At 72.2% G+C, this 49203-nt stretch carries 43 protein-coding genes, 8 tRNA genes and 1 other RNA gene; 25 read left to right on the top strand and 27 right to left on the bottom strand.

All coding sequences use genetic code 11. The annotated features are described in order from the left end of the window. Window positions 1-2079 (bottom strand): DEAD/DEAH box helicase (locus ACZ4M3_RS11290; RefSeq protein ID WP_467731313.1); only part of this gene is annotated, 2079 nt, incomplete at its 3' end. A gap of 302 nt (window positions 2080-2381) precedes the next feature. Between ACZ4M3_RS11290 and ACZ4M3_RS11285 the strand changes: the two genes are divergently transcribed. After that, complete coding sequence (locus ACZ4M3_RS11285) at window positions 2382-2582, top strand: hypothetical protein (protein WP_467731312.1); 201 nt, start codon at window positions 2382-2384, stop codon at window positions 2580-2582. Between the two features lie 431 nt (window positions 2583-3013). Here ACZ4M3_RS11285 and crcB read toward each other — a convergent pair whose 3' ends face one another. Genes crcB through ACZ4M3_RS11270 form a run of 3 tightly spaced genes read right to left on the bottom strand, consistent with a single transcriptional unit; the run spans window position 3014 to window position 4211 of the window. Then, on the bottom strand, window positions 3014-3388 hold the full coding sequence (gene crcB, locus ACZ4M3_RS11280) for a fluoride efflux transporter CrcB (RefSeq protein ID WP_467731311.1): 375 nt from the start codon (window positions 3386-3388) through the stop codon (window positions 3014-3016). Continuing rightward, window positions 3385-3864 carry a FluC/FEX family fluoride channel gene (locus ACZ4M3_RS11275; protein WP_467731310.1) on the bottom strand — a complete coding sequence of 160 codons (480 nt, stop codon included), beginning with the start codon at window positions 3862-3864 and terminating at the stop codon, window positions 3385-3387. The genes crcB and ACZ4M3_RS11275 overlap by 4 nt, the downstream gene beginning before the upstream one ends. Further along, window positions 3861-4211 carry a metallopeptidase family protein gene (locus ACZ4M3_RS11270; RefSeq protein ID WP_467731309.1) on the bottom strand — a complete coding sequence of 117 codons (351 nt, stop codon included), beginning with the start codon at window positions 4209-4211 and terminating at the stop codon, window positions 3861-3863. Before ACZ4M3_RS11270 ends, ACZ4M3_RS11275 begins: the two co-directional genes overlap by 4 nt. 111 nt (window positions 4212-4322) lie before the next feature. On the opposite strand from ACZ4M3_RS11270, the gene ACZ4M3_RS11265 reads away from it, so the two are divergent. The 3 genes from ACZ4M3_RS11265 to ACZ4M3_RS11255 all read left to right on the top strand — a co-directional run bounded on the left by ACZ4M3_RS11265 (window position 4323) and on the right by ACZ4M3_RS11255 (window position 4606). After that, window positions 4323-4395, top strand: a tRNA-Glu gene (locus ACZ4M3_RS11265). A 38-nt stretch (window positions 4396-4433) separates the two neighbouring features. Further along, window positions 4434-4507 (top strand) — tRNA-Asp (locus tag ACZ4M3_RS11260). A gap of 22 nt (window positions 4508-4529) precedes the next feature. Beyond that, window positions 4530-4606: transfer RNA gene (locus ACZ4M3_RS11255), tRNA-Phe, on the top strand. Between the two features lie 38 nt (window positions 4607-4644). On the opposite strand, the gene ACZ4M3_RS11250 is transcribed toward ACZ4M3_RS11255, so the two are convergent. From ACZ4M3_RS11250 to ACZ4M3_RS11240, 3 genes are all read right to left on the bottom strand, one after another. Further along, entirely contained in the window at window positions 4645-5475 is an 831-nt protein-coding gene (locus tag ACZ4M3_RS11250) for a cytochrome c biogenesis CcdA family protein (protein WP_467731308.1), read from the bottom strand. Further along, window positions 5472-6194 (bottom strand): DsbA family protein, encoded by a 723-nt coding sequence (locus tag ACZ4M3_RS11245; RefSeq protein ID WP_467731307.1) that lies wholly within the window; start codon window positions 6192-6194, stop codon window positions 5472-5474. Before ACZ4M3_RS11245 ends, ACZ4M3_RS11250 begins: the two co-directional genes overlap by 4 nt. Before the next feature lie 63 nt (window positions 6195-6257). Continuing rightward, entirely contained in the window at window positions 6258-6662 is a 405-nt protein-coding gene (locus ACZ4M3_RS11240) for a hypothetical protein (RefSeq protein WP_467731306.1), read from the bottom strand. Window positions 6663-6780: 118 nt separating this feature from the next. On the opposite strand from ACZ4M3_RS11240, the gene hrpA reads away from it, so the two are divergent. Both hrpA and ACZ4M3_RS11230 read left to right on the top strand, forming a co-directional pair. After that, entirely contained in the window at window positions 6781-10704 is a 3924-nt protein-coding gene (gene hrpA / locus ACZ4M3_RS11235; protein ID WP_467731305.1) for an ATP-dependent RNA helicase HrpA, read from the top strand. A gap of 70 nt (window positions 10705-10774) precedes the next feature. After that, window positions 10775-10848 (top strand) — tRNA-Asp (locus ACZ4M3_RS11230). A 623-nt stretch (window positions 10849-11471) separates the two neighbouring features. On the opposite strand, the gene bldC is transcribed toward ACZ4M3_RS11230, so the two are convergent. Both bldC and ACZ4M3_RS11220 read right to left on the bottom strand, forming a co-directional pair. Further along, window positions 11472-11678: a developmental transcriptional regulator BldC gene (gene bldC / locus ACZ4M3_RS11225; protein ID WP_003949541.1), complete on the bottom strand. Its 207-nt coding sequence runs from the start codon at window positions 11676-11678 to the stop codon at window positions 11472-11474. Between the two features lie 587 nt (window positions 11679-12265). Next, window positions 12266-13120: a DUF8083 family protein gene (locus ACZ4M3_RS11220; protein ID WP_467731304.1), complete on the bottom strand. Its 855-nt coding sequence runs from the start codon at window positions 13118-13120 to the stop codon at window positions 12266-12268. A gap of 195 nt (window positions 13121-13315) precedes the next feature. Between ACZ4M3_RS11220 and ACZ4M3_RS11215 the strand changes: the two genes are divergently transcribed. Both ACZ4M3_RS11215 and ACZ4M3_RS11210 read left to right on the top strand, forming a co-directional pair. Further along, window positions 13316-14425, top strand: coding sequence for a Leu/Phe/Val dehydrogenase (locus tag ACZ4M3_RS11215; protein ID WP_467731303.1), 1110 nt, complete (start codon window positions 13316-13318; stop codon window positions 14423-14425). A gap of 312 nt (window positions 14426-14737) precedes the next feature. Next, the gene (locus ACZ4M3_RS11210; RefSeq protein ID WP_136210589.1) at window positions 14738-15001 is read left to right on the top strand and encodes a DUF3073 domain-containing protein; all 264 of its coding nucleotides are present in this window, start codon (window positions 14738-14740) and stop codon (window positions 14999-15001) included. 96 nt (window positions 15002-15097) lie between these two features. On the opposite strand, the gene purM is transcribed toward ACZ4M3_RS11210, so the two are convergent. After that, window positions 15098-16168: a phosphoribosylformylglycinamidine cyclo-ligase gene (gene purM, locus ACZ4M3_RS11205; protein WP_399277368.1), complete on the bottom strand. Its 1071-nt coding sequence runs from the start codon at window positions 16166-16168 to the stop codon at window positions 15098-15100. A 133-nt stretch (window positions 16169-16301) separates the two neighbouring features. Next, complete coding sequence (gene purF / locus ACZ4M3_RS11200; RefSeq protein WP_136210585.1) at window positions 16302-17819, bottom strand: amidophosphoribosyltransferase; 1518 nt, start codon at window positions 17817-17819, stop codon at window positions 16302-16304. A 147-nt stretch (window positions 17820-17966) separates the two neighbouring features. Here purF and ACZ4M3_RS11195 point away from each other — a divergent pair, with 147 nt between their 5' ends. Continuing rightward, window positions 17967-18062 carry a putative leader peptide gene (locus tag ACZ4M3_RS11195; protein ID WP_324617183.1) on the top strand — a complete coding sequence of 32 codons (96 nt, stop codon included), beginning with the start codon at window positions 17967-17969 and terminating at the stop codon, window positions 18060-18062. 164 nt (window positions 18063-18226) lie between these two features. Then, a complete protein-coding gene (locus ACZ4M3_RS11190) occupies window positions 18227-19669 on the top strand; it encodes a sulfatase family protein (RefSeq protein ID WP_467731302.1) in 1443 nt (480 codons plus the stop codon). 4 nt (window positions 19670-19673) lie between these two features. Here the strand turns inward: ACZ4M3_RS11190 and ACZ4M3_RS11185 are convergent, their stop codons facing one another. The 5 genes from ACZ4M3_RS11185 to purS all read right to left on the bottom strand — a co-directional run bounded on the left by ACZ4M3_RS11185 (window position 19674) and on the right by purS (window position 24278). Next, on the bottom strand, window positions 19674-20192 hold the full coding sequence (locus ACZ4M3_RS11185) for an META domain-containing protein (protein ID WP_467731301.1): 519 nt from the start codon (window positions 20190-20192) through the stop codon (window positions 19674-19676). A gap of 38 nt (window positions 20193-20230) precedes the next feature. Next, window positions 20231-21022 (bottom strand): maleylpyruvate isomerase family mycothiol-dependent enzyme, encoded by a 792-nt coding sequence (locus ACZ4M3_RS11180; protein ID WP_467731300.1) that lies wholly within the window; start codon window positions 21020-21022, stop codon window positions 20231-20233. Between the two features lie 81 nt (window positions 21023-21103). Then, on the bottom strand, window positions 21104-23353 hold the full coding sequence (gene purL / locus ACZ4M3_RS11175; protein ID WP_467731299.1) for a phosphoribosylformylglycinamidine synthase subunit PurL: 2250 nt from the start codon (window positions 23351-23353) through the stop codon (window positions 21104-21106). After that, on the bottom strand, window positions 23350-24030 hold the full coding sequence (purQ, locus tag ACZ4M3_RS11170) for a phosphoribosylformylglycinamidine synthase subunit PurQ (protein ID WP_467731298.1): 681 nt from the start codon (window positions 24028-24030) through the stop codon (window positions 23350-23352). The genes purL and purQ overlap by 4 nt, the downstream gene beginning before the upstream one ends. Window positions 24031-24032: 2 nt before the next feature. Continuing rightward, window positions 24033-24278 (bottom strand): phosphoribosylformylglycinamidine synthase subunit PurS, encoded by a 246-nt coding sequence (gene purS, locus ACZ4M3_RS11165; RefSeq protein ID WP_042801325.1) that lies wholly within the window; start codon window positions 24276-24278, stop codon window positions 24033-24035. 327 nt (window positions 24279-24605) lie between these two features. On the opposite strand from purS, the gene ACZ4M3_RS11160 reads away from it, so the two are divergent. From ACZ4M3_RS11160 to ACZ4M3_RS11135, 6 genes are all read left to right on the top strand, one after another. Further along, a complete protein-coding gene (locus ACZ4M3_RS11160) occupies window positions 24606-24923 on the top strand; it encodes a histone-like nucleoid-structuring protein Lsr2 (RefSeq protein ID WP_467731297.1) in 318 nt (105 codons plus the stop codon). A gap of 88 nt (window positions 24924-25011) precedes the next feature. Beyond that, window positions 25012-25083: transfer RNA gene (locus ACZ4M3_RS11155), tRNA-Gly, on the top strand. A gap of 82 nt (window positions 25084-25165) precedes the next feature. Further along, window positions 25166-25238 (top strand) — tRNA-Gly (locus tag ACZ4M3_RS11150). 77 nt (window positions 25239-25315) lie between these two features. Beyond that, complete coding sequence (locus ACZ4M3_RS11145) at window positions 25316-26563, top strand: sensor histidine kinase (protein WP_467731353.1); 1248 nt, start codon at window positions 25316-25318, stop codon at window positions 26561-26563. Further along, a complete protein-coding gene (locus tag ACZ4M3_RS11140; protein WP_467731296.1) occupies window positions 26560-27171 on the top strand; it encodes a response regulator transcription factor in 612 nt (203 codons plus the stop codon). The genes ACZ4M3_RS11145 and ACZ4M3_RS11140 overlap by 4 nt, the downstream gene beginning before the upstream one ends. 22 nt (window positions 27172-27193) lie before the next feature. Continuing rightward, a tRNA-Gly gene (locus ACZ4M3_RS11135) sits at window positions 27194-27266 on the top strand. A gap of 47 nt (window positions 27267-27313) precedes the next feature. Here ACZ4M3_RS11135 and ACZ4M3_RS11130 read toward each other — a convergent pair. The 6 genes from ACZ4M3_RS11130 to ffs form a co-directional block, all read right to left on the bottom strand. After that, on the bottom strand, window positions 27314-28264 hold the full coding sequence (locus ACZ4M3_RS11130; RefSeq protein ID WP_467731295.1) for a phosphoribosylaminoimidazolesuccinocarboxamide synthase: 951 nt from the start codon (window positions 28262-28264) through the stop codon (window positions 27314-27316). Window positions 28265-28373: 109 nt separating this feature from the next. After that, complete coding sequence (locus tag ACZ4M3_RS11125) at window positions 28374-29852, bottom strand: N,N-dimethylformamidase beta subunit family domain-containing protein (RefSeq protein ID WP_467731294.1); 1479 nt, start codon at window positions 29850-29852, stop codon at window positions 28374-28376. Between the two features lie 208 nt (window positions 29853-30060). Further along, window positions 30061-31656: a hypothetical protein gene (locus tag ACZ4M3_RS11120; RefSeq protein WP_467731293.1), complete on the bottom strand. Its 1596-nt coding sequence runs from the start codon at window positions 31654-31656 to the stop codon at window positions 30061-30063. Window positions 31657-31933: 277 nt separating this feature from the next. Further along, window positions 31934-33187 (bottom strand): phosphoribosylamine--glycine ligase, encoded by a 1254-nt coding sequence (gene purD / locus ACZ4M3_RS11115; RefSeq protein ID WP_467731292.1) that lies wholly within the window; start codon window positions 33185-33187, stop codon window positions 31934-31936. A 60-nt stretch (window positions 33188-33247) separates the two neighbouring features. Further along, complete coding sequence (locus ACZ4M3_RS11110; protein ID WP_467731291.1) at window positions 33248-35434, bottom strand: DNA polymerase III subunit gamma and tau; 2187 nt, start codon at window positions 35432-35434, stop codon at window positions 33248-33250. A 66-nt stretch (window positions 35435-35500) separates the two neighbouring features. Then, window positions 35501-35599, bottom strand: an RNA gene (ffs, locus tag ACZ4M3_RS11105) — signal recognition particle sRNA small type. Between the two features lie 108 nt (window positions 35600-35707). Here ffs and ACZ4M3_RS11100 point away from each other — a divergent pair. The 4 genes from ACZ4M3_RS11100 to ACZ4M3_RS11085 all read left to right on the top strand — a co-directional run bounded on the left by ACZ4M3_RS11100 (window position 35708) and on the right by ACZ4M3_RS11085 (window position 40286). Beyond that, window positions 35708-35795, top strand: a tRNA-Ser gene (locus ACZ4M3_RS11100). 120 nt (window positions 35796-35915) lie between these two features. Further along, a complete protein-coding gene (locus tag ACZ4M3_RS11095) occupies window positions 35916-36809 on the top strand; it encodes a phosphorothioated DNA-binding restriction endonuclease (RefSeq protein ID WP_467731290.1) in 894 nt (297 codons plus the stop codon). A 147-nt stretch (window positions 36810-36956) separates the two neighbouring features. Next, window positions 36957-39386, top strand: coding sequence for a helicase-associated domain-containing protein (locus ACZ4M3_RS11090; RefSeq protein WP_467731289.1), 2430 nt, complete (start codon window positions 36957-36959; stop codon window positions 39384-39386). 201 nt (window positions 39387-39587) lie between these two features. After that, on the top strand, window positions 39588-40286 hold the full coding sequence (locus ACZ4M3_RS11085) for a scabin-related ADP-ribosyltransferase (RefSeq protein ID WP_467731288.1): 699 nt from the start codon (window positions 39588-39590) through the stop codon (window positions 40284-40286). 66 nt (window positions 40287-40352) lie between these two features. On the opposite strand, the gene ACZ4M3_RS11080 is transcribed toward ACZ4M3_RS11085, so the two are convergent. Both ACZ4M3_RS11080 and ACZ4M3_RS11075 read right to left on the bottom strand, forming a co-directional pair. After that, window positions 40353-40772: a TOBE domain-containing protein gene (locus ACZ4M3_RS11080; RefSeq protein ID WP_467731287.1), complete on the bottom strand. Its 420-nt coding sequence runs from the start codon at window positions 40770-40772 to the stop codon at window positions 40353-40355. A 190-nt stretch (window positions 40773-40962) separates the two neighbouring features. Next, window positions 40963-41775 carry a VOC family protein gene (locus ACZ4M3_RS11075; RefSeq protein WP_467731286.1) on the bottom strand — a complete coding sequence of 271 codons (813 nt, stop codon included), beginning with the start codon at window positions 41773-41775 and terminating at the stop codon, window positions 40963-40965. 111 nt (window positions 41776-41886) lie between these two features. On the opposite strand from ACZ4M3_RS11075, the gene ACZ4M3_RS11070 reads away from it, so the two are divergent. Next, on the top strand, window positions 41887-42585 hold the full coding sequence (locus ACZ4M3_RS11070) for an HhH-GPD-type base excision DNA repair protein (protein ID WP_467731285.1): 699 nt from the start codon (window positions 41887-41889) through the stop codon (window positions 42583-42585). 55 nt (window positions 42586-42640) lie between these two features. After that, window positions 42641-43114: a cupin domain-containing protein gene (locus tag ACZ4M3_RS11065; protein ID WP_467731284.1), complete on the top strand. Its 474-nt coding sequence runs from the start codon at window positions 42641-42643 to the stop codon at window positions 43112-43114. On the opposite strand, the gene opcA is transcribed toward ACZ4M3_RS11065, so the two are convergent. Together opcA and ACZ4M3_RS11055 are read right to left on the bottom strand one after the other, a co-directional pair. Next, window positions 43063-43995, bottom strand: a complete 933-nt coding sequence (opcA, locus tag ACZ4M3_RS11060) for a glucose-6-phosphate dehydrogenase assembly protein OpcA (RefSeq protein ID WP_467731283.1) — start codon at window positions 43993-43995, stop codon at window positions 43063-43065. The two genes, ACZ4M3_RS11065 and opcA, sit on opposite strands and share 52 nt — an antisense overlap. Before the next feature lie 99 nt (window positions 43996-44094). Further along, window positions 44095-45696, bottom strand: a complete 1602-nt coding sequence (locus tag ACZ4M3_RS11055) for a helicase HerA-like domain-containing protein (protein WP_467731282.1) — start codon at window positions 45694-45696, stop codon at window positions 44095-44097. A gap of 88 nt (window positions 45697-45784) precedes the next feature. Here ACZ4M3_RS11055 and ACZ4M3_RS11050 point away from each other — a divergent pair, with 88 nt between their 5' ends. Together ACZ4M3_RS11050 and ACZ4M3_RS11045 are read left to right on the top strand one after the other, a co-directional pair. Further along, complete coding sequence (locus ACZ4M3_RS11050) at window positions 45785-46081, top strand: type II toxin-antitoxin system VapB family antitoxin (protein ID WP_008740979.1); 297 nt, start codon at window positions 45785-45787, stop codon at window positions 46079-46081. A 122-nt stretch (window positions 46082-46203) separates the two neighbouring features. Then, window positions 46204-46848 carry a LytR C-terminal domain-containing protein gene (locus ACZ4M3_RS11045; RefSeq protein ID WP_467731281.1) on the top strand — a complete coding sequence of 215 codons (645 nt, stop codon included), beginning with the start codon at window positions 46204-46206 and terminating at the stop codon, window positions 46846-46848. A 15-nt stretch (window positions 46849-46863) separates the two neighbouring features. Here the strand turns inward: ACZ4M3_RS11045 and upp are convergent, their stop codons facing one another. Then, window positions 46864-47499 carry a uracil phosphoribosyltransferase gene (gene upp / locus ACZ4M3_RS11040; RefSeq protein ID WP_190185477.1) on the bottom strand — a complete coding sequence of 212 codons (636 nt, stop codon included), beginning with the start codon at window positions 47497-47499 and terminating at the stop codon, window positions 46864-46866. A gap of 188 nt (window positions 47500-47687) precedes the next feature. Between upp and ACZ4M3_RS11035 the strand changes: the two genes are divergently transcribed. Beyond that, window positions 47688-48623: a universal stress protein gene (locus ACZ4M3_RS11035; protein WP_467731280.1), complete on the top strand. Its 936-nt coding sequence runs from the start codon at window positions 47688-47690 to the stop codon at window positions 48621-48623. Window positions 48624-49203: the final 580 nt, after the last annotated feature.

The raw sequence follows: 49203 nt of genomic DNA, 5'->3' as shown, positions 1-49203 counted from the left end.
GTCATCACGGTTGAAGCCACCCGACGGACGGTCATCGCGACGGAAACCACCCGACGGACGGTCGCCACCGGAACGGAACCCACCGGACGGACGGTCATCGCGGCGGAAGCCGCCACGGTCGCCACCACGGTCATCACGGTTGAAGCCACCCGACGGACGGTCATCGCGACGGAAACCACCCGACGGACGGTCGCCACCGGAACGGAACCCACCGGACGGACGGTCGTCCCGGCGGAAGCCGCCACGGTCGCCACCACGGTCATCACGGTTGAAGCCACCCGACGGACGGTCATCGCGACGGAAACCGCCGCCACGGTTGTCGCCACCACGGTCGTCACGACGGAAGCCACCCGACGGACGGTCGTCACGGCGGAAGCCGCCACGGTCCCCGCCGCGGTCGCCACCGCGGTCGTCACGACGGTTGTCGCGGCGCTCGTAGTTGCCACGCTCGTCACGGCTCTGGAAGGCCGGGCGCTCCTCGACGACCGGCTCGGCCGCGACGGCGGCCGCGACCTCGGCGACAGCGGCCTCGGCCACCTCGGCCACAGCGGCCTCCGGGTCCTCGCCGCGCTCACGGGCGGAACGGGCGACGAGGCGGTCGGCCTCCTCGCGCAGCTCCGCGGCGCGACGGGTCGCGCGCTCCAGCTGCTTGGTGAGGTCGGCGACCTCGCGCTCGGCCTGCTTGGCGGCGTTGTTCGCGGAGTCGGCCTGTACCTGCGTCAGCGAGCGGGCACCGGTGATCTCGGCGACCTCGGGGTCGAAGGCGCCGACGCCCTGGACGATGTGGCGCGAGGCGTCGACGCCCGCGTCCTCCATCAGGCGGAAGATCTGGCGTCGCTGGTGCGGGAGCGCCAGCGAGACGACGACACCGGACTTGCCGGCGCGGGCGGTACGGCCCGAGCGGTGCAGGTAGTCCTTGTGGTCACCGGCCGGGTCCACGTTCAGGACCAGGTCGATGCCGTCGACGTGGATGCCGCGGGCGGCGACGTCGGTGGCGACGAGCGCGTTGACGTAGCCGTCCTTGAAGTCGGCGAGGACGCGGGTACGAGCGCCCTGCGTCATGCCGCCGTGCAGCGCGTCGGCCTTCACGCCGGCCTCGATGAGCTGCTCGGCGATGCGGTCGGCGCCCAGCTGGGTGCGGACGAAGATGATGGTGCGGCCCTTGCGGGCGGCGATGGCTGCCGTGACCGGCGCCTTGTCCTTCGGCTTCACGACGAGCACGTGGTGCGTCATGGTCGTGACGTTGCCCTGGGCGCTGTCGACCTCGTGCGTGACGGGGTTGGACAGGTAGCGCTTGACCAGGGTGCCGATCTCGTTCTCCATGGTGGCGGAGAAGAGCATGCGCTGGCCGCCGCCGGGGATCTGGTCGAGCAGCTCGGTGACCTCGGGCAGGAAGCCCAGGTCGGCCATCTGGTCGGCCTCGTCGAGGACGGCGATCTTGACGTTCTCCAGGGAGCAGGCGCCGCGGTTGATGATGTCGCGCAGGCGGCCCGGGGTGGCGACGAGGACGTCGACGCCGCGCTCCAGGGCGTAGATCTGGTTGCCCATGGAGGTACCGCCGCAGACGACCTTCATCTTCAGGCCGAGGACGTCGCCGTAGGGCTGGAGGGCGTCCGCGACCTGCATCGCGAGCTCACGCGTCGGCGTGAGGATGATCGCGCGGGGCTTCTTCTTCTCGGTGTGGCCGCCGGCCAGCGAGGCCAGGGTCGGCAGACCGAAGGAGAGGGTCTTGCCGGAGCCGGTGCGGCCACGGCCGAGGATGTCCTTGCCGGCCAGGGCGTCCGGGATGGTCGCGGCCTGGATCGGGAAGGGGGCGGTGACGCCGTTCTGCGCGAGCTTGCGCACGATGCCCTCGGGCAGACCCAGGTCGCCGAAGGTGATGCCGGGCTCGGCGTCGGCCTCGTCGGAGGCGGCGTCGGTGGACTGGTCGGTCGTCACATCAGCCTCAAGAGCCTCGATGATGTCGTTCGCCTCGGCGGCCTCGATGGCCTCGGTGACCACAAGGGCCTCAACGGCGTCGACGATCTCGTTGGAGTCGTTCTCGGGCATGACGGCACGGTCAGAACTGGAAATGGACATGCGAAATGCGAAACCTTCCGGAGTCTCGGCACGCGCCCAAACTCCGTGAATCGCAAATCGACCGCCTCAATGCGGTCAGCCACGGCTAGGGAGAGTACGCGCCACACGGCGCTCTTCGGATTCGGCGCCGGGCAATGGGATCAAACGATCTATAACCATACGCACCCTCCCCGGGGTCTGGCAAGTTCCTCCCAAAGAAAGGTTCTGACCTGCGGCGATGCCCCGCGGGGTGGGTGCGGTCGGGTCGGCCCTACGCCGCCGGGGGGCTCGGATCGGGCTGCGGCTGCGGCGGAGGCGTCGGAGTGGGTTCCGTCACAGGCGGGTCGGTGGGCGGCTGCGCCGGCGGCGATGCGACCGGGCCGCCGGAGCCCGACCCGGACCCCGACCCGGACCCCGATCCCGACCCGGAACCGGAACCGGACCCGCCGCCGGAGCCCGACCCGGCGGAACCGGACCCGCCGCCGGTCCCCGAGCCGCCGCCCGACGGCACCTGGGACCCCTGACCGCCCGCGCCGCCGCCCGGCCCGGCCGACGGCGAGGGGACCCCGGGCCGCCCGGCGGGCGCGCCCGGGCTGGGCGAGGCACCCGCCCCGCCGGCGGCCTTGCCGGGCTCCCCGGGCTTGCCCGAAGGGTTGCCGGCCGCGTCCTTCGTGCTGTGGCCGTCGCCGTGCACTCCGGATCCGCGTCCGGAGCCGGTGCCCCCGACGGCGGTGAGGCCCTTGTCACCCACCGAGGAGGAGGGACCGGGCTTGGCGGCGTCCTCGCCGACGCTCATGCAGCCGGCCGACGCCGCGACCGCGAGCGCGGCGGCGGCCAGTCGGAGGGAAGCGGACAACTGGCGCACGGGTGGCACCTCCGGAAGGGGACAGGGAGCACGACCCGCACCGGGCGGGTCAATGTGCCCAACTCCCTTTACCCCGTAAGAGACACGCCCTCAGGCGAACAGCGCTCGCGCAACCTGCGACCCGAGGTGTACGGAACCCAGCCCGACCAGCACCGAAGCCGCCACGTTGGCGACGGCCAGGAACTTCCAGCCGCGCTCGGCCAGCCGCAGGGTCTCGTAGGAGAACGTCGAGTACGTGCTGAGCGCCCCGCACAGCCCCGTGCCGAGCAGCAGACCGAGCCGCGAGGAGGCCGCCCCGGCCAGTACGGCCCCGGTCAGCAGGCCCAGCACCAGGCAGGCGGCCGCGTTCACCACGAAGGTCCCCCACGGGAAGACCGAATCGTGCCGGGCCTGCACCGCCCGGTCGGTGAGGTAGCGCAGCGGCGCCCCGGCCACCGCGCCCACCACCACGAGCAGCCAGTTCACGCCCGCCCCCGGCCCCGCAGGGCGAGCCGGGTCGCGGCCGCCGCCGCCCAGACCGCCCCCAGCGCCGCGGCCACCGTCAGCCCGGCGTACCCGAGCGCGGTGGCGGCCTCCCCCTCGTCCAGCAGCCGCGAGAAGTCCACCGCGTACGTGGAGAAGGTGGTGAAGCCGCCCAGCACCCCCACCCCCGCGAACGGCCGCAGCAGCGGGTGCGGAGCCGTCCGGCCGCCCTCGCTGATCAGCACCATGAGCACGCCGATCAGCGCGCAGCCCACCACGTTGGTCCAGAAGGTCGCCCACGGGAACGCGCCGGGCCCGGCCGGCCACAGCAGGGCGAGCCCGTACCGCGCCGAGGCGCCCACGGCCCCGCCCGCCGCCACGGCCGCGAGCACCCGCCCCTGCGGTTCGGCGCGCTGCTGCGGCACATGGAGGTCGACGTCCGGGTCGATCGCCTCGGCGTCGCGGACCGGCCGGGTCATCCGTAGCCCAGCTCGTGCAGCCGCTCGTCGTCGATCCCGAAGTGGTGGGCGATCTCGTGCACGACCGTGACCTCCGTCTCCGCGACCACGCTCTCCCGGTCCTCGCACATGCGCAAGGTGGGGTTGCGGTAGATGGTGATCCGGTCGGGGAGGACCCCGGCGTACCACTCGCCGCGGTCGGTCAGGGGCGTGCCCTCGTAGAGACCGAGCAGCTCCGGGTCCGCCGCGGGCGGGTCGTCCTCGACGAAGACCGCCACGTTGTCCATCAGTCGGGTGAGCTCGGGCGGGATCCGGTCCAGGGCCTCTGCGACGAGTTCCTCGAACTCCTCGCGCGTCATCTCCAGCACCCGGTCATTGTCCCTCCGGGACACTCGCGGAAACCGTTTTGGCGATAGGTCCCGACATCCCATATGCTTCTCACGTCCCCGACGCGCTGAAAAGTGCCCGGCGGGCCTTTAGCCCTCATCGTCTAGTGGCCCAGGACGCCGCCCTTTCAAGGCGGTAGCACGGGTTCGAATCCCGTTGGGGGTACGCAACACTATGTGCAAGACTTGTTCTTGCACAAACCAGGTCCTGTGGAGCAGTTGGTTAGCTCGCCACCCTGTCAAGGTGGAGGTCGCGGGTTCAAGTCCCGTCAGGATCGCTGAGGCTGGAAACGGTCTCGTGGCTGGGTAGCTCAGTTGGTACGAGCGATCGCCTGAAAAGCGATAGGTCGCCGGTTCGACCCCGGCCCCAGCCACCACAGGGAAGGCCCCGTCCATCGGACGGGGCCTTTCTGCGTCACCCGGCCGTTTCCCGGGCCTTGCGGCGCCACCGGGCCAGCGCCACCGCCGGGGCCCCTACGGCGACCAGCGCCAGCACCGCCCAGTCCGGTACGGCCCGCGTCACCGACTGGACCCACCGCTCGACGGCGAACGAGTCGTCCACGTCCAGCAGCCCGGGCAGGGCGCTCGCCCCGTCGTAGAGCAGGAAAAGCGCGCCCAGGGTGATGAAGAACAGCCCGGACAGCAGCGAGGTGGTGTGCAGCCTGAGCCGGCCGAGCCGGACGGTCCGCCCGCGCAGCCAGCGCCGCCGGCCCAGGTCGAAGCGCTCCCACAGCAGGGCCAGCAGGAACAGCGGTACGGCCATGCCCAGCGCGTACACCGCCAGCAGCAGCCCGCCGTAGACCGGGCTGGCGCTGACCGCCGCCACCGTCAGCACGCTGCCCAGGATCGGCCCGGCGCAGAATCCGGCCAGCCCGTAGAGCGCGCCCAGGGCGTACACCGACAGGGCGGTGGTCGGGCGGATCCGCCCCGAGAGTTCGGCCGCCCGCTTGGAGGCGAAGCCCAGGCCGAGCAGCTGGGCGAGGCCCAGGGCGATGATCAGCCAGCCGCCCGCCAGGACCAGCCCGTCGCGGTGGCCGTGGAAGAAGCGGCCCGCGTACGAGCCGGCCGCACCCAGCGGTACGAGGGTGCTCGCGAGGCCCGCGTAGAAGATCCCGGTCCGGGCCAGCAGTCGGGAGGCGGAATCGATCGAGTACGCGAAGAAGGCGGGCAGCAGCAGCGCACTGCACGGGCTGAGCAGCGCCAGCAGGCCGCCCAGCAGGGCGGCGAGGTATCCGATGCCGTTCACTTGGCGGCCCGCGCCTGCGCCTTGGCCCGGGTGATGGCCGCCTCGAAGGCGCCGAGCGGCTGCGCGCCGGCCAGCGGCTCCCCGTTGACCAGGAACGACGGGGTGGAGGTGACCCCGATCCGGTAGCCCTCCTCCTGGTCCTTGCGCAGGGCGGCGGAGGCCTCGGTGCCGGCCATGTCCTGCCGGAAGCGGTCGAGATCGGGCACCCCGGCCTGGCGGGCCAGCTCGGTCAGCCGTTCCTCGCCGAAGCCCTTCTCCTTGGCCCCGTCGGCGTACGCGGCGGCGTGGAACTGCGCGAACCGGTCCTGCCGGCCCGCGGCCCAGGCGGCCTTCGCGGCGGTCTCCGACTCGGCTCCGAAGATCGGGAAGTTGCGCCACTCGATGCGCAGGGTGCCGTCCGCCACGTACTTGCGCATGAGCTCGGGTTCGGTGTCGCGGGCGAACTTGCCGCAGTAGCCGCACTTGAAGTCGGAGTACTCGATCAGCACGACGGGGGCGTCGGCGCGCCCGGCGGCGAGCTTGTCGCCGTCCTCGCGGCGGGCCAGGGCCGCCAGCGGGTTCGGCGCCCCGGCGGCCTCGGGCGCGGCGGCCGAGGAGGCGGAGGCGGCGGTGTGGTCCCCGGGCGCGGTGGCCTGCCAGGAGACGACCCCGAGGGTGATCGCGGCGAGGGCGGTCGCGGCGGCGTACAGCAGGGGCTTGCGGGAGGGGGCGGAAGGCATACGGGTGCTCCAGAGCGGGTGTGGCGGGTGTGAGTGAAGGGGACCGGCGGGCAGGCCGGTCCGCTACACCCGCATCACGGACAGCTCCAGCGGTCCCGGCGCCGGGCGCTCCGGCCCGCGTACGCGCACCCCCGCCGGCCGTGCCCTCCCGGCCGGGTCGGGACCGGCCGGGAGCCGGACCGCCGGGGCGCAGGCGTGGTCCCGCCCGTCGCGCGGCGGCACGGCGGGGGCCTGGTCGTGGTCCCCCGCGCCGGGCGAGCAGGCCGGGCCCTGGCCCTCGTACGCCACGGCGGTGGCCTTGAAACCCGCGCCGTGACCCGCGACGGCCGCTCCGGCGGCCGAGGAGGCCGAAGGGGCCGAGGCAGCGGCGGGGGCCGCGGGAGCGGCGGGGGCCGCGGAAGCCGTGCCCGCCAGCAGCACCGCGAGGACGGCGCCGAGCAGCCACCACACTCCACGGGCGCGGGACATGGCAGGCCTCTCACTCGGGGCACGGTCGGTTTAAGGTGATCTCGTCCCGAAATGGTACGGGTAGGAGCGACAAATGCGTTCGCCACCCGACGCTCCCGGGTGAGATCCTCGATCAGGTATGTCTACTTCCTTCGCCGCCCTGCAGACGCTTCTCGGTGAGATCTCCCTCCGTGACGCGCACCGCCTCGGCCGCCGCCTCGAAGGCGCCCGCCGCATCCGCAAGCCCGAGGCCAAGCAGGCCGTGCTCGACGAGATCGCCGCGGAGGCCGAGAAGGCCGCCGCGCGTCTGGCCGGCCGTGCCTCGCGCCTGCCCGAGGTCACGTATCCCGAGAACCTGCCCGTCAGCCAGAAGAAGGACGAGATCGCCGAGGCGATACGCGACCACCAGGTCGTGATCGTCGCGGGCGAGACCGGCTCCGGCAAGACCACGCAGATCCCCAAGATCTGCATGGAGCTCGGCCGCGGCGTCCGGGGCATGATCGGGCACACCCAGCCCCGCCGGATCGCCGCCCGCACCGTCGCGGAGCGGATCGCCGAGGAGCTGAAGTCCGAGATCGGGCAGACCGTCGGCTGGAAGGTCCGCTTCACCGATCAGGTGGACCAGGACGCCACCTTCGTGAAGCTGATGACGGACGGCATCCTGCTCGCCGAGATCCAGACGGACCGCGAGCTGCGCGCGTACGACACGATCATCATCGACGAGGCGCACGAGCGGTCCCTGAACATCGACTTCCTGCTGGGCTACCTGTCCCAGCTGCTGCCGAAGCGTCCCGACCTCAAGGTCGTGATCACCTCGGCGACCATCGACCCGCAGCGGTTCTCCCGGCACTTCGGGGACGCGCCGATCGTGGAGGTCAGCGGCCGGACGTATCCGGTCGAGGTGCGCTACCGCCCGCTCCTGGAGGAGGAGGGCGACGACAGCGACCGCGACCAGATCACCGCGATCTGCGAGGCCGTGGACGAGCTCCAGTCCGAGGGGCCGGGCGACATCCTGGTGTTCCTCTCCGGCGAGCGCGAGATCCGCGACACGGCGGACGCACTGAACAAGCGGAATCTAAGGTTCACCGAGGTGCTCCCCCTGTACGCGCGCCTCTCGCACGCCGAGCAGCACCGCGTCTTCCAGCAGCACACGGGACGCCGGATCGTGCTCGCGACCAACGTCGCCGAGACCTCGCTGACCGTGCCGGGCATCAAGTACGTGATCGACCCGGGCACCGCCCGGATCTCCCGCTACAGCCACCGCACCAAGGTGCAGCGGCTGCCCATCGAGCGGATCTCGCAGGCCAGCGCCAACCAGCGCAAGGGCCGCTGCGGCCGTACCAGCGACGGCATCTGCATCCGGCTGTACTCCGAGGACGACTTCAACGCCCGCCCGGAGTTCACCGACGCCGAGATCCTGCGCACCAACCTGGCCTCCGTCATCCTGCAGATGACCGCGGCCGGCCTCGGCGAGATCGAGAAGTTCCCCTTCATCGACCCGCCGGACCACCGCAACATCCGCGACGGCGTGCAGCTCCTCCAGGAGCTCGGCGCGCTGGACCCGGCGGAGAAGGACGCGCGCAAGCGGCTCACCCCGATGGGCCGCCAGCTCTCCCAGCTGCCGGTCGACCCGCGCCTGGCCCGCATGGTCGTGGAGGCGGACAAGAACAACTGCGTCCGCGAGGTCATGGTCATCGCGGCGGCCCTGTCCATCCAGGACCCGCGCGAGCGGCCTTCGGACAAGCAGACCCAGGCCGATCAGAACCACGCCCGCTTCAAGGACGAGACGAGCGACTTCCTGTCGTTCCTGAACATGTGGCGGTACATCCGCGAACAGCAGAAGGAGCGCGGCTCGTCCTCCTTCCGCCGGATGTGCAAGCAGGAGTACCTGAACTTCCTGCGGATCCGCGAGTGGCAGGACATCTACTCGCAGCTGCGTACGGTCGCCAAGACGATGGGCATCCACGTCAACGAGGCCGACGCCCCCGAGCAGCACGTCCACGTCTCGCTGCTGGCCGGGCTGCTCTCGCACATCGGGCTCAAAGACACCGACAAGAACGAGTACCTCGGTGCCCGGGGCGCCAAGTTCGCGGTCTTCCCGGGCTCGGCGCTGTTCAAGAAGCAGCCGAAGTTCCTGATGTCCGCGGAGCTGGTGGAGACCTCCCGGCTGTGGGCCCGGGTGAACGCCAAGGTGGAGCCGGAGTGGGTGGAGCCGCTCGCGGAGCACCTGGTCAAGCGCACCTACAGCGAGCCGCACTGGGAGAAGGACCAGGCCGCCGTGATGGCGTACGAGAAGGTCACGCTGTACGGCGTACCGATCGTGGCGCAGCGGAAGATCAATTACGGCCGTATCGATCCCGAGGTCTCGCGGGAGCTGTTCATCCGCAACGCGCTGGTCGAGGGCGACTGGCGGACCCACCACAAGTTCTACGCCGACAACCGCAGGCTCCTCACCGAGGTGGAGGAGCTGGAGAACCGGGCCAGGCGCCGGGACATCGTCGTGGACGACGAGACCCTGTTCGACTTCTACGACCAGCGCATCCCCGAGCACGTGGTGTCGGGGGCGCACTTCGACTCCTGGTGGAAGCACAAGAAGCGCGAGGAGCCCGAACTCCTCGACTTCGAGCGCGAGATGCTGCTGACCGAGAAGGCGGCCGGAGTCACCAAGGCCGACTACCCGGACACCTGGCGGCAGGGGCAGCTGAAGTTCCGCGTGACCTACCAGTTCGAACCGGGCGCGGACGCGGACGGCGTGACCGTGCACATCCCGCTCCAGGTGCTGAACCAGGTCACCGACGAGGGCTTCGACTGGCAGATCCCGGGCCTGCGGGAAGAGGTCGTCACCGAGCTGATCCGCTCGCTGCCCAAGCCGGTCCGCCGCCACTACGTGCCCGCGCCGAACTACGCTGCCCGCTTCCTGGCGACGGCGCAGCCCCTCCAGGAGCCGCTGCACGTGACGCTGGCGCGCGAGCTGCACCGGATGGTCGGGGTGCCGGTCGCGGCCGAGGACTTCGATCTGAGCCGCGTGCCGGACCACTTGAAGATCACCTTCCGGATCGTTGACGAGCGGCGCAAGAAGCTGGCCGAGGCGAAGGACCTGGAGGCGCTGCGGCTCCAGCTCAAGCCGAAGGCCCGGCAGGCCCTGTCCAAGGCCGCCGCGGCCACCGCCGAGCGGGCGGGCGGGGAGTCGGTGGAGCGGACCGGGCTGACGGACTGGACGATCGGGACGCTGAGCAAGGTCTTCGAGACCCGGCGCGCGGGCCAGCCGGTGAAGGCGTACCCGGCGCTGGTGGACGCCGGCGACAGCGTGTCCGTACGGCTCTTCGACACCGAGGCCGAGCAGCAGCGGGCGATGTGGCTCGGCACCCGGAAGCTGATCCTGCTCAACATCCCGGTCAATCCGGCCAAGTTCGCCTCGGACAAGCTGACCAACCAGCAGAAGCTGGCCCTGTCCCGCAATCCGCACGGTTCGGTCCAGGCGCTGTTCGACGACTGCGCGACGGCGGCGACGGACAAGCTGATCGCCGACCACGGCGGCCCGGCCTGGGACGAGGCGGGGTTCCGGAAGCTGTTCGACGCGGTACGGGCCGATCTGGTGGACACGACGGTGCGCACCGTCGAGCAGGTCCAGCAGATCCTGGCCGCCTGGCAGGCCTGCGAGCGGCGCGTGAAGTCCACCAACAGCCTGGCGTTGATGGCGAACGTCCAGGACGTGAAGGCGCAGCTGGCGGCGCTGATGCCGGCCGGCTTCGTGACGCTGACGGGGCTGCGCCGGCTGCCGGACCTGATGCGCTACCTGGTGGCGATCGACCGGCGGCTCCAGCAGATGCCCACGGGCGTCCAGCGGGACACGACCCGCATGGAGAAGGTCCACGAGATGCGGGACGAGTACCTGTGGCTGCTGGAGCAGTTGCCGAAGGGCCGCCCGGTGCCGGAGGGGGTCACCGAGATCCGCTGGATGATCGAGGAACTGCGCGTCAGTTACTTCGCGCACGCGCTCGGCACGGCGTACCCGATCTCCGACAAGCGCATCGTGAAGGCGGTGGACGCCGCGGCGCCCTGATCCGGTTCGACTGCACCCCCTGAGCTGCTGTACAGTCTGATTCGCAGCCGCCCGCTGGGTGGTGCATCGAGGACCTGTGGAGCAGTTGGTTAGCTCGCCACCCTGTCAAGGTGGAGGTCGCGGGTTCAAGTCCCGTCAGGTTCGCAGAAACGTCAGGGCCCGTATCCCCCAGGGGATGCGGGCCCTGACGCGTTGTCGGGTCGACTGCCCGTCCGCATGTCCGCGGAGGGCGGGCGGAGCCGGTCGCTCGGTCGCCGAGGGGCCGGCGGATCCCCCCGGGCGCCCCGTGGGGCCCCGGAGCGCCCGGCGGGCCGTACGCGCCCTCCTGCGGCCCCGTCGCGCGCAGGGGGCGGACGGGCGGCGCCGTGCACCCGCATCCCCCCTTCGCGCGAGGCGGACGGGTGACACGTCCCCTTGCGGGTGCATTGCCGGATGTACAAGAGGCGTCAGCTGTGACGGGTGTCACCACACGAGTTTTCGCGAGTCGCACATTTATCGCACCCATATGGCGACTCGATTTAATATGTGCAATGGCACCTGTCCGGCCGGGTTCCCCGGGCGCCGGCGATTCGGGCCCCTTCCGGGCATAAAAAAAGATCGCGCTGGACCCGGCGGAGTCCAGCGCGATCGAACGACGAGAACCTGTTGGGGCAGGTCCCGCCGTTTGAAGCCTTGTGGGTTTCCTCGGATTGGGGGATCCGGTTCATGCCCTCTCCCGGCGGTCAGCCGGGAGCTGTCCCCAAAAAAAAGGGGTGGTGCTGCGAGCCTCAGGCCTCGCTGCGCTGCTGCGGAATTCCCGCGAGCAGTGCGCGGACCTCAGCCTCGCGATAACGGCGGTGTCCACCCAGGGTGCGGATGGACGTGAGCTTGCCAGCCTTGGCCCAACGGGTGACCGTCTTCGGGTCCACGCGGAACATCGTGGCAACCTCAGCCGGGGTCAGCAGCGGCTCGGCATCAGGGGTGCGAGCGGTCATGAGCGGCCTCCTCGGGAGAACCGAACCATCTCGGTTCTTTCCTCTAAATTCTGCACCTTGGCCCACGTTGCCCGAAATGGACATACGCAGGCCGAGTCGGTTATAGGACGAACGGCTTGTCCTCGGCACTACAACTACACCATCCGTCCAGCCTCGACGGCCAAACCGATGGAATTGCCCTCCGAGGTGTTCATCAGCGACGGAAGCCGATGGACCGTCCCATAACGGACAGTCACCCCACTGTGACGATCAGTCACAGAGCGATCAGGAGTCGTCAGACCCCCCGTAGAGTGCAATACCGAGCATTCCGCCCAAAGTTGGGTGGAAGGAACCCTCCCCGGACTCCTTGTCCTATTTTGGCACGAGGGTAGGGGAAGGGCGCAAGGGTGTAGTTAGTGCGGTCCGTCACGCTTGAGTCAATGGCCCGGATCGGGACGTAGGTCCTGGAACAAAGACCCAAATGCCGCGATCAAGCCTCTGATCTGCGTTTTACGGCCGATCGGACGATACGGGTGACCAGGCGCCCTCCGCTAGGGACAATCCGGGCCGGTTCGGCCGATGCCCGGCCCTGAACCGCCGGACACCGTCTAGTTAGCGAAGAGCCGCTCCCGGACCGCCCTCCAGCGTTCGGCCAGCTCGGCGTGCGTCTCGGCCGCTCCCTGCGCATCCCCCGCCCGTAGCGCCGCGATGCCCGCCGCCAGGTCGCGGGCCGAACGGTCGCCGGCCAGGGCGGCCTCCGGCAGCGCGTGCAGCAGCCCGCCGTAGTCCAGCTCCACCATCGAGCGCGGGTGGAACTCCTCCAGCCAGCTCCCGACCTCCACCAGCCCCTCCGCGAGCATCCCGTAGCCCTCCGCGGCCCGCAGCGTCCGCAACCCGCGCGCCAGACGCCGCCGGGCCTGCACCATCGGTGTCCGGTAGCGCAGCCGCTCGCCCGGCAGGTACTCCCGCTCCTCGTCCGCCACCAGCACGAACCAGCGCAGCGGGACCTGCCACACCGCGGTGCGGATCCACGGGCGCCCGTCCGGGTTCCGCTCGCGCCAGGCCTCGTACGCCTCCGTCGCCCGGCGGCGGGCCGACGGGGGCAGCGCCGCGTCCAGCACCGGACGCGGGAACTCCGCCTCCAGCTCCTGGAGCGCCAGCCAGCCGCGCAGCCTGGTCCGCCACGGGCAGACCAGCAGCGCCCCGCCCAGCTCCGCCGTGAACGCGTCCCCGCTCTCGTGCGCCGGCACCCCGACCACGGGCACCCGGACCAAGTCCGCCAGCGACCTGCGCAGTTCGTCCTGGGCGGTCGGGGCGTCCGCGCGCCGGGCGTAGCCCGCCCAGTGCGCGCGCTCCGCCTCGGGGAAGGCCGCCAGGGGCTCGTAGACTCGCAGGTAAGAGGCGTACGGGACGGTCGGCCCGGTGCGCGCGGAGGGCAGTGGGCGGTCGGCGGATTCGTTCACGCTCACGTACTCCCCCGACCCGCCGGGCGGTACTCCGCACGGGGGTCCCCGCATCGCCGGTAACCCGGGAGTGTTCCGATCTACGGACAGGGAGTTCCCATCCGCCGTCCAGGTCTTACGCTGCTCCCAGCACGCCCTCCCCCACCCGCAGGGCGGGCGTCCTTCCGCCGCATCTCTTCCATGGGAGTCACCACCGTGACCGAAATGACCGACGGCGTCCTGCACACCCTGTTCCGCACGGAACAGGGCGGCCACGAGCAAGTCGTGCTGTGCCAGGACCGAGCCACGGGCCTCAAGGCCGTCATCGCGATCCACTCCACCGCCCTGGGCCCGGCCCTCGGCGGCACGCGCTTCCACGCGTACGCCTCGGACGAGGAAGCCGTCCTCGACGCGCTGAACCTCTCGCGCGGCATGTCGTACAAGAACGCTCTCGCCGGTCTCGACCACGGCGGCGGCAAGGCCGTCATCATCGGCGACCCGGACACCCTGAAGATCGAGGAACTGCTGCTGGCCTACGGCCGGTTCGTGGACTCCCTCGGCGGTCGCTACGTGACCGCCTGCGACGTCGGCACGTACGTCGCGGACATGGACGTGGTGGCCCGCGAGACCCGCTGGGCGACCGGCCGCTCCCCCGAGAACGGCGGCGCGGGCGACTCCTCCGTGCTGACGTCCTTCGGCGTGTTCCAGGGCATGCGGGCGAGCGCCCAGCACCTGTGGGGCGACCCGACGCTGCGCGGCCGCAAGGTCGCGGTCGCGGGTGTCGGCAAGGTCGGCAAGCACCTGGTCGAGCACCTGCTGGAGGACGGCGCCGAGGTCGTGATCACCGACGTCCGCCAGGAGTCGGTGCAGACGATCCTCGACAAGCACGCCACCGGGAAGTACGCGGGCCGGGTCACCGCCGTCGCCGGCACGGACGCGCTGATCCGCGTCGAGGGCCTGGACATCTACGCGCCCTGCGCGCTGGGCGGTGCGCTGAACGACGAGTCGGTGCCGGCCCTGACCGCCACGGTCGTGTGCGGCGCCGCGAACAACCAGCTCGCCCACCCGGGGGTCGAGAAGGACCTCGCGGACCGCGGGATCCTCTACGCCCCCGACTACGTGGTGAACGCGGGCGGCGTCATCCAGGTCGCGGACGAGCTGCACGGCTTCGACTTCGACCGCTGCAAGGCGAAGGCGGCGAAGATCTTCGACACCACGCTGGCCATATTCGCACGTGCGAAGGCGGATGGGATCCCGCCGGCCGCTGCGGCCGACCGGATCGCCGAGCAGCGGATGTCGGACGCCCGCGCCGCGCGCGCGGTCTGACCCGTCCCGCGACGTCCGGGGGCCCCTTCCGCCACCGCCGGAAGGGGCCCCCGGACCGCAGGGGAGACGGAACTCACTGCGCTTCGGCGGGTCGTCCGCCAGGAAAGGGTTAAAATCGCAGCTGACCAGCGAGTACGGGGTGTCTCGTTGGTCCTGCACCGGGGCGCGTCATGCGGGCGGCGTACCGTATGGCCGCGGAAGCAGGTACCGTTGAACCCCTACGGACGGTCTCTTTACGGAGAGCCCGCTCCGAACCATGAACGCGTGTCAGACTCTGGGGCCGTCGAGCCCCGTCACCGAGGGGGTCGAGCCATGGGGCGCGGCCGGGCCAAGGCCAAGCAGACAAAGGTCGCCCGCCAGCTGAAGTACAACAGCGGCGGGACTGACCTCTCGCGTCTGGCCAATGAGCTGGGCGCATCGCCGACAGAGCCGCTGCCTATCAGCGCGCCGGTCGAAGTCGATGACGATCTGGACGACGACGACCCGTACGCCAAGTACGCGGAGCTGTACAACAGCGATGACGACGAGGACGAGGACGAAGAGTCCGGTCCGTCGGCGCACCGTCGCGGCGCTTGACGCACACACCGCGTCTGCACCCGCTCAGAGTCTTGAGCGACTCGAAGTAGTGAAACCCGGTCCAGGGCATGGCCCCGGACCGGGTTTCAGTGCTGCTCAGCTCGCGTAGGAACCGGTGAGGGTCGCGCCCTCGGTGTGGTCGCCGCGGTCCAGGATCTCCCCCGCGACCCAGGCGTCGACGCCCCGGTCGGCCAGCGCGGTCAGGGCCACGTCCACCGACTCCTGCGGGACGACGGCCATCATGCCGACGCCCATGTTCAGCGTCTTCTCCAGCTCCAGCTGCTCCACCCGGCCGGTCCTGCCGACCAGGTCGAAGATGGCGCCGGGAGCCCAGGTCGAGCGGTCGACCGTGGCGTGCAGGTGATCCGGGATCACCCGGGCGAGGTTGGCCGCGAGGCCGCCGCCCGTGATGTGGGAGTACGCGTGGACCTCGGCCGTACGGGTGAGGGCCATGCAGTCCAGCGAGTAGATCTTGGTCGGCTCCAGCAGTTCCTCGCCGAGGGTCCGGCCGAGCTCGTCGACGTGCTGCTCCAGGGCCATGCCGGCCTGGTCGAGCAGGACGTGGCGGACCAGCGAGTACCCGTTCGAGTGAAGGCCGGACGATGCCATCGCGATGACGGCGTCACCCGTACGGATGCGATCCGCACCCAGCAGCCGGTCGTACTCGACCACGCCCGTGCCCGCACCCGCCACGTCGAAGTCGTCCGGGCCCAGCAGGCCCGGGTGCTCGGCGGTCTCGCCGCCCACCAGGGCGCAGCCCGCGAGGACACAGCCCTCGGCGATGCCCTTGACGATGGCCGCGACACGCTCGGGATGCACCTTGCCGACGCAGATGTAGTCGGTCATGAAGAGCGGCTCGGCGCCGCAGACGACGATGTCGTCCATGACCATCGCGACCAGGTCGTGGCCGATGGTGTCGTACACGCCGAGCCGGCGGGCGACGTCCACCTTGGTGCCGACGCCGTCGGTGGCGGAGGCGAGCAGGGGGCGCTCGTACCGCTTGAGGGCGGAGGCGTCGAAGAGGCCGGCGAACCCGCCGAGGCCGCCGAGGACCTCGGGGCGCTGCGTCTTCTTCACCCACTCCTTCATGAGCTCGACGGCGCGGTCTCCCGCTTCGATGTCGACACCTGCTGCTGCGTAGCTGGCACCGGTGGTCTTCTCTGTCATGACAGGAGAGAGCTTTCGTGTCGTTACTGCGGGTGGTGCACGGCCCTGGGAAAAGCCTGAAAGACAGGGCCGGGCGCAGGTTGTACGGGGAGCGCGGAGCGGACCCGCCCGCCGGGGGCGGGTCCGGTGCGTCCTACGGGCGCCGGAGCGCGTCGGCGGCGTCGGTGCCGCCCGCGAGCTCGGTCTCCAGGAGCTGCTTGCCGAGCAGCTGCGGGTCGGGCAGCTCCATCGGGTACTCGCCGTCGAAGCAGGCCCGGCAGAGGTTGGGCTTCTGGATGGTGGTCGCCTCGACCATCGCGTCGAGCGAGATGTACGAGAGCGAGTCGGCGCCGAGCGACGTGGCGATCTCGTCGACCGTCATGCCGTTGGCGATCAGCTCGGCCCGGGTGGCGAAGTCGATGCCGAAGAAGCACGGCCACTTCACCGGCGGCGAGGAGATCCGGATGTGGACCTCGGCCGCGCCGGCCTCGCGGAGCATCTTGACCAGGGCGCGCTGGGTGTTGCCGCGGACGATCGAGTCGTCCACGACCACCAGGCGCTTGCCCCGGATGACTTCCTTGAGGGGGTTGAGCTTGAGCCGGATGCCGAGCTGGCGGATCGTCTGCGAGGGCTGGATGAAGGTCCGCCCCACGTAGGCGTTCTTGACCAGGCCCGAGCCGTACGGGATGCCGCTGGCCTCGGCGTAGCCGACCGCGGCGGGCGTGCCGGATTCCGGCGTCGCTATCACCAGGTCCGCTTCGACCGGGGCTTCCTTGGCCAGCCGCCGGCCCATCTCGACACGCGAGAGGTAGACGTTCCGGCCGGCGATGTCGGTGTCCGGGCGGGCCAGGTAGACGTACTCGAACACACAGCCCTTGGGCTTCGCTTCCGCGAATCGGGAGGTGCGCAGGCCGTTCTCGTCGATCGCGATCAGCTCGCCCGGCTCGACCTCGCGGACGAAGCTGGCGCCGCAGATGTCGAGGGCGGCGGTCTCGCTCGCGACCACCCAGCCGCGCTCCAGGCGGCCGAGGACCAGCGGGCGGATGCCCTGGGGGTCACGGGCGGTGTAGAGGGTTCCCTCGTCCATGAAGACCAGCGAGAACGCGCCCTTGACCTGGGGGAGGACCTTGGCGGCCGACTCCTCGATGGTCAGGGGCTTGCCCTCGTCGTCGGTCTGGCCGGCCAGCAGGGCGGTGACCAGGTCGGTGTCGTTGGTGGCTGCCACCTGGGTGGCGCGCCCGTCCTGACGGGGGAGGTCGGCGACCATCTCGGCGAGCTCGGCGGTGTTCACCAGGTTGCCGTTGTGACCCAGGGCGATGGAGCCGTGGGCGGTCGCGCGGAAAGTCGGCTGGGCGTTCTCCCAGACGGAGGCACCGGTGGTCGAATAGCGGGCGTGACCGACCGCGATATGACCTTGGAGCGAGCCGAGAGAGGTTTCGTCGAAGACCTGGGAAACGAGGCCCATGTCCTTGAAGACGAGGATCTGGGAACCGTTGCTCACAGCGATTCCCGCGGACTCTTGTCCGCGGTGCTGTAGTGCATACAGTCCGAAGTAGGTGAGCTTGGCGACCTCTTCACCCGGAGCCCAGACACCGAAGACGCCGCAAGCGTCCTGGGGGCCCTTTTCGCCGGGGAGCAGGTCGTGGTTGAGTCGTCCATCACCACGAGGCACGCTCCCGAGTGTAGGCGAGATCGACCACTGGTCCGAATTGGGGACGGCCGGGAAATCTCACAGCACACAGGGTGACCGGACGCTTCCGTCTCGGTATGCGGAACCCTTTGTTGACAGGTACGCGGGCATTCGACAGGCTCTCGCCCCATGCAGCCCCTCGGTGACCGCACGGTCACCCTCGTCGAGCGCCGGCACGTGGACCTGGTCCGTGTCGCGAGCGCCATCTGTCGCTGTTCCGCGTAGTCACACGCCGCCTTCCCCCGTCTTTCGCGCTTCGTCGCGTGCCATGTCGCGCGCTCCGTTGCGCGCCGCCCTTTTCCTGCTCCCCGCCTGAGCCCGATCCGCCGTGCCGTGCGCCGTCCCGCGCCGCCCGGAGCCGGGCCGGCGGGCCGTGCCCTGGAGTACCTGTGACCTCGTACGAATCCCCCCTGTCCCGACGCGCCTTCGGCGGCGCGGTCGGTGTCGGCGCCGCCGCGGCGGTGGGGCTGGGCGCGACGCCCGCCGCCGCCCGACCGCAGGAGACCACCGCCGCCCAGGACCACGGGACCGGCCCCGGCGAGCGGGAGTTCCGGGCGGCCCGGGGACGTCCCTCCCGGCGCCCGAACGTCCTGTTCATCCTGGGTGACGACCTCGGCTGGGCGGACCTGTCCTCGTACGGCTCCCCGCACATCAAGACCCCGAACCTGGACCGGCTGGGCCGCCAGGGCGTCCGCTTCACCGACGCCTACGCGGGCTCCGCGACCTGCTCGCCGACCCGGTTCAGCCTGTACACCGGTCGCTACCCGGGCCGGACGAAGGGCGGGCTGGCCGAACCGATCGCCGACAAGTCGGCCGGGCTGGAGCCCACGCACCCGACGCTGGCCTCGCTGCTGCGCGACTCCGGGTACGCGACGGCGCTGATCGGCAAGTGGCACTGCGGCTACCTGCCGGACTACAGCCCGACCCGTTCGGGCTGGGACGAGTTCTTCGGCAACTTCGGCGGGGCGCTGGAGTACTACTCCAAGCTGGGCCTGGGCGGCGAGTACGACCTGTACGAGGGTGACGCCGAGTACAAGGACCTGCGCTACTACACGCGGATCATCACGGAGCGGGCGAGCGAGTACGTCTCCCGCGACCACCACGGCAGGCCCTGGCTGCTGAACCTCAACTTCACCACCCCGCACTGGCCGTGGATCGCGGACGGGGACACGGCACAGAGCGCCCAGATCGTGCGGCGGATCAAGGCGGGCGACGCCCGGGCGCTGTGGCACCAGGACGGCGGGTCGGTCGAGAAGTACAAGCAGATGGTGGAGGACCTGGACCGCTCGGTCGGCGAGGTGCTGAACGCCCTGGCGCGGTCGGGGCAGGAGGAGGACACCCTGGTCGTCTTCGCCAGCGACAACGGCGGTGAGCGCTTCTCCTACAACTGGCCGCTCTCGGGCAACAAGGCGTCCCTGCAGGAGGGCGGGATCCGGGTGCCGACGCTGGTGCGCTGGCCCGCCCGGCTGGACGCCGGCCAGGTCAGCCGCGTCCCGGTGTTCAGCCCGGACTGGACGGCGACGCTGCTGGAGTTGGCCGGGACCCGGCCGCACCCGGCGTACCCGCTGGACGGGGTGAGCCTCGCCGGGTACCTGCTGCGCGGGGAGCGGCCGGCGGAGCGGGACCTGTTCTGGCGGGTGCGCGGGGAGCGGGCGCTGCGCCGCGGGGACTGGAAGTACTACCGGGGCAGGAGCGGCCGGGACCAGCTCTTCAACCTGGCGCAGGACGCGCGCGAGCAGGCCGACAAGGCGGCCGCGGAGCCGGCCCGGCTGGCGGGGTTGCGGGCCGCGTGGGAGAAGACGGACGCGGGACTGCTGCCCTACCCGGCGTGAGCCGCTACTCCGCCGCCCAGGCCGCTTCGGCGGTCAGGGCGGTGCCGTCGGCGCCGGTCAGGGTCAGCGTCCGGCCCTGGACCCGCCAACTGAGCGGGCCGCCGCCGAACAGCGCGGTCAGGGCCTGCTCGACCTCGGCCGCCGGGCCCGCGCAGGCCGTCCGGGTCGTGGCGAGCGGGCCGAAGGTGAGGGAGGGGCCCGCCACCACGGCCCGGGCCGTGAACCGGTTGCAGCCCAGGCCACCGCTCGCGGATCCGTCGGGGGCGAGGGCGAAGCGGGCCCTCCCGGCGGCTTCGGCGGCCACGGCGGAAGCCGCTCCGCCCCGGCCCAGGGAGGTGACGGTCCACTCGGTGACGGTGAGCGGCGCGTCCGCGACCGGCTGCTCCGGGGAGGGTTTCGCGTCGACGGTGCCGGAGTGCACGGGCCGGGGCGGGGCGTCCCGCGCGCTGCATGCGGCGGCCCCCGCGAGCGCGAGGACGGCGGCCAGGAGGGCTGCGGGCAGCTGCGGGCGAGGTGTACGCATGCCCCTGTGACGGGCGGCCCGGCCGGCTGGTTCCCCGCTCAGCTCATCAGGGGCAGCAGCGCCGACAGGTCGGCCCGCTCCCCGCTGGCCCGTACGTGGGCCTCCCGCACCGCCTCCGCCCAGCCGGTGCGGCCCGTCGCGAGCCGGATCCAGGTCAGCGGGTCGGTCTCGACCACGTTCGGCGGGGTACCGCGGGTGTGGCGGGGCCCTTCGACGCACTGGACCACCGCGAAGGGCGGGATCCGTACCTCGACCGAGCCGCCCGGCGCGGTGACGGCGAGGGCGTCGGCGAGCAGCCGGGTGCAGGCGGCGAGGGCCTGCCGCTCGATCGGGACGTCCAGCCCGGCGGCCCGGTTCAGGTCATCGGTGTGCACCACCAGCTCCACGGTCCGGGTGACCAGGAAGTCCCCCAGGGTCATGGCCCCGATCCACAGGTTCAGCACCCGGCGGTCCGGGTTCGCGGCCAGCGCCTCGGCCAGTCGCGCCCCGGCGCGCTCGTACAGCTCGGGCAGCGGCGCACCGACCAGGGTCTCCTTCGCCGCCTCGGCGATCTTCCCGGCGAGCGAGGCGGTGGCGAAGGGCCACTCGACCGCGGTCAGTTCGGGTACCGCGGCGGGCGGCCGGGCGAGTCCGGCGGCCAGCGAGTCGGCGATCCACGCGATGTGCGCGGCCAGATCCCCGACCGTCCACTGCCCGAGCCCACTGGGCCGGCCCAGCTGCTCGGGGGTCAGCTCCCGTACGGCGTCCGCGACATGGCCGAACTGGGCCGTGACGGCGGCGCGGATCTTGGCGGAGTCGTAGCTGCGCGTTTTCCTCTTGGCGGGCGGCATGGCCCGACCCTACTCGGGCGCCGCACGCACGGGCCCCCGCCCGGACGGGTCCGGGCGGGGGCTCGTGGGGTGGAGCGGGGATCAGGCGAGGAGCGCCGGGATCGTCGCCTCGTGGGCGGTGCGCAGTTCCGCGAGCGGGATCGTGAACTCGCCCTGGACCTCGATCTCCTCGCCGTCGACCACGCCGATGCGGGCCGCCGGCAGGCCCCGCGCACCGCACATGTCGGTGAAGCGGAGTTCCTCGCTGCGCGGGACCGCCACGATGGCGCGGCCCGCGGACTCGGAGAAGAGGAAGGTGAAGGCGTCCAGGCCGTCCGGGACCACGACCCGCGCGCCGTTTCCGCCGCGCAGGCAGGACTCGGTGAGCGCCTGGATCACGCCGCCGTCCGACAGGTCGTGCGCGGCGTCGATCATGCCGTCGCGCGAGGCCGAGATCAGGATCTCGCCGAGCAGCTTCTCGCGGCCCAGGTCCACCTTGGGCGGCATGCCGCCGAGGTGGTCGTGGACGACCTGGGACCACGCCGAGCCGCCGAACTCCTCGGCCGTGTCGCCGAGCAGGTAGAGCAGCTGGCCGGCCTCCGTGAACGCCATCGGCGTCCGGCGGTTGACGTCGTCGATCACACCGAGGACCGCCACGACCGGGGTCGGGTGGATCGCGGTGTCACCGGTCTGGTTGTAGAGCGAGACGTTGCCGCCGGTCACCGGGGTGCCCAGCTCCAGGCAGCCGTCCGCGAGACCGCGGGTGGCCTCCGCGAACTGCCACATGACGCCCGGGTCCTCGGGGGAGCCGAAGTTCAGGCAGTCGGAGATCGCGAGGGGCTTGGCGCCGGTCGCGGCGACGTTGCGGTACGCCTCCGCGAGCGCGAGCTGCGCGCCCGTGTACGGGTCGAGCTTCGCGAAGCGGCCGTTGCCGTCGGTGGCCATCGCGACGCCGAGGTTGGTCTCCTCGTCGATGCGGACCATTCCGGCGTCCTCGGGCTGCGCGAGCACCGTGTTGCCCTGCACGAACCGGTCGTACTGGTCGGTGACCCAGGACTTCGAGGCCTGGTTCGGGGACGAGACCAGCGCCAGGACCTGCGCGCGCAGTTCCTCGGAGGTCTGCGGCCGGGGCAGCTTGCCCGCGTCGTCCGCCTGGAGCGCGTCCTGCCACTCGGGGCGGGCGTACGGGCGGTGGTAGACCGGGCCCTCGTGGGCGACGGTGCCCGGGGGCACGTCCACGATCTGCTCGCCGTGCCAGAAGATCTCCAGGCGCTCGCCGTCGGTGACTTCACCGATGACGGTGGCGATGACGTCCCACTTCTCGCAGATCTCCATGAAGCGGTCGACGTGCTGCGGCTCGACGATCGCGCACATGCGCTCCTGCGACTCGCTCATGAGGATCTCCTCGGGCGAGAGCGTCGCGTCGCGCAGCGGCACGGTGTCCAGCTCGACGCGCATGCCGCCGGAGCCGGCGGAGGCCAGTTCGCTGGTGGCGCAGGACAGCCCGGCGCCGCCGAGGTCCTGGATGCCGGCGACCAGCTTCTCCTTGAAGATCTCCAGGGTGCACTCGATGAGGAGCTTCTCCTGGAAGGGGTCGCCGACCTGGACGGCGGGGCGCTTGGTGGGCTTGGAGTCGTCGAAGGTCTCCGAGGCCAGTACGGAGACGCCGCCGATGCCGTCGCCACCGGTGCGGGCACCGTAGAGGATGACCTTGTTGCCGGGGCCGGACGCCTTGGCGAGGTGGATGTCCTCGTGCTTCATGACGCCGATGCAGCCGGCGTTGACCAGCGGGTTGCCCTGGTAGCAGGCGTCGAAGACGACCTCGCCGCCGATGTTCGGCAGGCCCAGGCAGTTGCCGTAGCCGCCGATGCCCGCGACCACGCCGGGCAGGACGCGCTTGGTGTCGGGGTGGTCGGCCGCGCCGAAGCGCAGCGGGTCCACGACGGCGACCGGGCGGGCGCCCATGGCGAGGATGTCGCGGACGATGCCGCCGACGCCGGTGGCCGCGCCCTGGTAGGGCTCGATGTACGACGGGTGGTTGTGCGACTCGACCTTGAAGGTGACCGCGTAGCCCTGCCCGACGTCGACGACTCCGGCGTTCTCGCCGATGCCGACGAGCATGGCCGTGTTCTCGGGGGCCTTCTCGCCGAACTGCTTCAGGTGCACCTTGCTGCTCTTGTACGAGCAGTGCTCGGACCACATGACGGAGTACATGGCGAGCTCGGCGCCCGTGGGACGGCGGCCGAGGATCTCCCGGATGCGGGCGTACTCGTCCTCCTTGAGGCCGAGTTCCTTCCAGGGCTGCGCCGCGTCCGGGGTGCCGGTGGCGTTCTTGACGGTATCGAGGGTCATGCGGAAACCAGCTTCTTCAGGACCGACGTGAAGAACGGGAGGCCGTCGGTGCGGCCGGTTCCGATCAGCGGTTCGACCGCGTGCTCGGGGTGCGGCATGAGGCCCAGGACGTTGCCGGCGGCGTTGGTGATGCCGGCGATGTCGCGGAGCGAGCCGTTCGGGTTGCCGTCGAGGTACCGGAAGGCCACGCGGCCTTCGGCCTCCAGTTCGTCGAGCGTGCGCTCGTCGGCGGTGTAGCGGCCGTCCATGTTCTTGAGCGGGATGGAGATCTCCTGGCCGGCGCTGTAGTCGCCGGTCCACGCGCTCTCCGCGTTCTCCACGCGCAGCTTCTGCTCGCGGCAGATGAAGTGCAGGTGGTTGTTGCGGAGCATCGCCCCCGGCAGCAGGTGGGCCTCCGTGAGGACCTGGAAGCCGTTGCAGATGCCGAGGACGGGCATGCCGGCCCTGGCCTGCTCGATGACGGTCTCCATCACCGGCGAGAAGCGGGAGATGGCCCCGGCGCGCAGGTAGTCCCCGTAGGAGAAGCCGCCCGCGAGGACGACCGCGTCGACCTGGTGGAGGTCCTTGTCGCGGTGCCACAGCGAGACGGGCTCGGCTCCGGCGAGGCGCACGGCGCGCAGCGAGTCACGGTCGTCCAGCGTTCCGGGGAACGTGACGACTCCGATGCGAGTGGTCACCGTCAGGCCTCGACCTTCACGGTGAAGTCTTCGATGACGGTGTTGGCGAGGAACGTTTCGGCCATCTTGTGGATGCGGTCGAGGGCGGCCTGGTCGACCGGTCCCTCCACCTCCAGTTCGAAGCGCTTCCCCTGGCGGACGTCGGCGATCCCGTCGAAGCCCAGGCGCGGCAGTGCACGCTGCACCGCCTGGCCCTGGGGGTCGAGGATCTCCGGCTTGAGCATGACGTCGACTACGACGCGTGCCATCGGGCACTCCCGTGTGGTGGTTGGTGCGAAGGCGGTTCCTCCAGCGTACCCGTCCGAAATTTCTACGCGGGTAGATATCCGCAGGCCTCCCGAGCGGCGCCGTTTGGGCTTCACCAACGCTTCGCAAAATCCACCGGAAAACCACTCGCCCGCCATTGCGGCCGGACACGCGGAGATAATTAACTGGGCTTCGCAATTCAATGGGAATCGCGGTACAAAGGAATCAGCCGGGATTCCGGCCGATTGACGCATTGCTCCGAAACATCCACACAGGCGACATCACCGCACGTCAGCACGTGGTGACCTCGCACGAAGGGACCGATATCCGTGGCGCAGCGCGTAGTGGTCACGCTCTCCGATGACATCGACGGCGGAGCGGCGGCGGAAACGGTCTCGTTCGCCCTGGACGGTAAGTCGTACGAGATCGACCTCAATCCGGCCAACGCAAAGAAACTGCGGAAGAGCCTGGCGCCTTACGTGGCCGCCGGCCGTCGGCAGGCCCGCTCGGGCAAGGCGTACCGGCACACCAGCATCGCCCCCGACCCGGCCGTCGTACGCGCCTGGGCCCGGTCGAACGACCACGACGTGCCGCCGCGCGGCCGCATCCCGAAGCGGGTCTACGAGGCCTACAACGCTGCCCACTGACCCCGGATTTGCCATCCACCCCCTCCGATCGGCTAGTGTGTGGATCACGCCGAGGGGCCAGACCGCAGGTCAAAGCCCCGAAGGTCGTGCGGGTGTAGTTCAGTAGCAGAACACCCCCCTTCCAGGGGGGAGGCGCAGTGTGCAATCCCTGTCACCCGCTCTGCACGCTTTACCGGTCACGGTTGTGGATCAGGTAGAGTGATGCTCGCAACTCGGCACGGCATTCACGTCGTCGCGAGCGTGCGGACGTAGCTCAGTTGGTAGAGCACCACCTTGCCAAGGTGGATGTCGCGAGTTCGAGTCTCGTCGTCCGCTCAGAGGACAAAGGCCCTGATCATTGATCAGGGCCTTTGTCGTATGTCCAGGAAGCCGAGGGTTCAGACGTGCCGAAGATGACCGGGTGGTGGCGCAGCCGCGGCAGCGCGGGCAAGGTCGAGCTGTACACCCGCTGGTCGTTCCACTCCTTCGTCGTGCTCGAAATCGCGTCCTTCGGGCTGGGCGCGCTCGCGTCGGCGGCCGGGGACGAATCCACCCGGTCCTCCTGGCCGGTGGCCACGGGACTGTTCCTGCTGGTCTGCGCCCAGGCCGTGCTCGTCGGGTTCCTCTCCTCCCGGGCCCTGGACTGGCTCGTCGAGCGCCGGGAGCGCCCGGTCCGGCTCGCGGTGGTGACGGCGGTGGTCACCGGCGCCGCCTGCGTCACCGCCCTGGCCCTGGTGCGGACCGGCCAGGTGGACGCGGCCGTGGTCCCGGCCCCGGTGATCGGCATGACGGGTTTCTCCTGCGGATCGTTCGCGCTGTGCGTCAAGCGGGTCCGGCACATGACGTACGCGCCGCTGGGCGCGGCCGTCCTCACGGGCGGGGCGGCGCTCGCCGCGGGCCTCCCGGCGGCTTCCGTCCTCGGGTACGCCATGGGGGTGCCGGCCGGCGGCCTCTTCTTCAGCGTCGCCTACGGATTCTCCGCGTGGCTGCTGAAGACCGTGCGCGAGCTGGACCGCTCGCGGGAGTACCAGGCGCGGCTGGCGGTGGCCGAGGAGCGACTGCGGTTCGGGCGGGACCTGCACGACGTGATGGGCCGCAACCTGGCGGTGATCGCGCTCAAGAGCGAGCTGGCCGTGCAGCTGGCCAGACGCGGACGTCCCGAGGCGGTGGAGCAGATGACCGAGGTGCAGCGGATCGCGCGCGAGTCCCAGCGCGAGGTGCGGGACGTCGTGCGCGGCTACCGGGAAGCGGACCTGGCGGTGGAACTGGACGGCGCCCGCGGGGTGCTGAGCGCCGCCGGGATGGACTGCCGGGTCGAGTTCGGGGCCGGGCGGGCGCTCCCGGCGGAGGTGCAGTCCGCGCTGGGCTGGGTGGTCCGGGAGGCGACCACCAACGTACTGCGGCACGGTGACGCCCGCAGCTGCCTGATCCGGCTGACGGCCGGGGACGGGCCGGACGGCACGGTGACGCTGCTGGTGGAGAACGACGGCGCCCCGGCCGAGGCCCCCGCCGGACCGGCCGGGTCGGGGCTGGCCGGGCTGCGCGAGCGGCTCGCGGCCGTGGACGGCGCCCTGCGGGCGGGGCCCGTGGCGGGCGGCCGGTTCCGGCTGGTCGCGGAGGTTCCCGGCCCGCGGGGACGGACGACGGAGGTGGGGGCGTGAACCCCGTACGCGTACTGCTGGCCGATGACGAGCACTTGATCCGCGGGGCGCTGGCCGCGCTGCTGGCCCTGGAGGACGACCTGCTCGTCGTCGCGGAGGCGGCCTCGGGGCCGGAGGCGCTCGCCATGGCCCGGGCGCACCGGCCGGACGTGGCGGTCCTGGACCTCCGGATGCCGGGGGCGGACGGTGTGAGTGTGGCCACATCGCTGCGGTCCGAACTCCCTGACTGCAAGGTCATGATCGTGACCAGCCACGGCCGTCCCGGCCACCTCAAGCGGGCCCTGGCGGCGGGTGTACGGGCCTTCACGCCCAAGACGGTGTCGGCGCAGCGGCTGGCCGAGCTGATCCGGACCGTCCACGCCGGAGGGCGTTACGTGGACCCGGAGTTGGCGGCCGACGCGATCAGCGCCGGGGATTCCCCGCTGACCGCCCGCGAGGCGGAGGTCCTGGAACTCGCCGGGGACGGGGCGCCGATCGCGGAGATCGCGGAGCGGGCCTGCCTGTCGCCGGGGACGGTACGGAACTACCTGTCCTCGGCGGCGACGAAGCTGGGGGCGGAGAACCGGCACACGGCGGTGCGTCTCGCGCGCGAGCGGGGTTGGGTATAGTGGGTACCGCGCTACGGCGCATGCGGACATAGCTCAGTTGGTAGAGCACCACCTTGCCAAGGTGGATGTCGCGCGTTCGAGTCGCGTTGTCCGCTCAGCGTGAGAAGCCCCCCGGTCCTCGGACCGGGGGGCTTCTTCGTGTTCAGGACTCAGTGGCCGCGGGCGCGGGGCGGGTCGCGGCGGCGCTGTGGGCGGCCCAGCTCTGGCCGGTGAGTCGCTCGTAGGCCTCGATGTACTTCGCCCGGGTCTGCTCGACGACCTCGCGCGGCAGCGCCGGCGGCGGCAGCTCGCCCTTCGGGTCCCAGCCGGATTCGGGGGAGTTCAGCCAGTTCCGGACGTACTGCTTGTCGTAGGAGAACTGGGTGCGGCCCGGCTGCCACTGGTCGGCGGGCCAGAAGCGCGATGAGTCCGGGGTCAGCACCTCGTCGGCGGCGACGAGCGTGCCGTCGGCCGTGTGGCCGAACTCGAACTTGGTGTCGGCGAGGATGATCCCGCGGTCCCGGGCGATGTCCCGGGCGCGGCTGTAGACGGCCAGGGTGAGCTGGCGCAGGGCCGCCGCCGTGTCGGCGCCGACGGTGCGCGCGACCTCCTCGTAGGACACGTTCTCGTCGTGCTCGCCGACCTCGGCCTTGGCGGCCGGGGTGAAGATCGGGGCCGGCAGCTCGGAGCCGTCGACGAGCCCTTCGGGGAGGGCGAGGCCGCAGACAGTGCGGCTCTGCCGGTACTCGGCGAGGCCGGAGCCGGTGAGGTAGCCGCGGGCCACGCACTCGACGGGGACCATGTCGAGGTTGCGGCAGACCATCGTGCGGCCGGCCCAGTCGGCGGGGGCGCCGGCGGGCAGCTCGGTGCTGATCACGTGGTTCGGGACGAGGTCCGCGAGCTGGTCGAACCACCACAGGGAGAGCTGGGTGAGGACGCGCCCCTTGTCCGGGATCCCGGTGGGCAGCACCCAGTCGAAGGCGGACATCCGGTCGCTGGCGACCATGACGAGGTTGCCGTCCTCGTTGCGGTAGAGGTCGCGCACCTTTCCGGTGTGGAGGTGGACGAGGCCGGGCACCTGCACCGGCTCGGGCTTTTCGACGAATCCGGACACGGGGTCTCCCTGTGGTTCTGTACGAGCGCAACCCCATTGTCCCGTACCGGGCCGGGCGGCCCGACTCCGGGGCGCGGCCCGGCGCCCCCCGGGCCTTGGGGGGCGCGCGTCAGTCCCGCTTGCAGATCCGGTCGAGGAGATTGGCGGTGGCGCGCTGCACGCGCTCGTCGACATGGCCGGGGCGGTCGAGCGCGGGGGACCAGGCGAAGGTGCCCGAGGCGAAGACGAGGGCCCCGCTCGGCGCCCGGTAGAGGGACGTCTCCTGGTGGCGCTTGGCGCCCTCGCTGTCCCGGTACGGGGAGTGCGCGAGGAGGATCCGGTCCTGGTGCTCGGGCAGCTGGGTGCGCGGGAAGTACCGGTCGGCCTCGCCGGCGACCAGGCCGCCGAGCTCGTCGTTCTCGGCGGCCCCGGTGGAGTCCCACAGCCAGTGGCCGGCGTTGCGCACGATGAGGGGCGCGGGTTCGGGGACCCGGCCCGCGTACTGGATGCCGAGGAGCTGCTGCTCCGGGCGGTCGACCTCCCGCCACAGGCTGGAGCGGCCGGGGCCACGGCGTTTTCGGCAGGTGAGGAGCCGGTCGGGGACCCCGGAGGGCGACGGGGCGAGCTCGACCTGCCAGTACATGGTGTTGGCGGAGAGGAAGACCAGGGACGTGCCGTGCTCGCGGGCGCGCTCGACGGTGCGGCGCATGGGGGCCGACCAGTACTCGTCGTGTCCGGGGAAGACCAGGCCGCGGTAGCGGGTGGGGTCGACGCGGCCGGCGTGCAGGTCGCGGGTGTCTGCGTAGGCGAGGTCGTAGCCGTAGCGCTCGGCCCAGCGGATGAAGTCGTAGGCGTGGCCCACGTGGAGCGGGAGGCCGGCGCCCGCGTACGGGCGGTCGAAGGAGACGGTGGTCGCCGCGTCCTGCTCGCCCAGCAGCCGGCCCTCCTCGTCCCAGGCGTGGTAGAGGCTGGCGCCGGTGTGGCCGTCCTCCGGGTAGAGGTTGTAGGCCTGCCAGGTGATGTCCGGGAGCAGCAGGAGCAGATCGGCGCGGTGGTCGTCCCGGACCGTGAACGGGATGTGCGACCGGTAGCCGTCGGCGGTGGTGAGGACGGCCACGTACGCGCCGAGGCTCCAGTACGAGGGCACCTGGAGCCGCCAGGACAGCCACCAGTGGTGGCAGGAGACCGTGCGGTCGGCGGTGAGCGGGGCCGGCTGGACGATGCCGGAGAGGCGGGGGCTCGAATGGATCTTGCTGGCGCCGTCGCCGCCGTAGTGGCCGATGCGGTAGATGTCGACGGAGAACTGTTGGGGCGGGTCGACGGTGATGTGGAAGTCGATGGCCTCGCCGGGGGCGACGGCCCCGGTGGAGGCGAAGCCCTTGATCTGCCGGTGCACGTCGTCGGCGGTGCGGGGGCCGCCGTTGCTGCGGGCGCGCGGGATCTGTCCGGGGGCGGCGGCCGGGTCGACGTACCAGGGCACGACGTGGCCGGTGTCGTCGAAGTACAGCTCGCTGCCCCGGAACCAGGGCAGCGGGCCTTGGCCGAAGGGGTCGGTCACCGCGTGCGCGAGCGCACCTGACTCCCATCGCCGGATCTGGTCCGTAGCCATACCGCTGTTCCCCTCCCTCGCTCCCCCGAACGCACATCCAAGGTTTCCCAGCACATCACATAACGCACGCACTCCGTCACCGTTCGTCGCGAAAAGACCTCCCGGAAACCAACTCGTAAGGAATTACGGGCGATGTCGGTGCGCCGGGGCCGGGGTCGGCGCGCCGGGCGGGCCCTCGGGCGGGGGCGGGTACCCGGGCATGGGGCCCTCAGACCAGCCGGACCGGCTTCTCCGGGCGGAGGCCGATCTTCGCGAGCCATGCCCGCAGGGGCTCCGGGTCGCCGTCCTCCACCAGGCAGAGCACGCTCGGGGCCAGGTCGGAGCGCCGCTCGCCCGCCACCCGCAGCACCGGGCCGTCCAGCCAGTCCAGGCCCGGCTCCGCCCCGGCGGAGTCCACCGCCGCGCAGCACACCAGCGCCGTCACGTGGTCGGCGAGCAGGTCCCGGCCGCTCCTCGGCTCCTGGAGCGGGAACAGCGGCACCGCGCCGGCGGCCCGCGCCTTGCCCGCGCCCGGCTCCGGGCCGCCGGTGGCGGACCGTTCCTCCCGGGCCAGGTAACCGGCCAGGGACTCCCCGGCGGCGCCCTGCCCGCCGGTGTCCGTGAGGAAACCCAGCACCCGCTCCACCGGCGGCCCGGCCGGTACCGCCAGCGCGTCGAGGGCCGCCTGCAGCCGGGCGGCGTCCAGGCGCCACTTGCGGTCCACGACCTGCGTCGGATACTCCGCCCAGTCCACCGGCGACCACTGCGGGCCCGCCTCGGCCGGACCGCCGTGGAACAGCCGCGCGGCGAGCAGCGAAGCCGCCTCGTCCACCGCGCCCGGCTGCTCCAGCAGGTCACAGGCGGGCCGCTCGCCGAGCCGGGAGGTGAACCCCTCGGCCAGCCGGTCCCGCCGGGACAGCTCGGTCAGGGCGGACACCACTCCGGCGTCGAGCCGCGCCGGCCACCGGCCCATCCGCCAGGCCGGCAGCGCGACCCGGGTGAGCAGCCGGTCCCAGCCCGCGTAGGCGAGGCCGACCTGCTCCTGGGCCGTGATGCGCAGCCCGTAGTCCACGTCCTGGGCGCGGTCCGATGCGGCGGCCGCCACCCCGCGCTCCATCTCCGCCGCGTCCACCCGGCACAGCCGCAGCAGCAGCCCGGCCGGCCGGGCGATCCAGCCCAGCCCGCGGCGGGACGCCACGTCCACCGCGGCGTCCAGCCCGCGCACGAAGCCGCGCGCGTCGGCTATGTCCGGGTGCGCGGACGGGCCCGTACCCGCGACGACCGGCGCGAGCACGGCGCGCAGCTCCGCGACCCGCATCCACCACAGGAACGGCGAGCCGATCACCAGCACGGGCGCCGCGCCGGGCGCGGACTCCGGCCGGCCCGCCGCTATCCCGGACCGGCGGTGGGCCGGGTGCGTACGGTCCTCCAGCCAGCTGTCGCAGTCCGGGGTCAGGGCTATCGCCGAGGGCGCGGGGACGTCCATCCGGTCGGCGAGGTCCCGCACCAGCCGGTAGAGGTCGGGCGCGGCCGCCTCCGACAGCGGAACCGTCGGCGTCAGCGCCGGGCCCGCGCGCAGCACCACCGCCGCGAACGTCCCGCCGACGAGCAGCACCAGCGCGGCGGCCACACAGACGGCGAGGGTCACCAGGGGCCAGGGGTCACCGGCCAGCCGGCCCGTCGTGAGGCCGGTCACGAGCACCACGGCGACGGCGGCCGGCAGCAGCACGACGGCCAGCGCCCTGCTGCGCACCCGCAGCACGGCGAGGGCGCGGGAACGCGCGGACGGCACGCCCACTTCAGCGATCGAACCGATTCCGGACACGGCCGGACCTCACCCCCTCTGCCCTGCGGCGGCTTTGCTCATTCCCCCACTGTGACACCCGCCACTGACATCGCAATGCCGGTGGGCCATGTGCCGGAATGCTTGCGCCGCACCCTAGTTGGGGCGGGCCCGGGCGTCAGGCAGACCGCGACACGATCACCCGATGGAATGGCTTTGGGTAAAGCTGGCCGCCTTCGGGCGCGGGCGGCTGCACTCGCACGCGCGGGCCCGGGCGCGCTCTGCGCACCCGGGCCCGCGAAGGACGTGGAACCGCTGCTCAGCGGCCTCCGGCCGCCTTGGCCGCGATGTCCGTGCGGTACTGCGAGCCGTCGAGCCCGATCCGTGCGACGGCCTTATACGCCCGCTCGCGGGCCTGCGCCAGGTCGGAACCGGTCGCCGTCACCGACAGCACCCGACCACCCGCGCTGACGACCGCGTCGCCCTCGCGGCGGGTCCCGGCGTGCAGCACGTAGGCCTCGGGGGCGTCCTCGGCGGCCACCTCGGCCAGGCCCTCGATGGGGTCGCCGGTACGCGGGGTGCCGGGGTAGTTGTGCGAGGCGATGACGACCGTGACGGCCGCGTCCTCGCGCCAGCTGAGCGGCGGCTCCGCGTGCAGGGTGCCCCGGGCGGCGTTCAGCAGCACGCTCGCCAGCGGGGTGCGCAGCCGGGCCAGGACCACCTGGGTCTCGGGGTCACCGAACCGGGCGTTGAACTCGATGACCCGGACACCGCGCGAGGTGATCGCGAGTCCGGCGTAGAGCAGGCCGGAGAAGGGCGTGCCGCGGTGGCGCAGCTCGTCCACGGTCGGCTGGAGGACGCTCTGCATGACCTCCTCGACCAGCTTCGGGTCGGCCCAGGGCAGCGGGGAGTACGCACCCATGCCCCCGGTGTTGGGGCCCTCGTCGCCGTCGAGGGCGCGCTTGAAGTCCTGGGCGGGCTGGAGCGGCAGCACGGTCACGCCGTCGGTGATGGCGAAGAGGGAGACCTCGGGACCGTCGAGGAACTCCTCGATGACGACGCGGTCGCAGGCGAGCGCGTGGGTGCGGGCCTCCGCCCGGTCCTCGGTGACCACGACGCCCTTGCCGGCCGCCAGCCCGTCGTCCTTGACGACGTAGGGGGCGCCGAAGGCGTCGAGGGCGGCGTCCACCTCTTCCGGGGTGGTGCAGACGTAGCTGCGCGCGGTCGGGACCCCGGCCGCCGCCATCACGTCCTTGGCGAAGGCCTTGGAGCCCTCCAGCTGCGCCGCCTCGGCGGACGGGCCGAAGACGGGGATGCCGGCGGCGCGGACGGCGTCGGCGACGCCGGCGACCAGCGGGGCCTCCGGGCCGACGACGACGAGGTCGGCACCGAGCTCGGTGGCCAGGCGGGCCACGGCGGCACCGTCGAGGGCGTCGACCGGGCGCAGCTCGGCCACCTCGGAGATGCCGGCGTTGCCGGGAGCGCAGTACAGCGCGTTGACGTCGGGGTCGAGGGACAGAGAGCGGCACAGGGCGTGTTCGCGGGCGCCGCCGCCGATGACGAGGACCTTCACGTCATGCAGCCTAGCCCGGGTGGGCGGACCGGCTTCGTGCGGCCACCCAATTACGGGCCTCTACTCGTTCGTGTATTCCTCTATAACGGTGGCTCCGAGCTCGCGCACGATCAGGTCGTGTCCGGTCAGCGCGCTCTCCACGAGGTCGGGATCGTCCTCCTCGGGGACGTCGTCCTCGGGGGCGACCGGCGGCGGTGCCTGCTGCACGGGGGGCTGCGGTGCGGGCGGCGCCTGCTGGGGCTGCTGATGCTGCTGAGGCGGCTGGTACGAGGGTTGCTGCTGGGGAGCCGGAGGCTGCTGCGGGGACGGTGCCGGAGCCGAGGGCGGTGCGTAGGGGGCGGGGGCCGTTCCGGACGGCTGGCCTCCGCCGCCGCCCACGACCGCGTCGATCTTCCAGTGGACCTGGAACTGCTCGGCCAGGACCGCCTTGAGGACGTCTTCGCTGCCGCTGCTCGCGAAGTTGTCGCGGGCGCCGACGTTGGGGAAGCCGAGCTGGAGGGTCGTCCCGTCGAAGCCGGTGACCTGGGCGTTCTGGCTGAGCAGGATCCAGGTGAAACGGCGGCGGTTCTTGACGGCCTCCAGCACGCCGGGCCACATCGCCTGCACCTGGCCGACGCCGGCGGCCATCCCGGGGGCGGGCGCGGCGGGCGCCGCCGGTGCGGCGGGCTGCTGTACGGGCGCCGGGGCGGGGGCCGCGGCGGGCGGGGTGGCTGCGGCGGTGGGCCAGGCCCCGGCGGCGGGGGTGGCGGGGGCAGCCGGGGTGGCGGCTCCCGGCCAGGCCCCCGGCGCGGCGGCGCCACCGCCCGGCTGCGCGGCCCCGGGCCAGGCGCCGGGGGCGGGGGGCTGCGGTGCGGCGGCGGGCTGCGGTGCGGCGGCGGGCGCGGCCTGGGCCGCCGGCTCGGGCTGCGGCCGTACGGGCGGCTGCGCGGGCGGCTGCTGCGGCTCGGGCTCGGGGGCCCGTACGGCGGCACGCGCCGCGGCGACCCCTCCGGCGGGGCCGGCCGGCGCCATCGGGTGGGCCTCGGGGCCGGGCACGTACCCCATGGCCGGCATCGCGGCGGGCGCGGCGGCGACGCCGGGGGCGGTGAACCCGCTCCGCTCCAGCCGGTCGAGCCGGGCCTGGAAGGACCGCTCGTCATCGAAGGCGGCGGGCAGCAGCACCCGGGCGCAGATCAGCTCCAGCTGGAGCCGGGGCGAGGTCGCCCCCCGCATCTCGGTGAGCCCGGTGTTGACCAGGTCGGCGGCCCGCGACAGCTCGGCCGCGCCGAAGACGGCGGCCTGGGCCTGCATGCGCTCGACGACATCGGCGGGGACGTCGATGAGCCCCTTCTCCCCGGCGTCGGGCACGGCGGCCAGGATCACCAGGTCGCGCAGCCGCTCCAGCAGGTCGGCGACGAACCGGCGCGGGTCGTTCCCGCCCTCCACCACGCGGTCCACGACCTCGAAGGCCGCGGCCCCGTCGCCGGCGGCGAAGGCATCGACCACGGCGTCCAGCAGCGAGCCGTCCGTATAACCGAGCAGGGAGGTCGCCATGGCGTACGTCACACCCTGGTCGGCGGCGCCCGCGAGCAGCTGGTCCATCACGGACATCGAGTCACGCACCGACCCGGCGCCCGCCCGCACCACGAGCGGCAGCACCCCGTCCTCGACGGTGGCCCCCTCCCGCGCGCAGACCTCGCCGAGGTAGTCGCGCAGGGTGCCGGGCGGCACCAGCCGGAAGGGGTAGTGGTGCGTCCGGGACCGGATCGTCCCGATCACCTTCTCCGGCTCGGTCGTGGCGAAGATGAACTTGAGGTGCTCCGGCGGCTCCTCGACCACCTTCAGCAGGGCGTTGAAGCCCGCCGAGGTGACCATGTGGGCCTCGTCGATGATGTAGATCTTGTAGCGGCTGGAAGCCGGCCCGAAGAACGCCTTTTCCCGCAGGTCACGGGCGTCGTCCACACCACCGTGCGAGGCGGCGTCGATCTCGATGACGTCGATGGACCCGGGGCCGTTGCGCGCGAGGTCGCGGCAGGACTGGCATTCCCCGCAGGGGTCGGGGGTGGGACCTTGCTCACAGTTCAGGCACCGGGCGAGGATCCGCGCGCTGGTGGTCTTGCCGCAGCCGCGCGGCCCGCTGAACAGGTACGCGTGATTGACCCGGTTGTTCCGCAGGGCCTGCATCAGGGGGACAGTGACATGCTCCTGCCCGATGACCTCGGCGAACGACTCGGGGCGGTAGCGGCGGTACAGCGCAAGGGACGACACGTCTACGAGGTTATCCGGGCCCACCGACAACGGCGGCCCACCCGGCTCCCGCGCCCCTGCCCCGGAACGCAAAGCGCCCCCCACGCACCCGCCAGAGCCCACTTACCCTTGCTGCCTTCCGGCCCTGGGGGAGTTGGGTGAGATAGCGCCACGTGAGGGGCTGGGCCCCACCCTAGCGGATGGAACCCCCCGGAATCGACCCGCCCCCCTCCGGACCCCCCGGCCGACGATCACGTTCGCGAGCACCCCTCAACGTCTTGTATTGTTTGCGGCGGAGGATTCGCCTAGTGGCCTAGGGCGCACGCTTGGAAAGCGTGTTGGGGGCAACCCCTCACGAGTTCGAATCTCGTATCCTCCGCCAGTGCCTCACCGGGCACGATGTCGAAAGGCCCCGCTGCTCGCAGCGGGGCCTTTCGCTTGCTCCCCCACTGCCCGCTCGTCCGGATCACGGTGCGATGAGGCCCGACTACGATCGGCCGTCATGGACTGGCTGGAGCGCGTCGCGAAGCTGCGGCAGTGGACGAGGAGCGGTGCACGCGCTCCGCACAAGCCGCTGTTGTTCCTCTACGCCCTCGGCCGGTTCCAGCAGGATGCCCACGGCGAGCTGCGGTACAGCGCGGTGGAGGAGGACCTGAAGCAGCTGCTGGCCGAGTACGGTCCGTCGAACAAGACCACCCCCGCCTACCCGTTCCACCATCTGGTGAGCGATGCGGTGTGGGAAGTGCGCACCGAGCACGGGCACGGCAGTCCGGGCAGCGGCGTGCGGGAACTGCGGGCGTCGGGAGCCGTGGGGCGGCTGGCCCCGGAGTTGCGGGCGGCGCTGCGGCGCGAGCCGTCGCTGCTCGGCCGGATGGCGCGGGTACTGCTCGACCTGAACTTCCCGCCCTCACTCCACGGCGAACTGTGCGGAGCCGTCGGCCTGGAGCTGGAGCCCGCGGAGACCGAGCGGCCCTCGACGCTGCGGAGGCAGCGCGACCGGCGCATGCGGGAGCTGGTGCTGACGGCGTACGAGTACCAGTGCGCCTTCTGCGGCTACGACGGGAGGATCGGCGCGGTGCCCGTGGGGCTGGAGGCCGCGCACGTGCGCTGGTGGGCGTTCGGCGGCCCCGACGACGTCGACAACGGACTGTGCCTGTGCTCGCTGCACCACAGGCTCTTCGACAAGGGCGTCCTCGGCATCGGTGACGGCCCCCGCATCCTGGTCTCGCAGCGCTTCGTCGGGCGCAGCCCCGCCGCCCGCGAGCACGTCATAGCGCTCGCCGGCCGGCCGCTCATCGGCCCGCAGCCGGGCGTCAGCCCGGTCGCGGCGGCCCACCGTTCCTGGCACACCGGCCAGGTCTTCCACGGCGCCCCGCGCCCGGCCACCGCGGCCTGAACGGCGAGCGCGAGCGCCGCCGTTCCGCCCGGCTCGCGGTCATGCGGAACCCGTGGGCGGGAACCTTCCGCCGTACGACACGTACCGGGCCGCCGGACGGGCCATCCTTGGGCCTGGCGCGTCCCTTGGCCCGAGGAGAGGTTCTTCATGGCGTCCGGATCCACGCTGGCAGCCTGGCTGCACGGTCTCGACGGCCCGGACCTGGCACGCGTGCTCGCGGCGCGGCCCGACACCGTTTCCGCTCCGGATCCGCGCTCGGTGGCGGAGCTGGCGGACCGGCTCCAGCGGCCGGGGTCGGTGGCGCGGGCGCTGCCCCTGCTCACCCTGCCCGCCTTCCAGGTGGCCGAGGCCCTGGCGGCGTTGGGGACGCCCGCGTCGCGCGAGGCCCTGGCCGAGCTGCTGGGAACGACGGCCGGCCCGGCGGCGCGCGCCCTGGAAGCGGTCCTGGCGACTCTGGCCGAACACGCGCTGGTCTGGCCGGACCACCGGGGAACGCTCCACATGGCCGGACCGTTGCGACAGGCGTGGGAGGCACCGCTCGGGCTGGACGCGCCACTGGCGGAGCTGACGGCGGGCGCGACCTCCGACGAGCTGCGCGGCATGCTGACCGCACTGGGCGTCCGGTCGCCCGGTACGAAGCAGCAGCGCATGGCGGCGCTGCTCGCGCACCACAGCGATCCGGAACGCATCGCCGCAGTGGTCGCCCAGGCTCCGGCGCAGACCCGGGAACTGCTGGAGCGCCGAGCGCGGTCGGCGTCACCGCAGCCCGCGTCCGTCATCCTCGGGGCGCACGGCGCCGACACCGAACCAGGCGAGCGATGGGCGCTGGAGCGGGGGCTGCTGATCCGGGACCGCCGCTGGTACGGCCCCACCCTGATGCCCGCCGAGGTGGCACTCGCACTGCGCGGGGCCGCCTGGCACGCCCCGTTCGAACCGGAGCGGCCCGCCATCCCGTTGGTGGCCGTCACCGCGGCGGAAGTGAGCCGGGAAACGGCAGCCGCGGCCACGGCGTTCGCGGCGCATGCCGCCTCGGTCCTGTCCGCGTGCTCGGCGTCGCCGCCTGCCCGGCTCAAGTCCGGCGGCGTCGGCGCACGTGAACTGGCGCGCATCGGCAAGGCAGCCGGGGCCGATGACGCCGTGGTGCGCATCACGCTGGAGGCCGCCCACGCGGCAGGACTGCTGGCCCACGACGCCGACCGGGTCGCCCCGACCAGGGCGTACGGCGCCTGGGCGGCGCAGGAACCGCCGGAACAGTTCGCCGCGCTGCTCGAAGCCTGGTGGACCCTGCCCCTCACCCCCTCCCGGGCGCGCGACGAGGACGGCAAGGCGCTCCCCGCGGTCTCCGCGGCGCCCCCCTGCCTCGGCTGCTCGGAGAGCCGGCACGGGTTGCTCGCGGCCGCGGCGGACCTCCCGCCGGGGCGGGGCGCGCGAGCCACGGCGGACCTGGGAAGGCTCGTGGCGTGGCACCACCCGCTCGCCGATCCGGAGCAGCAGGGCGCGACACCCTTCGCCGCCGCGATCGGCGAGGCCGAACTGCTCGGCGTGCTCGCCCGCGGCGCTCTGTCCGCCCTCGGCGCCGCCCTGCGGGGCGACGACGCGGAAGAACTGGCCGCCGTATGCCGGCGCCTGCTGCCCGCGGCCACCGGCACGGCCCGGATCGGCGCCGACCTCACCGCCGTCGTCACCGGCACACCGACCGCGCGACTGGCCGCGCTGCTGGACGCCACCGCGGACCGGGAGAGCCGCGGTACGGCCTCGGTGTGGCGGTTCGGCGCCGGCAGCATCCGCCGCGCACTGGACTCCGGCCGTACCCCGGACGGGATCACCGCCGACCTCTCCGCGAGCACTGCCGGGCCCCTGCCCCAGCCGCTGGCGTACCTGATCGCCGACACCGCCCGTCGGCACGGCTGGGTACGCATCGCCCCCGCCGGCTGCGTCATCCACGGTGAGGAGCCCGCGCTCCTGGCCGAGATCGCCGTGCACAGCAAGTTCGCCGGCCTCGGCCTCCGGCGGCTCGCCCCCACGGTCCTCGTCAGCCGCAGCCCGCTGGACGAGACCCTCGCCGCGCTTCGAGCCGAGGGCTACGCTCCCCTGGCCGAGAGCGCCGACGGAACCGTACGCGTCGACAGGGCCGCGCCCCGGCGGGCCGCCGCAGCCGTACCGGCACCGCGCAACGCCCGCGCCCGGGCCGGCTCCCGGACGACGCGGACCGGGCGGGCGGCCGGGGCTCCCGCCGCGGGTCTGACCGCCCTGGCCGCCCGGCTCCTGACCGCCCCGCCGACCACCCCGGAAGCCGACCCGTTCGGCCCCGGCGGGGTCCCCTTCGGCACGGATACCGAGGAGATCGTCGCCGGATACGCGAAGCAACTGTCGTACGGCGACGTCCGGCAGCTGGCCCATGCCGTCGACTCGGGCACGGCCGTCACCGTCGAATACGTCGCCACTTCGGGAGCCCGCACCGTCCGCACCCTCGAAAGCCTCGTCCTCGACCCGCCCTACCTCGAAGCCTGGTGCCACCTGCGGGACGCCGAGCGCGTCTTCACCCTCTCCCGGCTCCAGGGCGTGATGCCCGTGTAGGCCGCTGCCGGTGTGCACCGCGTGGGGCGGCCGCGGCGCGGTGAGGGGAGGTGGGGCGGTGAGGGGAGGTGGGGCGGCAAATCCTTTCGCCGGTACGACTGTTCCCCCCGTGCGGGTGGACCGCGGGCCGGGGTCGGGCCGGGCGGGAGGGGGCGCGTCTATAAAGGGCCCGTCCTGTTGACCTACCGATGGGCTCCCACCATGTTGCAGGCCGCTCTGCGCGTACTCGCCGCCGTTTCCGTCGTCTCCGCCGTCGCCGTCTCACCCGCCGTCGCCGCGCCCGCCGCGCCCGCCGCGGCCGCCGCCGATCTGACCTCCCCCTGCGGTCCCGTCACGGAGTACCGGGCCGCGGACTGGTGGCGTACGACCACGACCCCCCTGATCGCCCAGGCCGTCGCCGCCACCGCCCTCGACGAGAACTGGCAGTGGCGCGACGACACCAACACCCTCTGGCGCGGCGACACCCGCGAGAGCGTCGAAGAGCTCTTCAAGACCGGGTTCACTCCCCGCGGGGACGAGCTGATCCCGCTGTCCGAGTACATCGTCAAGGGCGGGGGCCAGAACAGCGCCCACCTCAGCACCAGTTGCGAGCAGTGGGTGGCCCAGAAGTTCGCCACCTACGGCGCGGCGAAGACGGGCTGGGTCTACGAGATCGACGCCCCCGGCGGCATCGACGTGAACGCCACCGCGCACCTCAACCACTACGAGTCGCCCTACCTCTGGAACAAGGAGATCGACTTCCCCGGCGGGGTCGAGGGCCGCTACATCAAGGGCGCCTGCAAGTACCACCTGGTCTCCACCGACCCGCAGACGAAGGTCAACACCTACGAGAACCTCGGCTGCAAGAAGAACGACGGCTTCGCGCCGCGCGTCCTGGAGCCGGCCGCCGCCGTCCGGTAGCGGCGCGGGAGCGGCGGCGTCCCGGCCCGCCCCCGCCCGTCGGAGCGGGCCGGGACGCCCACCGGCTCAGACGGTGGCCAGGCTGATCTCGGTGGACTTGATCAGCGCGACGACGGAGGAACCCGCGGCGAGGCCGAGCGCCTCGACGGCGTCGTTGGTGATGGCGGCGGTCAGGCCGCCCCCGGCCACGTCGACCTTGACGGATGCCATGGCCCCGCCGCTGGCGACGCCGGACACGGTGCCCTCGATCTGGTTGCGGATGCTGATGCCGTCGACGGCGCCCGTGGCGAGGGCCACCTCGGTCGCCTTCACCAGGGCCTTGACGGGCGAGCCGGTGGCGATGCCGAGGTCCTTCACGGCGTCGGTGGTGATGGCGGCGGTGATGTCCTGGCCGCCTTCGAGCCGGACCTTGACCGTCGTCATGGCCTCGCCGGTGGTGACGGCGGTGACGGTACCGGCGATCTGGTTGCGGATGCTCAGGCTCATGGGTGCTCGACCTCTTACGTAGACACGTCGTACGGCTAGGAGGGGCCGCACAAGATCGACGCTAACCGGCCCGGCGCCGAGCGGTGTTGGGCCCGTCGCATCCGCCAGCCGGATCCACCCGTGCGGCTCGCCCCTGCGCCCGGGACCGCGTCCGTGTCCGTGTCCGTGTCACGTCCGCCGTCGGCGAGCGCTACGCGAACTTCGGCATCTCACCAACCCGTGTCGACATGTCGATCGCGGCGAACGCCGCGCCCTGTGGGTCCGTCAGGGCCGCGAACCGGCCGAAGGGACTGTCCATCGGCCCGAAGTGGAGCCGGCCGCCCCGCGCCTTCGTCTTCTCCACCGCCTCGTCGCAGTCCGGGACGCCGAAGAAGACCTGGATGTAGGGCGGGATCTCCGGCGGGAACTCGTCACCCATGTTCATCCGGCCCAGGACCGGGTTCTCCGAGCCACCCAGGCTGAAGATCTTGTAGTCCATCCCGGCCGCCTCGGGGTCGTCGCCGAGGTCCATCTGCCGGCCGCTGTACGGGAAGACCCGCGGCAGGAACCCGTCCACCTTCGCCACGTCCCGGGTGAAGACCTCCGCCCACGCGAAGGCGCCCGGCTCGCCGAGCTTCTCGAAGCCCTTGTGGTCGCCCGGCTGCCAGACACCGAACACGGCGCCGCTCGGCTCCTTGGCGATCACCATCGTGCCGAAGCTGCCGACCTGCATCGGCCCCATCGCCACCTCGCCGCCCGCCGACCGGATCTTCTCCGCCGTGGCGGCCGCGTCCGGTGAGGCGAAGTACAGACACCACTGGGAGGGGGCGTCGACGCCCGGCATCGGCGGCACGACGGCCGCGACGGCCTTGCCGTCGGAGTAGGCCTGCGTGTAGTTGCCGTACTCGCTGGACGATTCGCCGAAGGTCCAGCCCAGTACGTCACCGTAGAAGCTCTTGGCCCCCTCCACATCGGTGAACATCGCGTCCACCCAGCAAGGAGCGCCTTCCGGGTACTCAGTCATGATCGATCGACTCCCGTGTCGTGTGCGCCGTCGTGACCCGTCTCGGTTCACACGCTAGGCGGCCGGTGCGTCCTCCGCGCGCGGAGGACGGCGACGGGGGAGGCTGGAACCATGGACAAGCACATCACCATCCGGCTGGCCCAGCATCCGGAGGCCGACGCCCTGCTCGGCCGCAGCCCGCTCGCCGCGCTCGTCGGGATGCTGCTCGACCAGCAGGTGCCGATGGAGTGGGCCTTCTCGGGGCCGTACACGATCGCCCGGCGGATGGAAGCGGACGATCTCGACGCCCACGCGATCGCCGCCTACGACCCGGAGGCCTTCGCGGCGCTGCTGTCCGAGAAGCCGGCCGTGCACCGCTACCCGGGCTCCATGGCGAAGCGGGTGCAGCAGCTGTGCGCGTACCTGGTGGAGCACTACGACGGGGACGCGGAGGGGATCTGGCGGGACGCGGGATCCGGCGCGGAGCTGCTGGGACGGCTCAAGGACCTGCCCGGCTTCGGGGAACAGAAGGCGCAGATCTTCCTGGCCCTGCTGGGCAAGCGGTTCGGAGTGCGGCCCGAGGGCTGGCGGGAGGCTGCCGGGGGCTACGGCCCGGCCGGCGTCCACCGCTCGGCGGCGGACATCACCGGTCCGGAGTCGCTGGCCGCGGTGCGGGCGTACAAGCAGGAGCACAAGGCCGCCGCGAAGGCGGAGAAGGCCGCGAAGGCCCGGCCGGGTACGACGCAGACCGGCGCGACGGAGGCCGAGGGGGCACAGCCCGGCAAGGCACGGGTCGCCAAGACGCGGGCCGGCAAGGGCCGGACGACTTGACGGACCAGGGCGTAAGGGGCGCGGGCTGGGTCCGCGCCTCACCTACGCTCACCGCATGACTCAGCACCCCGTCCGCGCGACCACCGCCGAATCCATCACCGACGGCCCGGGCAGCACCATCACGCTGCTCACCGACACCCCCGAACTCACCTGCAACACCGCCGTCTTCGAGGTCGGTGCGGCAGGCGCCCCGGTGCACTTCCACACCAAGGCGACCGAGTTCTTCCACGTCACCGACGGCCGGCTGGACGTGCTCGTCGGAGACGAGGTCCACACCCTGGCCAAGGGCGACTTCCTCAGCGTCCCGCCCGGCGTGAAGCACGCCTTCGCCCCGGCGGCCGGCCACACCGCCGAGGTCTTCGTCGGCTTCACCCCCGGCATGGCCCGCTTCGACTACTACCGCCTCCTGGGCCGGGTGCGCGCGGGCGAGGCCACCGTGCAGGACATCATCGACAGCCAGCCCGTCTACGACAACCACTACGCGGAGAGCGAGGCCTGGGCCGGGCGTCCGCGCAGCGCCGAGGCGTAGATCACGTCGGCGTCGAGCCGCCGCAGTTCCTCCGCGATCAGCTCGGCGAGGCTGCGGATCTTGAGGGCCACCTTCCGGTCCGGCCACCCCGGCAGCGACAGGGTGGCCAGCACCCCGTCGGGCCGGTCCACCCGGATCTCGCCGCCGGTCGTCTCCAGCCGGACCCGGGTGACCACCGGCCCGTCCGTGACCACCCGCTCCACCGGTACCCCGAGCCGGACCTCCAGCCAGCGCGCCAACAGCTCGGCGCTCGCGTTGTCGGCCTCGCTCTCCACCGCCGCGCCCGTCACCGGCAGCGGCGCCTGATCCAGGGCGCCGGTCAGCAGCGAGCGCCACGGCGTCAGCCGGGTCCAGGCCAGATCGGTGTCGCCGGGGGTGTACGAGGCCGCCCGCTGGTCCAGTACGCCCACCGGGTCAACGGCCGCCTGGGCGTCGGTGATCCGGCGCTGCGCCAGCGCGCCCAGCGGGTCGCGGGCGGGCGCGGCGGGGGCGTCGGCCGGCCACCAGGCCACCACCGGCGCGTCCGGCGCGAGCAGGGGCAGCACGACCGAACTCGCGTGCTCGGTCAGTTCGCCGTGCAGCCGGAGCAGCACGATCTCCCCCGAACCGGCGTCGGAACCGACGCGCAGCTCGGCGTCCAGCCGGGTCTGGTGCAGCTTGCGCGGACCGCGGGCGGTCCGCTTGATCACCGCGATGATGCGGGAGGGGTGTTCGCGCGAGGCTTCGGAGGCCGCGCGTACAGCGTCGTAGGCGTTCTCCTCGTCGGTGACCACGACGAGCGTGAGCACCAGCCCCATGGCGGGGCTGCCGACGGCTCGGCGCGCTTCGAGGAGGGCCCGGTCGATCTTGCCGGACGTGGTGTTGGTGAGGTCTGTCCGCATGGTCCGAGTCTGTCAGCGAAGGCCATGGATATGGCAACCGGTTCGGTGGATTCCGTCTGGACCGTCCGGGCGGTGCGCCCGGCGGACGGGACGGGTGGTTCAGCGCCGGCGGCGGGCCGTGCCGAAGAGCGAGCGTGAGATCTCCCGGCCCAGCTGGGTGCCGACGGACCGGGCCAGCGAGCGGAACAGCCCGCTCCCCACTACTTGCCGCGCCAGTGAGGGTTCCGGACCGGGTTCGCCGCGGCCCGCCTTCGAGCCCTGCCCGCCCGCGGTCGAGGCCCGTTTCTGCTGCTTTTCGGCCTCCTCCTCAGCTGCCGCCCGCTCCGCCGCGGCCTCGGCGGCCGCCTGCTCGGCGCTGATCTTCTCGTAGGCCGACTCGCGGTCGACCGGCTGGGCGTACCGGGAGGAGAGGGGCGAGGAGGTCACCGCCCGTTCGAGATCGGCCGCCCCGACCGGTCCCATCAGCGACCGGGGGGCGCGCAGCCGGGTCGCCGCCACGGGGGTGGGTGCGCCCTTCTCGCTCAGTACGGCGATCACCGCCTCGCCCGTGCCGAGCTGGGTGAGCAGTTCCTCCAGGTCGTAGGCCGAGCGGGGGAAGGTCTTCACGGTCGCCTTCAGCGCCTTCGCATCGTCGGGGGTGAAGGCGCGCAGCGCGTGCTGTACCCGGTTGCCGAGCTGCGCCAGTACGTCGGCGGGCACGTCTTTCGGCGTCTGGGTCACGAAGAAGACGCCGATCGCCTTGGAGCGGATGAGCCGGACCGTCTGGGTGATGGATTCGAGGAAGGCCTTCGAGGCGTCGTGGAACAACAAGTGCGCCTCGTCGAAGAAGAAGACGAGTTTGGGCCGCTCCACGTCCCCGACTTCGGGCAGGTCGGCATAGAGGTCGGCCAGCAGCCACATCAGGAAAGTGGAGAAAAGCTGCGGCTTGTCCTGTACCGCCGGGAGTTCGAGTACGGATACCACCCCGCGCCCGTCGGGGGCCGTCCGGAGGAAATCCGCAGTGTCGAATTCCGGCTCTCCGAAGAAATCCGCGGCGCCCTGCTGTTCGAACGCGGTGAGGGACCGGAGAATCACCCCGGCGGTCACGGTGGAAAGTCCGCCGATGCCCTTGAGCTCGGCTTTCCCCTGGTCAGAGACGAGGAAGGCGACGACCGCGCGCAGGTCTTTGAGGTCGATCAGCTCCAGGCCCTTGGAATCGGCGTAATGGAAGATGAGCCCGAGCGACTGCTCCTGCGTCTGGTTGAGCCGGAGCACTTTCGACAGCAGGACCGGACCGAAAGCCGTGACCGTGGCCCGGACCGGGATGCCGGGCCCGATCCCGCCCAACGAGTAGAACTCGGCGGGACAGCCGGCGGCCGACCATTCCTGGGCCACTTCCCCGGCCCGCTCGCTGATCCGTTCGTTCGGCACACCGGGCGCCGAAATCCCCGAGACGTCGCCCTTGATGTCGGCGAGGAAGACGGGCACGCCCGCCGCGGAGAGCTGTTCGGCGATGAGCTGGAGGGTCTTGGTCTTACCGGTGCCGGTGGCGCCCGCGACGAGTCCGTGCCGGTTCAGCACGGCCAGCGGAATGCGGACCTGCCGCTCCGGCAGGCACCGGCCGTCCCAGAGCAGGGCCCCCAGGTCGAGCGCGGGTCCGGTGAAGGCGTACCCGGCGGCGATCTGGTCGGCCGGGGACACGGGGTCGGTGCTGTCACTCATAAGTCCCTCCCGGATTGGCCCTGTCTGCCACTTTTGCACCGCCCGCACGATGCTGCGCCCGCAGGCACCGGCCCGGTAGGCTTTCCGTGTGATCTTCAAGCGCATCGGAAGCGGGCGGCCGTACCCCGACCACGGCAGGGAAACCACCCGGCAGTGGGCGGACGTCGCCCCGCGCCCGGTCCGGCTCGACCAGCTCGTGACGACCAAGGGACAGCTGGACCTCGAAACACTGCTCGCCGAGGACTCCACCTTCTACGGGGACCTCTTCGCGCACGTCGTGAAGTGGCAGGGCGACCTGTACCTGGAGGACGGCCTGCACCGCGCCGTGCGGGCGGCCCTCCAGCAGCGCCAGGTGCTGCACGCGCGCGTCCTCGAAATGGACTGACCCCGCTGCCCGCTCGGGGCCGTGAGCCGTCCTGACCGGCCGATTGCGCCTTTCGGGTCGGCCTTTGCCGATCAATAGATCATTTAGTAGGCATCGTTCCGGTACGGCACTACGCTGCGCCCATGAGCATGCTCACTCCCCCCGGCATGGGCGGAAAGTACCGCGTCACCGGAGCTGCCTTCCCCCGGATGAGCCGCCCGCGGCGACGCCGCCGGATCATCCTCGCCCTGCTCGGCTCCGCCCTGGTGCTGGCCCTGCTCGGCTACGGGGCACTGCAGCTCATGGACGTCTTCCGAGGCGACACCAAGCACAAGACGGCCGCGGCCAAGGACTGTCCGACCGGCGCCCCCAAGGCCGGTCCGGCGGCGGCCCCGTCCAAACCCGCGGTGGTACTGCCCCAGCCCGGCCAGATCACGGTCAACGTCTACAACGCCACCCCGCGCGCCGGCCTCGCCAAAGCCGTCGGGGACGAGCTGAAGAAACGCGGCTTCACGGTCGGCCAGGTCGGCAACGCCCCCGCCGACTTCGACAAGAAGATCCCCGGCACCGGGATACTGCTCGGCTCGCCGAAGACCGACAAGGCGGCCTACTCCGTACTCGGCACCCAGCTCGCCGGCATGACGCAGCACACCGACACCCGCGAGGGCGCGGACATCGACCTGATCCTCGGCGACGCCTTCAAGGAGCTCAGCACGAAGGAGGACGCGGACAAGGCGCTGGCCGTACTGGCCAACCCCGAGCCCGCGCCCGCCGCCAAGAAGTGCTGATCCGCGCCTGAGGCGTTATTCGGCCGAGCCGTACATGCGGTCGCCCGCGTCGCCCAGGCCCGGAACGATGTAGCCGTGCTCGTTGAGCCGCTCGTCCACCGCGGCCGTCACCACCGTCACCGGCGTGCCCGCCAGCTCGCGCTCCATGACCTCGACGCCCTCGGGCGCGGCCAGCAGCACCACGGCGGTGACGTCGTCGGCGCCGCGCTTGATGAGCTCCTGGATCGCGGCGACCAGCGTGCCGCCGGTGGCCAGCATCGGGTCGACGACGTAGACCTGGCGGCCCGAGAGGTCCTCCGGCATGCGCGTGGCGTACGTGGAGGCCTCCAGGGTCTCCTCGTTGCGGACCATGCCCAGGAAGCCCACCTCGGCGGTCGGCAGCAGCCGCACCATGCCGTCCAGCATGCCGAGACCGGCGCGCAGGATCGGGACGACCAGCGGGCGCGGGTGCGAGAGCTTCACACCGGTCGTCGCGGCGACCGGGGTCTCGATGTCGGCCTGCTCGGTGCGCACGTCGCGGGTGGCCTCGTAGGCCAGCAGCGTCACCAGCTCGTCGGCGAGGCGACGGAAGGTGGGGGAGTCGGTGCGCTTGTCACGCAGGGTGGTGAGTTTGTGCGCCACCAAGGGGTGATCGACGACCTGCAAACGCACAACTTCCTCCAAGACCTCAACTGCCGCCAGCTGCCGGGTTTCGACCTGCGACCTGCGAAAACGGCCGCGATGTGCGACCCACACCCAAAAGGCTACGCGCTGGAGCGCCCCTTCCGTGTCCGAAGGGGCGCCCCGGCCGCCCCGGCCCCGGGATTGCGGGCCGCACCCGGGCCCAGCACCCTGGACTGATGAGCAGCGGACTGGTGATCGCGGCGGTCGACGGATCCGAGCACAGCCTGGAGGCCCTGGATTGGGCCCGGCTGGCGGCGCTGCGCCACCGCACCGGACTGCTCGTCGCCCATGTGCTTTCCGACAGCGCCCAGTTGTACGCGGGCCGGCGCGCGGCCCTGCACGACGCCTCGGAGCCGAAGGAGTACGCCGATCCGGTGGGGGACCGGGTACGGGAGGTCCTGGCGGCGGCTCCGGAACAGCCGGCCGAGGTGCGGTACGAGGCGCTCGAGGGGTCGGTTCCGGAGGCGCTGCGGGTGATCGGGGCCGAGACGCGGCCGCTGGCGCTGGTGATGGGCTCCCGGGGCCGCGGGGGTTTCGCCGCGCTGCTGCTCGGGTCGAACAGCCGCGCCGTGTCCGCCAGCGCGCCGTGCCCGGTGGTGGTGGTGCCGGCGGGGCGGGGCTCCGGTGCCGCCGGGACGGTGGTGCTCGGGCTGCACACCACCGAGACCCACGACGACGTACTGGCCTTCGCGTTCGCGGAGGCCGCCGCGCGGGGGACGGCCGTCCAGGTGGTCTCGGCGTACCCGGTACCGCCGTCGCCGGCGGCACCGCCGCTGGACACGCCCTTCGCGGTGATCACGCCCGAGGAGCTGACGGGGGACGGCGGCGACGAGGCCCCGGCCGAGCGGGAGACGCTGCGGGCCCAGCAGGAGCGCCTGGCCCCGTTCCGGGACCGGCACCCCGAGGTACCGGTGGAGCAGGCCGCGGTGCCGGGCGAGGCGGCGGGGCGGCTGGTGAGCGCGTCGCGGTCGGCGGCGCTGGTGGTGGTGGGGCGGCACCACCCGAGGCGGCGCCTGGGGCCGCTGATGATGGGGTCCGTCGCGAACGCGGTGCTCCAGCACGCGCACGGCCCGGTGGCGGTCGTCCCGGCGACCCACGACGAACCGGCCTGAGCTGGGACGACCTCGGTGGCATCAACTCGGGAGTCCGGGGGAAGGGGGGTAGCACAACCGCAGAAGAGCAGCCGGGGCGGTGGGCGATGGTGCCAGAGAAAGAGCCGGGGGATCCGGGGGAACCGGAGAGTGCGGCGCAGCGCCGGGCACGGCGCGCGCAGTTCCTCCGCGACCTGAACGAGGCGCGCGAACTACGCGCCCGCGTCCAACCCCGACGCGCCCGCGCGGCCCGCATGCGCCAACAGATGCGCATGCGCACCTTCCGCTGGTGAACCCGCCGCGGGCGCAGCCGCCCGCCCCCAACGGCCGGGGCCGGCCAAAACAGCCCCGCCGGCCTTTGCGGCGCGGGGTCTGGGGCAGCGCCCCAGGACACGGCGCCGCACCCGCCCACCGGACCCGGCCGCCCGACGCCCCTACTCGGCACGGCGGCCCCGGGGGCCGACCCCGGGAGACCCCGGGGGACACGCCCACCCCCGCACCCGCTCCCGGCGGCCCAACGCCGCCCCCGCACAACCCGCGGAGCGCACGGCACGGGACGACGCAAGCGCGGAAGACCTCTCGCAAAGCCGCTGTTTCTGCC

The organism is Streptomyces sp. NPDC026522 (assembly GCF_055567555.1).
Note: the sequence above shows the minus strand (reverse complement) of the source record. Positions and strands in the feature narration are given on the sequence as shown.

Coding starts and splice junctions, on each gene's coding strand:
- ACZ4M3_RS11210 (WP_136210589.1), top strand. CDS start 14,738: ATGGGGCGCGGCCGGGCCAAGGCCAAGCAGACAAAGGTCGCCCGCCAG.
- ACZ4M3_RS11080 (WP_467731287.1), bottom strand. CDS start 40,772: ATGAGCCTGAGCATCCGCAACCAGATCGCCGGTACCGTCACCGCCGTC.
- ACZ4M3_RS11070 (WP_467731285.1), top strand. CDS start 41,887: ATGGACAAGCACATCACCATCCGGCTGGCCCAGCATCCGGAGGCCGAC.
- purS (WP_042801325.1), bottom strand. CDS start 24,278: ATGGCACGCGTCGTAGTCGACGTCATGCTCAAGCCGGAGATCCTCGAC.
- ACZ4M3_RS11145 (WP_467731353.1), top strand. CDS start 25,316: ATGACCGGGTGGTGGCGCAGCCGCGGCAGCGCGGGCAAGGTCGAGCTG.
- purM (WP_399277368.1), bottom strand. CDS start 16,168: ATGACAGAGAAGACCACCGGTGCCAGCTACGCAGCAGCAGGTGTCGAC.
- ACZ4M3_RS11275 (WP_467731310.1), bottom strand. CDS start 3,864: ATGACCCGGCCGGTCCGCGACGCCGAGGCGATCGACCCGGACGTCGAC.
- ACZ4M3_RS11245 (WP_467731307.1), bottom strand. CDS start 6,194: ATGCCTTCCGCCCCCTCCCGCAAGCCCCTGCTGTACGCCGCCGCGACC.
- ACZ4M3_RS11065 (WP_467731284.1), top strand. CDS start 42,641: ATGACTCAGCACCCCGTCCGCGCGACCACCGCCGAATCCATCACCGAC.
- hrpA (WP_467731305.1), top strand. CDS start 6,781: ATGTCTACTTCCTTCGCCGCCCTGCAGACGCTTCTCGGTGAGATCTCC.
- ACZ4M3_RS11090 (WP_467731289.1), top strand. CDS start 36,957: ATGGCGTCCGGATCCACGCTGGCAGCCTGGCTGCACGGTCTCGACGGC.
- ACZ4M3_RS11055 (WP_467731282.1), bottom strand. CDS start 45,696: ATGAGTGACAGCACCGACCCCGTGTCCCCGGCCGACCAGATCGCCGCC.
- ACZ4M3_RS11045 (WP_467731281.1), top strand. CDS start 46,204: ATGAGCATGCTCACTCCCCCCGGCATGGGCGGAAAGTACCGCGTCACC.
- ACZ4M3_RS11125 (WP_467731294.1), bottom strand. CDS start 29,852: ATGGCTACGGACCAGATCCGGCGATGGGAGTCAGGTGCGCTCGCGCAC.
- purL (WP_467731299.1), bottom strand. CDS start 23,353: ATGACCCTCGATACCGTCAAGAACGCCACCGGCACCCCGGACGCGGCG.
- ACZ4M3_RS11185 (WP_467731301.1), bottom strand. CDS start 20,192: ATGCGTACACCTCGCCCGCAGCTGCCCGCAGCCCTCCTGGCCGCCGTC.
- bldC (WP_003949541.1), bottom strand. CDS start 11,678: ATGACCGCTCGCACCCCTGATGCCGAGCCGCTGCTGACCCCGGCTGAG.
- opcA (WP_467731283.1), bottom strand. CDS start 43,995: ATGCGGACAGACCTCACCAACACCACGTCCGGCAAGATCGACCGGGCC.
- ACZ4M3_RS11240 (WP_467731306.1), bottom strand. CDS start 6,662: ATGTCCCGCGCCCGTGGAGTGTGGTGGCTGCTCGGCGCCGTCCTCGCG.
- ACZ4M3_RS11180 (WP_467731300.1), bottom strand. CDS start 21,022: ATGCCGCCCGCCAAGAGGAAAACGCGCAGCTACGACTCCGCCAAGATC.
- ACZ4M3_RS11085 (WP_467731288.1), top strand. CDS start 39,588: ATGTTGCAGGCCGCTCTGCGCGTACTCGCCGCCGTTTCCGTCGTCTCC.
- ACZ4M3_RS11035 (WP_467731280.1), top strand. CDS start 47,688: ATGAGCAGCGGACTGGTGATCGCGGCGGTCGACGGATCCGAGCACAGC.
- ACZ4M3_RS11095 (WP_467731290.1), top strand. CDS start 35,916: ATGGACTGGCTGGAGCGCGTCGCGAAGCTGCGGCAGTGGACGAGGAGC.
- ACZ4M3_RS11075 (WP_467731286.1), bottom strand. CDS start 41,775: ATGACTGAGTACCCGGAAGGCGCTCCTTGCTGGGTGGACGCGATGTTC.
- ACZ4M3_RS11195 (WP_324617183.1), top strand. CDS start 17,967: ATGCAGCCCCTCGGTGACCGCACGGTCACCCTCGTCGAGCGCCGGCAC.